Genomic DNA, 56,000 nt, shown 5'->3' on the forward strand with positions numbered 1-56,000 from the left:
TTTTAAGGCTCACGAGGAGAATAAAATGGGACAATTAATTGATGGCGTCTGGCACGATGTCTGGTACGACACCAAATCCACTGGCGGCAGTTTCAAACGCTCAGAGTCAGCGTTTCGCAACTGGCTGACGGCGGATGGTGAACCCGGCCCAACCGGTAAAGGTGGTTTTGCTGCCGAGAAAGATCGCTACCATCTCTATGTTTCCCTCGCCTGCCCATGGGCTCATCGCACATTAATCATGCGTGCGTTAAAAGGCCTCGAATCTTTTATCTCTGTTTCTGTGGTTCACCCGCTCATGTTGCAGGATGGCTGGACGTTTGATGATAATTTCCCAAACGCTACCGGTGATGGCTTATATCAGCATGAATATCTTTATCAGCTCTATTTACAAGCTGACTCTGATTACACCGGGCGCGTTACCGTACCTGTTTTATGGGATAAGAAAACGCAGACTATCGTCAGTAACGAATCCGCTGAAATCATCCGTATGCTCAATACCGCGTTTGATGCGCAGGGTGCTCGCGCTGGGGATTATTACCCGACTGCATTACGTAGCCAGATTGATGAGCTAAATAGCTGGATTTACGACAGCATTAATAACGGCGTTTATAAAGCAGGCTTTGCTACCTCTCAAGAAGCTTACGATGAAGCCGTCACCAAAGTATTCGAGTCACTGGCACGCGTTGAGCAGATCCTCGGGCAGCATCGATATTTAACCGGCGACCAGCTTACCGAAGCGGATATTCGTTTGTGGACCACACTGGTACGTTTCGACCCGGTCTATGTCACCCACTTCAAATGCGACAAACATCGTATTAGTGATTACCTGAATGTGTACGGATTCTTGCGTGATATCTACCAAATGCCGGGCATCGCTGAAACTGTCGACTTCGGGCATATCCGCCACCACTACTACCGCAGCCACAAAACCATTAACCCTACCGGGATTATTTCCATTGGCCCCGCTCAGGATTTGAATGAGCCTCACGGGCGCGACGAACGGTTTAACAAGGGTTGATAAAATTCATATGAACTATGATTTACGTAAAATCTATTCACGGCTATTCTTGAAATAGATCGCTTACAGATCAAGTGATTGATAAAAAATCAAGGCGGGCTACAAATGGATTGGTATTTCAAAGTTTTAAAAAATTATCTTGGCTTTAGTGGACGTGCACGTCGCAAAGAGTTCTGGATGTTCATCCTGGTCAACCTTGTGCTAACCGTGGTTTTAAGCATTCTGGATAAGATGTTAGGGCTACGGATTGCGGGGGATGAAGGTCTGCTGACGACGGTTTACGGCGTACTGATTTTCCTGCCTTACTGGGCCGTACAGTTTCGACGCCTACACGATACTGACCGTTCAGCCTGGTGGCTGTTACTGCTGTTAATACCGTTGGTGGGCTGGTTGATTATTCTGGCGTTTAATTGCCAGAACGGCACGCCAGGCGAAAATGAGTACGGCGCGGATCCAAAGCGCCTGGATGCACGATTCGTTAGTGAATAATAATTTATACCCAACAAACTCACTTAAAAAGGGTGGAGCAGCGCAAAAGCTGCCCACTCTTTTCATTTCAATAATTTTGGAATTTCACGCAAGCACCAGGCTTTTGCTTCGCCCATGCTATCGCGTCGCCACGCCATGATAATGTCAATTTCATTGGTGTATTCAGGGCTCACCACACGTAGCCGTCCTTCAGCAATATCCTGCTCGACCATCGGATAAGGCATCGTCGCTACACCCAACCCGGCCAGTAATGCCTGGCGCTTATCTTCCATGCTACTTACTGTAAGACGCGGCTGTTTATCCAGTAGCTGCACGGTCAGCACAGGACGTTCCCGTGCGGTATCAGCGACCGCGATACCGCGATACTTCACGCGCGTCACCTCGGATAGCGGCTCCGGTTCATTATGAATCGGGTGATCTGGTGCTGCGACATAAACGCTCATCACCTTATATAACTTGCGTGAGTTAATCTCAGATGAAGAACGGAAATGCATATCCGGAGCAATCACAATATCCGCCCGACCTTGCTCTAAACGCTCCCATGAACCGGCCAGTACTTCAGTAATAATCGACAGCTGCGTGTCAGCTTTACCGGCAAGTTTTTCCACCAGCGGATACAGCTTCGCCGTCGGCACCAGAGCCTCTGTAACAATAGTAAGATGCGTTTCCCAACCACGTGCCAGTGCTTCGGCGTCAGTGGTAAGTTTTTCAGCCGCTTCGAGCAAAACTCGCCCGCGCTCCAGCAACATCCGCCCGACATTGGTAAATTTGGTGCGATGGCCTGAACGGTCAAACAGCACGACATCCAGTTCTTCTTCCAGCTTCTGCATGGTGTAGCTCAGCGCCGACGGTACTCGCCCCAACTCATCAGCAGCAGCGGCAAAACTCCCACGCCTATCAATTGCGTCCATGACCCGCAATGCCTCTAGCGTCAATGCTCTCTCTTTAGCCATCTCGTTCTCATTCAGGAAATTTGAACATACCAAGCAGATTAACTGGCTAACAATGCAGCGTCCAGAGCTTTACCATGGGTACAGTGTAAAAAGAGGTCAAGAAATTATGATTACGCCAAGAACTGCCAAACAATGCGGGAAAGCGGACTATGGATGGCTCCAGGCCCGCTATACGTTTTCCTTCGGTCACTATTTCGACCCGAAATTGTTGGGCTATGCTTCGTTGCGCGTACTCAACCAGGAAGTGTTAGCCCCGGGGGCGTCATTCCAGCCACGCACCTATCCGAAGGTTGATATTCTCAATTTGATTCTGGAAGGCGAAGCGGAATACCGCGACAGCGAGGGCAACCACGTTCAGGCTAAAGCCGGGGAAGCACTGCTCATTTCCACCCAACCAGGACTCAGTTACAGCGAGCATAACCTGAGTAAAGAGAACTCTCTGACGCGAATGCAGCTGTGGCTTGATGCTTGCCCGGAGCGCGAAAATCCGCTGGTTCAGAAAATCACGCTTACAGATGGGTCACAACAATTACTGGCCTCGCCAGATGGCAGTAAAGAGAGCTTACAACTGCGCCAACAAGTATGGATTCACCAGATTGAACTGGAGAAAGGCCAACAGCTCAGTTTCCAGCTACACGGCCCGCGTGCTTATTTACAGTCAATTCACGGTACGGTCCATGCTGTAACTTCTGCTGAAGAGAAAGAAGGGCTTACCTGTGGTGACGGCGCTTTTATCCGTGATGAAGCTAACATTACGCTGGTTGCAGATACCCCATTGCGCGCATTGCTGATAGATTTACCGGTCTGACCAGTGTCGACAATGGATAAACAGGAGTCATCAGTGAGTAAGAAATCAACAGCAAAACGAAACGAGAAGAAAGTACTACAACCTGCTGTTGCAGCAACTGTTGTGGCAACGAATCCGCAAGCTGAAATGAGCTATGACGATATGCTGACCGAGCTGGAAGCGATTGTTAGCGAAGCTGATTTACGTCTGGCAGAAGAAGAAGGCACTCTCTAATCTCCTTCCCCGGCTAGCACCGGGGAATTTTCCCCTCACGAGAGACGGTTAACACGCGTCTCCCCATTCTCAATCCCCAACTGATAAAGCGTAAATGGCGTATGTTTTTCAATAAATGTGGCCAATTCTGGCGAATGGCTGGTGAGCCAGATTTGTGTGTAACGACTCGCTTCTGCAATCAGGCGAGCCAACGCGGGTAACATCTGTGGATGCAGGCTATTTTCAGGTTCATTCAATGCAATAAAGTGCGGTGGACGCGGGCTAAGTAACGCCACAGTCAGGCACAAAAATCGTAATGTCCCATCAGAAAACTCAGCCGACTCCAGCGGGCGGTTAATCCCCTGCCGGTGCATCATCATCTGAAAACGTCCGTTACTGTTATCACAGAAAAATGTGCATTCAGGGAAGGCTTCACCCAGCACCTCAAACAGTAACTCGCTATCACCAATTTCAACGATGGTCTGGAACGCGGCGGCCAGGTTTAGCCCATCACCCGCTAACACTGGCGAACGATAACCAACCTGCGGCAAGCGCAACCCGGCTCCTTTCGTGATATCGAACTCATGGTAGAAACGCCAGTTACGTAGCGTTTCGCGGGCGCTGGAAACTTCGGGATACAGGTGTGGCTCGCCAAGTTGGCCGAACAACGATTCGTTCTCGTAGAGCGTGGCGGCGTGCGTGACTTTCTCACCGTTAACATCGTTGAGAAAAACAGCCTGGTTGCGACGATGCATAATTGACGAAGAAGGTCGGCGGCGAAAACCACTCAGCCAGATTTGCTCTTCTTTTACGATAGGATCGAGATCGAACATCGTGGGGTACGGTAATTTGTCCGGGAAGCCGACCTGCAATTCATATTCAAAATCGTCGGTATCTACTGCAAGCGTCATACGCCGTGGCGCACTGGCATACCCTTTGGCGCGGGAGCCTGCCCACATAACCTTTTGGATCCCACCTTCATCAGACAGCCAGTGTGACAACTGCCCCATAGCCGCGCCGTGGATCAAATGGATTGCTTTATAGATGTTGGATTTTCCGCAGCCATTTGGGCCGAAAACCACGTTCAGCCGCCCCAAATCGATAGAGAGTTTGCGTACAGATCGGTAGTTATCGATGTACAGAGACTTGATCATGGCGGCGTGGAATCCGGTGATGGCAGGAGTCGTATTATGGCAATTGTTCTATATATACCCTAAATAATTCGAGGTGCATCGCGGCGGCAAGAGAACAAGTCCCGATGAGCTTACTCCAGTAAGCGATTTGGGCGAGTGAGCGTAGCCAACAAGGAGGCAGCGCGAAGTATGACGGGTATAAACAAAACGCCCGCACAGTTTTCACTGTGCGGGCGTTTTGTTGAATGGTTGAAGCTGACCGATAAGTCAGGAACGCATCCCAATACATCAGGCATCTACAGCGCTGCTGTTTGTCATGTATCACGCACTGTATCTCAATTTGTATCCCGGATAAAGTCCGCCTCCGCATTAGCCAAACGCATCTGATTTACTCGGCGTCCTCAGTATCGAACGTCTTGCTGTACGGACAATGCTTTGACTTCGTAACGTAAGTAAACGTGTAGATCGAGTTGCTGTAAACGCATAATGTTTGTCCACTCGCGGTAGTTGACTGCTCCGGTGCATTCATCGTGGTCCTTCCGGCAGTAGCACTGAATGACATCAACAGACAGCAAAAAATCAAAGAAAGCCTCTTCATTTCAATTCGCTCCTTTCGGTTAACTCTGTGTTGCTCACAATTCATGCGTGGAGATTACCACCCTATAGATCGACAAAAATGATCTTTAAGATCGAATTTACCGATCAAGGTGGTTAAGATAAATCTTAGATTTTCATTGTGTCATTTTGTTCAAGGAGCTGATTTTGACAAAGATACTTCTGGTTGTGCTGGGCTTGTTAGTAGGAAATGCATATGCAGATGACGGTTCAGCGGATATGAAGGCAGCAGCAAAAGCCCTAATCCAGGCAGCGGATTACCAATGTAACAAGGTAAATGGGGTTTACCCCGCCCACTTTAGCAACGCTTTCACTGTGTTCTGCGATGATGTGTATGAGTACACCATCAAGGATCGCGGCGGTCGCTGGACTGTTGAAGTCAACGATTGAGGCCCGGATATGGCAATGAAGAAATGCAGGGAATGTGGGCATAGTGTTTCAAGTAGTGCGAAGATGTGCCCATCTTGTGGAGTAAAAAAGCCTTATATTTCAAAATTTAAAGGAGTATTTTTACTGGTAGTAATTGGATGGACTGGGTGGATCGCGTTTACTGATGACAAATCGTCAGGCAGTAATCAGGTATCCACGGAAAGCGCTTCGGCCTCAATGGGAGAAATCAGGCTCAAAACCGCTGCCCCCGTAAATCAGGCTCCGGCTTCAACGGCACCTTTTACGGCTGCTCAGGTTTGCAAGGCTGCAATCAGCGGAATGTTCGGGCGTGAAGTAAATACGATCAAAGCGGTAAAAGCTAATCCGTCAGGCGTGTTTAAAATCTCTTATCGTCGTCCGTCTGATGGTAATCAATACTCATTCGACTGCAAACTATCCGGCAGCAATGTGATATGGACTGAGTCGGGACAGACTTCCAACCGTTGGAATGGCTCGGGGAGTGTTGAATTCAATGTCGAGTTTGCCATCAGGGAAAACGTCTTAGTGATAACTGAGGCGCACGGAAATTCTGATGATATTTCGTACAAGTTCACTATGAATAATTTTCGCTAAAATCCCACTCGGGGTAGGAGCCTCTTCCTACCCCAACCCCCGCCCCCCGAAACTGATTCACCATTACCCCAGCGTTATGAAAACCTCTGGCTGCAAATATCCTGGCGGTGATTATGCCGTTGGCGCATCAACTGCACGGTCTAACTGATTGCCTCCACTCGAAAACGCCATGAAGGATCTTGGGCAAATATCCGTAGTATGCTGGTGGTCGCAGTATGTCAGATCGCCTCAATAATTTTCTTCACCTTGGCGACCATGCCGACGGAGCAATCACATAACTTCGCGATCTCCGCATAGGTATTCCCGCCTTTGTTAAGGTACGACTCAATCTTACTTCGCAGATTGATATCTGCCGGTCTGCCTTTGTACTTGTTTTCAGCCTTAGCCTTGGCGATGCCTTGTGCCTGACGCTGGCGGCGTTTGGTGTAGTCCTCGTGTGCGTAATGGGCGGCAATGTCCATCATCAGACCATTGATAAGCACTATTATGCGATCACCTGGTTTGGATTTTAATGCATCATGGGAGGTTGGAAGATCCACAACAATGACACGTAAGCCGCGCTCTTCAATACGAGCCTTTAGGGCTTCATATTGTGCAGCGGGGAGTCGGGTCAAGCGGTCGATAGATTCCACCAGCAAAAAGTCACCTTTTTTGGCTGCGGCAATCAGGCGGGTAAGTTCCGGGCGTTCCAGCTTGGCACCAGAGAAGTTTTCAACGTAATGAACAACATTTGTTAGCTGGTGTTTTTCCACAAAGTCATTAAGTGTATCAAGAGCGCGTGTCGCGTCCTGGTCGTCGGTGGATGCCCTGAGGTATGCGTGTGTCGTTGTCATTATCTTTTGTTCACATTAAATTGTCATGTTGCTATCTTACGTGAATAATCTACATAGAGTCAATTTTTACTACTCATTGTGAATGACTTTATTCACGATTGCGCTCTTCATTTCAGGTATACCCTTTGTGAAAACTTTACCGTGGTTTTCTCTTTCACTCATGCAACGCTTTATTTTTTAACCTTTTGATGTGAGAAGATCGGCAACGTGCGGATCGCGGTGGGCGTTGGTGCGTCTGCTGGCGACAAATTTGTCATGGGAAGTGACCCCCATATATTTTTTCGTGTGCGTAAGACTGACCCGGTGGAGTCGAGCCTTGTTTAGCGATCCGCCACTTTAAGAGCTGTACACGGCGATACGCTTTGCCTACGGCAACCAGTCTCTGTTGCTTACTGGCGTGCGCCACAGTAACTACGTTGTATATAAATAATGCATAGGGATTAATGGGATTTCTGGGATTATGTGAATTTATCTTTTATTTTCAATTTGTTTAACCCATCTCGAGCTGGGATTGTTATGGGATTTTTTTATTCACATGTGGGATTATCAGGGGTTGTTTCGACGAATCGTTAGATAATTATGTTAAAGCATTGCACAAACTATGAGTCATCAATAACCTAAGATAAATCTTAGTTATGATGAAGGCGATATCAGCCTGGAAAACGCACAGTCTGTGCGGTAGTTCGACATTGAATAAGGAATCAGCAGTATGGCCGCATACTCTGCGGGTAGTGCCAAATGGTATTTGGGAAATGTGCTGTGGTATGGCGGCCTGAACAACAAGACCGGTAAAGAGAACCAGTTTGGCTTCCTAAAATCTGAGAGCCGGGCCGAACTATTTTTTCATAAAAGCGACATCGTTGGCAGTCAGCTCCCCGTTGAAGATTCTCCGGTATTGTTTCGTGAAGGAGTCGGTAAGCACTGTAAACCCTGCGCGTATGAGGTTCATCTGCTTGACGAACCCAGAACAGCCGAACTTCTGGCCGACTATTTCCGTGCATTCAGTCATGGGGAAATTAATTTCAACAGCTGGACACAACGTGAAGAAGTCATTAAGTGCTTTTTGCGGGCTTGGGGCAAAAATGTGGTTAGTAGGCTTATCGACAGCGGTATCGCACCATCCCATCTGTTAGCTCTGTTCCATCATCGGATGCATTATACCGAGTTGTTTGATGCGATCGCCCCCGACAAAGATTTTGATGGTCTGATCGCACTTCAGATTTGCCCCACTGTCCTGCCAAGCGTGTTTATTGATACGCATATTGAACAGTTTGCCACATGGGCGAAGAAATGGACTGGGGATCATCCTTCCCCTTCCGCCACTCAAGCCGCGCTGATAAAAAATCTGCTTGCAAAGATTTCGTTAAGCGCCACGCTCTATCTGTCATTCTTCAATTGCCTGTCGAGTGAAACAATTCTTGAGCATCGTGGCAGTGATATTGAAGAGTTTATCCGGCGGAGTTTCAGCCAGGATAAAATGACGGTAAATCCCTATGTTCGTGAAGCCTATACGCACGCGTTTGCCTCAAAAGCAGCCTACTATCAGCACCCGGTATTCAAGGACTTTATTACCCCCTGTCTCTTGAAACAGAAGATGTTCAAAAAAGATTTCAGCTTTGTCGGCGATATTGAATCCAGCCCGGAATTTTCGGTCAATCCGGAATTTTTCATTCTCGCTAAGTTGCTACCACTGATTGGTCGCAACGATGAATCGGTGATACAAAGCGTGATCCTGCATGAAATCTGGCAGGCCTTGTTGTCGGGCAGATTTACCGTTGACCATCCCGCCATCTTCAGGCTGTTTCCACAGTGTACCTCGTTGCAAAAACGCTTCAGGCATATCAGGCTGTCCTGCGAAGCCTTCCACTGGCGGGCAAAACAGGCCGACGGTTCGACAGAAAATCGCTTCCTATGCCGGTCGAAAGTCTGCGATGAGCCACGTGTCCTGCCCGTTCTTAGTAAAGCGTTTATGGATTTCTCTATTTATGATTGGCTTGCCCATTATGGCATGCAGTATATGGTTGTTGGGGAGCCGTCTAAGCGCGATCTCCCAATCAAGCTGGCTGCTTACTTTAATCGCATCCGTGAATTGTTTACCCGTCTGAACTGTCGGAGCTGTGGCCTGCTGATGATTCCTAATATGAAATATTCCCGCGTTGAGGTCATGGTGTGGGATGCAGCAAGCAACGGATTTATCCGCACACCTTTCCAGGCTGCCTACCGCCTGACAGTTTTTAAGTGCGCCAGCCAGGGCTGCGAACAATTTGATATCAGCCACTACATCAACCACTGTATTGGCTACAAATGCAGCGAAATTATTGACGATAGAGATCTGACGGAGAAATGCGACGAAGGGCGGTATATCTGCGCTTCCTGCGGCTCGTGCTGCACGCATCATCAGGAGAAATATGGCAATACCAGTGGCGGTGAAACGGAAGCAGTACAGTACGAACGCTTCTACGGTGACTCACCGTACTACACCCGCTAAACTGAATAAAACTTTACCTGCCAGCGACTTGCTCAGTGGTAGGAAAGCTCTTATGGATGCAAAAAAGGGAGCCCGAAGCTCCCTGTCAGAATTGCTCTATCGTATTTTCGGCTGCCCCCTCCAGCCACTGCGCCGCTTGTTTAGGTTTCCAATCTGCCGGGAACCAATAGCGGGAGCGGTCAACGCCTGGACCATTCGTATAGATCCGCGATTGCCGGAATCCAAGTTCCTCAAGCCGGTGCTTAATCAGATCTGCCGGTGCATCGAACAGCAGGCGTAGCGATTCCATTTTGAAGACCCGGTTTGACTCCAGCCAGTCGGATAACTCGATATCCAGCATAGATCGCGATTGTTCCTGCATCTCTTCCAGTGTCTCAGTTGCCCGGCAATGATGCGGGTTGAATCCGGTCAGGTCATAGGCCATCAACCAATAGTAGACCGCATCAAGGCTGCCATCCTGCATGAGCCATTGCGATAATCGACTGATAAATTTGCCTGTCTCCTCTGGGTTATGCCGATGCTCCATAAACTGGACGGCAAACCAACGGCGCTCACGCTCATTCGGTGAAAAGCGGATCGGGCGTCGTTCGTTGCTGGCGAGGATAAACCGGGTATAGGTTGAGACCATCCGGGCTTGCTCCTGCTTCTCTTCGATCTGCTGGCGGCGCTCTGTCAGCAGGGATTTTAACCGGGTATGCAACGATTTTGAGCTGCTGCGGCAATCGTCTAAAAACACCAGCAAATTATTGGCGATAACGGTGCTGAACTGATTTGTCAGTTTGCTGTAGTCATTAAGTAAGGCTGCCTGGTGGTTGAGTAAAGGCGAAATGATTTGCTGAAACAAAAATCCTTTACCCGTACCGGTTGCGCTCGTCAGCATCAGGTGCCAGCTTGGTTTTTCTTCTGGTCGCTGGAATATATGCGCCAGCCATTGCACAACAGTGTGCCGCTCGTCAGCGTCTGGGAACAGGCGTTCCAGATATTCTGTCCAGAGTGACAAATCAGTACCGGCGTCGGTTTCTGTCTGTGGCTCGTATGGCTTCCAGGTATTAAGTACGGGTACGCCGTCCGCCTCGTACACCAGAGGGCGATCGCCTCCGGGGATAAACTCACGCGCCGAAGCGTATTTAATCCGCTGGCGGAGAATATCGTGTAACAGGGGATTGTGACCGCTGTTCCTACATCCAGGTTGTTTCCACAACCACTGCTGATAAAGATTGGTCTCCGCGTGGAAAGCGTGAAACTTACCAGTCAGCGTGCTGTAAAGGTCAGCACCATGATTGCGGGCCAGATAGAAATAACCCCGGTCCATCAGGTATTTTGCAAACTGGTGTGCCAGTCTTTCATGCCCGTTTTCCTCGTCAATATAGATTTCACCAGCATCATTGGCGGCGGTGTTATTCGTTATTCTTTCGTCGTTCTGCTGCATGTTTCCCCCACTGAGGCGTTAATAGTTTTGGTCAGGTCGCTGTATTTCCCTGGCTGGCTGGCGATCTCCGTCAGCAGCTTACGAACGAACACCGGCAGAGGTATATTCCCACGCGTGGCGGTGAGCCAGTCGGCGGTAGTTCCCGTCACCGTGATATCATAAATTTTCATCCTTTATCCTCCGATTGGACGGGTAGCGATTTGTACCAGTCCGGATTGGCTTCCTGGATTTTACGAGCGGCGGCTATTGCCCGTTCCAGCGCGTCCGGGTCAATATGGGCGGGCGTTGGCCTCCCGCTCTTGATCTTCGTCATACAGTCGCTCCTGCCAAAAGCATATCTTTGAGGCGATGGCGCATAGCTTCCCGCTCTGCGGCTGCGGCTTCCTCAGCACGGCGCTGTGTTTCGTTGGCAGCGTCCTGAATCAGCCTGTCCAGTTCACGCTCCAGCCCGTTTGCCAGCTCTCTGTGATATTCATCCTCCACTTGCCGTTTCAGGTTGGAGATCTCCTGTTCCACCAGCTCTGCCGGTTTGCGAAGCGTGATCGATATGTTCCCTGTGCTACCGGCAAGGTAGACTGATTGAGGAATGCCGATATCGTACCGCCAGCCCTCAAGAATCCGCTCTTGTAACTGTTGCATGGCAAGTGCTGCTGGGGCGTTGAAGCGCTGAGTAGTGCTGGCGGCGGTGTACCTTTGGACGGCGGTATCAATCCGCGCTGCCAGTACGGCGGCGTCGGGTTTGAACCGCTCGGCGGCTTCGCTCAGGAATGCTTGCAGATCGCTCTCAGCGGCGATCTGTCGTGTCTTCTTTGTCATTTTATATCCTCTGCAAACGGTGAATAAAGGCCATAGCGGCCCGCTGGCGCTCTCTTTGGGCGTCATTTTGATGTGACCGTTTATGCAGTCATCTCGTCAGTATTGGTGTACGGCTTACGCGTACTCTGTATAGAAGCTCTGCCCGCACGCAGGGCAATGCTGAGGCCTGTCCGGGAGGAACCGGAACCAGCGAGTTACCTCGGAGCGTCCGAAAGTCACTCCCGCCAAACTGTTGACCTCAAGCGCCGTCAAAGCCCGATAAGCTGTGGATAACGGGAGATCGACGTATCGTGAGACCATCTCAGCAGTAACAGGGACATCGGTTGTGCTCAGGTAGTGCAGGACGTTGATCCTTGGGGTTGTCGCGCGTAGGTCAACGGTATTCAAGAGTGTTGCCAGTTTGGTACGCTCTTCATCGGTGGGAGATGTGAAAGCGGCTGGCGTGGGCGTTACATACATTATGCTCCTTATGGCAGTGGGGAGGGATTTCACCCTACCCATTGATTTTACAGCATTTACTTTGAAAAGTCAACCTTTTTGAGAGGAATTCTCATTTGAACCAATCAAAACTGTTAACAACCGGTAGTAAATCAGAAACAGTGAATCGGTGGGTGTAACGTTGCGTCTGCCCTATGTTTGAATGCTCATGACCAACCACCTGTTGCACAAGTTGTGTGTTGTTAGTCTTCTGCACTTCGGTGATAAAAGTGTGGCGTAAACTATGTACGATACGTCGGCTTTTGTAGTCGTCCATATAATCGATATCCAACGTCTCACGTATAACATGGAAAATGCGAGTAAGTTGCGTACTGTTAGTTATTTCAGGAAAGAGCTTTTCACCTGCCGCTTTACCTTGCACGTATTTTAAGAAACCCATCTCAACGAGACGAGGCGCGAGGGGAACTTGTCGCGTCCCGGCATCCGTTTTGCTGTCTTCTATCATGATATAGTGCCACTGGCTGTCGTCATCAAAGCGGATATCCGATACCGTCAGTTTCGATATCTCAGCACGTCTGGCACCGGTGTATGACAGTAACAAGAACACCCATTTCTTCCAGTCTTCAAGTGTCGTGAAGTGCTCAACCAGCCTTCGCATCTCTGTACGGCTATAGTTGCCATAACTCTTGCTTTGAGCTTCGTATCTGACTTTATCCGTTGGCGCTCTATCCAGCGCTCCGATTTCCACGGTTAAGTAGGTGGAAAACAGACTCTGACAAAGTTTCAGATAATCTCTAACTGTCTTGCTCGATATGAGATCGTCATCAGGAATTTCATCCAGATCGAGACATTGCTGGATCGTCATTTTGTTGTATGGCTTCTTGTTTTGACGTGGCAGTCCTTCAACTACTTCGAGCAAATTTTTAATATCGCGTCGGTTGATATCTGTAACTGATGTATCAGCTCCCAGCACCGCTTTAATCACCTCGAAATATTTTTCGTTACCCTGCCGGATCTGCGGCTTCCAGTCGGATTTAAATCTGACAAACCCTTCCCACGCTTGAGAGAGCGTAATGGCGGGTATCAATTGTTCTTGGGGTTTCTCTGCTGGAATGGAGGCATATTCGCGATCTGGACGCATAGAACTCAAGATCTGACGATAATCAGAATTGCGGTTCTCCATAAAGGCTAAGTGTGCATCGCAATAATGTCTCCAGAGAAGATCGTACTCTGAGGCCAAATAATCTATTTCATCCTCCATGCCCGTAAGATCAAACTGGCTGCCAAGTTGTTCAATGACTGAATCTGTCGACATCGGTTCAACATCTTGTTTGAAGGTTCCATCAAGCAGTTGTCCGAAATGAAATGCGTTGCTTTTCTCTTGGGCTAATGAACCTGATTGTCGCAGAGTGCTACGTACTGTTGAGGGAATTTTCTTTGCAGCGTCGTAAAAACCTGCCTGAATTTTAAGCAAATAACTATCAATATCGTTTTGCTCTAACTTCTTCATTTTCTGCACTATATCCATTAATAGCGTTGGTTCCATCTTGGACGATTTTACAAGAGAAATGAATATTGAAAGTCGAGAAGAAATGAATTTTGCTCTGCTGGCAGAATCGCAGCTAAGAGAAGCGCGAAAGAAACGTCCTGCTGGTAATCTGAAATGAAGACTGTAGCGGTTGCCACGCTTGAGGATATTGGGGATGGAACAACCGTTGGTGTGCCTCTTCTGTATCACAGTCTGTGTCACATTTTCACCTTTAAAGGCCTGAGACACACCAACGTATTGTTTTTAAAGAAGTCGAAACTGACCGATAAGCCGGGTTCTGTCGTGGACAGTCATTCATCTAGGCCAGCAATCGCTCACTGGCTCAAGCAGCCTACCCGGGTTCAGTACGGGCCGTACCTTATGAACCCCTATTTGGCCTTGCTCCGGGTGGAGTTTACCGTGCCACGGACTGTTACCAGCCGCGCGGTGCGCTCTTACCGCACCCTTTCACCCTTACCTGATCCCGCTTGCGCGGGCCATCGGCGGTTTGCTCTCTGTTGCACTGGTCGTGGGTTACCCCCCCAGGCGTTACCTGGCACCCTGCCCTATGGAGCCCGGACTTTCCTCCCCTCCGCCCGTCTCCTTCCGAAGAAGGACGACGACGAAGCGGCGACTGTCTGGTCAGCTTCGGCGCGGATTATAGAGGGTTTGCCCCTCCATGTCACGCATGCTTAACGAGTGATGTTCATCCCAATCTCAACGGTTGCCGCAATATCACGCGAAGCACGGTAAATATTATCGAACGCATTTTTCAGCGCTTCTTCCAATGTGCCGATACTATTGAGCACGCTAAACACGGCATCAATGCCGTACTGATGAACAATAGCAACATCACTGGTCAGCGAGCCGGCAATCCCAATCACGGGTTTGTGGTACTTTTTGGCGACCGCAGCCACGCCCACCGGGACTTTGCCGCGGATACTCTGACTGTCCATACGCCCTTCACCAGTCACCACCAGCGAACAATCGTGAATATGTTCTTCAAGGCGCAGAGCTTCAGTCACTATCTCGACTCCACTACGCAATTCCGCGCCGAGAAACGCCATCAATGCCGCGCCCATGCCGCCCGCCGCACCCGCTCCAGGGGCATTTTTCACATCGATGCGTAAATCTTTTTTAATCACATCAGCAAAGTGAGCAAGATTAGCGTCCAGCTCAAGAATCATCGCTTCATCGGCCCCTTTTTGTGGCCCGAACACACGTGAAGCACCGTTGTCACCAATTAATGGATTCGTCACATCACAGGCAACGTTAATCACGCAGTCAGCCAAACGGCTGTCGAGACCTGACATATCAATGCTGTTCAGGCTCATTAAACTGCCACCACCGTGACTAATTTCTTTACCGACTGCATCAGACAGTTTCGCGCCCAGCGCCTGCACCATGCCCGCTCCACCGTCGTTAGTTGCGCTGCCACCGATGCCGATAATAATGTTGCGCGCACCGTTATCCAGAGCCCGTAAGATCAGCTCACCAGTACCGTGCGAAGTCGTAATTAGAGGATTGCGGTTCACGATTGGCACCAGTGCAAGCCCACTGGCTTCAGCCATTTCGATAAACGCGGTTTTACCGTCACCGGACATACCCCAATATGCTGTAACTGGCTCGCCCAGCGGCCCGGTCACCGTAGTGGTGATTTTCTTGCCTTGTGTTGCACTGATCATGGCATCGACCGTACCTTCCCCGCCATCCGCAACCGGGACCGATATATATTCCGCATCAGGAAATATTTCGCGGAAACCTTTTTCAATGGCCTTAGCCACATCAACCGCCGAGAGGCTTTCTTTATAAGAGTCGGGTGCGATTACGATTTTCATAATGTGTCCATGCCAAAAAAGTGCCGAGAAAATCGGGCACCGAGAGGTGCCCATCTCTTTTATTTGCTGACTTCTACTTTCGCCAGTTTTTCGTAGTAGCACGCGATTGCGCTGTGGTCGTCGTTACCATGGCCGTCTGCACGCAGCGCCTGCATCATTTCCATTACGGCGGCGGTCAGTGGCAATTGAGCGCCAACACCGTGGGAAGTATCCAGCGCATTTGCCAGATCTTTAATGTGCAGGTCGATGCGGAAACCTGGCTTGAAGTTGCGATCCAGCACCATTGGCGCTTTTGCTTCCAGAACGGTGCTGCCCGCCAGGCCGCCACGAATCGCCTGGAATACCAGTTCAGGATTCACGCCCGCTTTGGTTGCCAGTACCAGCGCTTCAGACATCGCAGCAATGTTCAAAGCTACAATCACCTGGTTTGCCAGTTTGGTAACGTTACCCGCACCGATATCACCGGTGTGCACCACGGAACCGGCCATGGATTTCAGCAGGTCGTAATACTTGTCGAAAATTACTTTGTCGCCGCCAACCATCACAGACAACGTGCCTTCGATCGCTTTTGGCTCGCCGCCGCTCACCGGCGCATCCAGCATATCGATGCCTTTTGCTTTCAGCGCTTCGCTGATTTCGCGGCTCGCCAGCGGAGCGATGGAACTCATGTCGATAACCACAGTGCCTGGCTTCGCGCCTTCAATAATGCCGTTCTCACCCAACGCCACTTCTTTCACGTGTGGGGAGTTTGGCAGCATGGTGATAATCACATCGCACTGCTCGGCGATATCTTTCGGTGTTGCAGCAGTTTCTGCACCGGCGGTGATAAGTTCAGCAATCACCTCGGGATTACGGTCGGCAACCACCAGGGAATAACCGGCTTTGATGAGGTTTTTACTCATTGGTTTGCCCATGATGCCCAGGCCAATAAACCCAACTTTCAGTGTCATAATTCAGTCTCTCTCTTTAGGTGGTAGTTATTTTTTAAAAGAATCAGCCAGTTTCTGTGTTGCCGCGCGGAAGCAACCTAAGTCGCTACCGACGGCGACAAAGGTCGCACCCCATTCCATATAACGGCGCGCATCGGCTTCAGCTGGTGCCAGAATGCCGGCTGGTTTACCGTGCGCTTTAGCGCGAGCAAAGATGTGTTTGATGCATTGCTGCACGTCCGGGTGTGAAGCATTACCCAGATGGCCTAATGCCGCAGCCAGGTCGCTTGGCCCAACGAAAATGCCATCCACACCGTCGGTTGTAGCGATGGCATCAACGTTATCCACGCCCTGCTGGCTTTCGATTTGCACCAGAATCGTGATGTTCTTGTTGGACTGCGCGAAGTAATCCGGCACGGTGCCAAACATATTGGCGCGGTGTGAAACGGACACGCCACGAATCCCTTCAGGTGGATAGCGGGTTGAAGAGACCGCCAGCACCGCCTCTTCCTGAGTCTCAACAAACGGAATCAGGAAGTTATAGAAACCGATATCCAGCAGGCGCTTGATGATCACCGGGTCGTTGGTCGGTGCGCGAACTACAGCGGCACTTTCACTGCCTTTTAACGCCATCAATTGCGGAATAAAAGTGGAGATATCGTTTGGCGCATGTTCGCCATCCAGCACAATCCAGTCGAACCCGGCCAGGCCCAGCACTTCGGTGCTGATTGGGTTTGCCAGCGCAGACCAGCAACCTATTTGAATCTGATTTGCCGCCAGCGCCGCTTTGAATTTATTGGGGAAAACATTGGTATTCATCTTTTGCCCTTATTTATCAGGTTATCTGTTGCGTTAATTACTTCTGCAATTCCATACGTTTAATGTCACCAACTACGAACAGATAACAAACCATTGCCATCAGCGCCGAACAGCCTACGAAGATCAGCGCTGCATTAAAGGAGTGAAGTTCAGAAACCAGGTAACCAATCACCAGTGGAGTCACGATAGAAGCAACGTTACCGAACACGTTGAACACAGCACCACACAGGCCAACCATCTCTTTTGGTGCGGTGTCGGCAATAACCGGCCAGCCCAGCGCGCCAAAACCTTTACCGAAGAAAGCGAATGCCATCAGGGTGATAACCAGAGCCGTGCTTTCGGTGTAGTTACAAAGAATGATGGTCGAAGCAAGTAGCATCCCGAGAACAATCGGTATCTTACGAGCAACGGTCAGTGAGTAACCGCGCTTGATTAACGAATCAGAGAATACGCCACCCAACACACCACCTGCGAAGCCACACAGCGCCGGGATTGAAGCAACCATCCCTACTTTCAGGATCGACATGCCTTTATCTTGCACCAGGTAAATCGGGAACCAGGTCAGGAAGAACCAGGTAATGGTGTTAATGAAGTACTGACCGAAGAACACGCCCAGCATCATACGGTTAGTCAGTAACTGTTTGATGTAATGTAGTTTTGGACCTTCAACCACGGCACCTGGTTTTTTGTGGTCCATATCAACCACTGCGCCGCCTTGAGTGATGTAATCCAGCTCTTCTTTTGACATACGCGGGTGGTCAGTTGGGTTATGGATAAACTTCACCCACAAGAAGGTCAGCACAAAACCGATGCCGCCCATCACGGTAAACACATGCTCCCAACCCCATGCGAAGGTAAGCCAGCCGAGTAACGGAGAGAACAGCGCCAGCGAGAAATATTGTGCAGAGTTAAAAATGGCTGAAGCGGTGCCGCGTTCTTTTGTCGGGAACCAGGCCGCAACAATACGGGCGTTTGCCGGGAATGACGGCGCTTCGGAGAAGCCGAGCATAAAGCGCATGAAGAACATGGAAATGCCCGCATAGGCCAGCGGCACCATGTCGACAAAGCCTTGCATGAAGGTGAACAGCGACCAGAAGAACAAACTGTAGGTGTAAACTTTCTTTGAACCGTAGCGGTCAAGCAGCCAGCCGCCAGGGATTTGCATCAGCAGGTACGCCCAACCAAATGCGGAGAAAATATAGCCCATTGAGATGGCACTGAGCTGTAATTCTTTAGCAACTTCAGTACCCGCAATAGAGAGTGTGGCGCGATCGGCGTAGTTAATCGTCGTCACAATAAAGATAATTAATAATATTAAGTATCGGGTGTGCTTCCCTTTTTTTGCTTCCACAGCTGTATCTAACATCATTTTCTACATCCTCTGTTGCGGGTACTTAATTCAAGGATTTTTTATTTATATAAGCAGTATTTCACGAATATATTTTCGGGATAATACTGCTCTCTGAAATTAACCTGGTGTTTGTCATTCGCAACACAGTATAGCCAGCACAGAACAAATGGACATTAGGCATACGCCCAATAGATAACACTTTAAAAGCCAAATAATTAAACTTATGCACATGTTTGTGGGGTGTATTGCACAATTTCATAGATAACCCTGCCTGGTGGGCAATGCCTCGCAATATAAAGTGATCTCGCTCACATTTTTATTTCTCACGGCCTGACATTCTTTATTTAGCTTGTGAGAAGTCACGATTAGAAAAAAATTCTGGAGAATAGCGGCAATGTCGAATATTGAAATTAAACAACAACCCCCTGGTTCTTTTTATATAAAAGTTCATGAGACAGATAATGTCGCTATTATTGTTAATGATAATGGGCTGAAAGCTGGCACCCGTTTTCCGGATGGATTAGAACTTATCGAACATATCCCGCAAGGGCACAAAGCCGCACTGGTTGATATTCCGGCACATGGCGAAATTGTTCGTTATGGCGAAGTGATTGGCTACGCGGTACGTGATATTCCACGCGGTAGCTGGATTGACGAATCATTAGTGGAATTGCCAAAAGCGCCACCGCTCCACACTTTGCCATTAGCCACGAAAGTACCTGAGCCACTGCCGCCACTGGAAGGTTATACCTTTGAAGGTTATCGCAACGCCGACGGCAGCGTCGGCACCAAAAACCTGCTTGGCATCACCACCAGCGTGCATTGCGTTGCAGGTGTGGTCGATTACGTCATCAAAATTATTGAACGTGATTTGCTGCCGCGCTACCCGAACGTTGACGGCGTGGTCGGTCTCAATCATCTGTACGGTTGCGGCGTGGCGATCAACGCCCCTGCGGCAGTCATTCCTATTCGCACCATCCATAACATCTCTCTGAATCCGAACTTTGGCGGTGAGATTATGGTCATCGGCCTGGGTTGCGAAAAATTGCAGCCAGAGCGCCTGCTGGAAGGCACCGATGACGTGCAGTCGATTAATGTTGGCGATGCCAGCATTGTGCGTCTGCAAGATGAACACCACGTCGGCTTTAAATCGATGGTCGATGACATTCTCAACGTTGCTGAGCGCCATCTGGTCAAACTGAACCAACGTCAACGCGAAACTTGCCCGGCGTCTGATCTGGTTGTCGGTATGCAGTGTGGCGGCAGCGATGCGTTCTCCGGCGTAACCGCGAACCCAGCTGTGGGCTACGCTTCTGACCTGCTGGTGCGTTGTGGTGCAACGGTGATGTTCTCTGAAGTTACCGAAGTGCGTGATGCTATTCACCTGCTAACACCGCGTGCCATCAACGAAGAAGTGGGTAAGCGCCTGCTCGAAGAGATGGAATGGTATGACAACTATCTTGATATGGGTAAAACAGACCGCAGCGCCAACCCGTCGCCTGGCAACAAAAAAGGTGGCCTGGCAAACGTGGTGGAAAAAGCACTCGGTTCAATTGCTAAATCAGGCCAAAGCGCCATTGTTGAGGTGCTTTCCCCAGGGCAGCGTCCAACCAAACGCGGCCTGATTTTCGCCGCAACACCGGCGAGCGATTTCGTTTGCGGCACCCAACAGGTGGCATCCGGCATCACGGTGCAAGTGTTCACGACCGGTCGCGGTACGCCATACGGTTTGTTGGCAGTTCCGGTGATTAAAATGGCCACCCGTACCGCACTGGCCAACCGTTGGTATGACTTAATGGATATCAACGCGGGCACTATCGCCACCGGTGAAGCGACCATTGAGGACGTCGGCTGGGAGTTGTTCAAATTTATTCTTGATGTGGCGAGTGGCCGTAAGAAAACGTTCTCGGATCAGTGGGGATTGCATAACGCGCTCGCCGTTTTCAACCCAGCACCAGTGACCTGATACCCATAATACTTCAAGCTGCAGATGCGTTGGCTGCACCCGTGCGCCCCGGTCACATAGTTTACTATGCTCCCGGGGTCTTACGGCTTGGCCGCCTTTCTGCAACTCGAATTATTTTGGGTATTCTTATTACGGCAATGATTGCCTCACCCTGGCACTTTCTCGCGGCAAACCTTCAACACTAACTGCCGTAGCCAGCGATGTGCCGGGTCTGCTTCCGAGCGCGGATGCCACATTAAAGACACCGTAATCTCATTGGTTTTCACCGGCAGCTCAAAAACATAAAGCCTCGCCTCCCCTGAATTGCCATTCAACCCCGGCTGGTTCAGCAGGAATGTAGCTGGCACCAACGCCACTAAATCCGATGCCTGAGCCACCGCAATCGCCGCGGGAAACCCCGGCACCATTGCCGCAATTTTGCGTTGTAAATTCATCTCTGTCAGCAGCACATCAACCGGTCCAGTTCCTCGTTCATGACGGGAAACCACCACATGCCCCAAATCGGCATACTTCGCAGCAGTAATATCATCCTCTTGCTCAAGCGAGTGGCCTTTTCGTACCACGCCGACAAACTTATCCCGATAAAGCGCCGTTAATCGTATTTCTGGTCCCATCTCTCCAGGTACACCGATCTCAAGATCGATTAAACCTTCACGCAGGTACTTTGCTGTTTTCTCTGGTTTGGGCATAAAGCGCAGTTGGACCAACGGCGCAACGGCGGCTACCGCAGCAATCAACGCAGCACCAAATATCTCAATAAATCCGGCGTTAGTACGCAGGGTAAAACTGCGCTCAAGTGTTGCAAGATTAAAAGCATCCGATGACGGGCGCAGTATCGCGCGGGCTTCAAAGACGGCATTTTGCGTGCGCTCGCGGATTTCTTCCGCATAAGGAGTCAGCACCATATTACGCCCAGCCCGCACCAGTAGCGGATCGCCAGTGGTGTCGCGCAGGCGGCTTAGTGTTCGGCTCATTGCCGAGGCACTTAACCCCAGACGACGCGCAGCCCCTGCCACACTTCCTTCGGCCAGAAGCACATCAAGAGCAATAAGTAAGTTCAGATCGGGTTCAGTCATAAACTCAATAGTAGCGCGCACGTTGAAATGAGAGAAGGCGTTTGGTGCAGGTTATTAATGCAAATGCTGCACCTTCCGCCTTATCTCCAGTGCAGCTATATTTCTGGCACACCCAAGCGAGAGAATTAAAAAATGGCACTATTTTCCGACCAGCCAGGCGATGAAGGTTTGCCGGGCCGTGAGCGTGGCTTAGCGATGGCCGCCGTCATGACCATGACGACCATGGCCGTGTTTGACGGCTCGATGATCAACATTGCCTTGCCGCAAATCGCCCGCTCACTCGATGCTTCATTGGGTGCCACCGTCTGGGTTTCCAACGGATATTTATTATCAGCGGCGATGACACTGGCGATATTTGCCGCCCTGTCCAGCCGCATCGGATTTCGCTCGATTTTCGCCTTCGGTCTTGGCCTTTTCACGTTGGCCTCTGTGGGATGTGCGCTCTCATCCTCACTGGATATGTTAGTTATCATGCGGGTTTTGCAGGGTATTGGTGGTGCGGCAACATTAAGTATTGGCCCGGCGATACTGCGCTCAGTTTTCCCCAATCGCCTGTTGGGGCGAATACTTGGCCTCAATGCTCTGCTGATTGGCACTAGCACTGCCATCGCGCCGATTCTGGGAGGCACGATTCTTTCCACGTTGAGCTGGCAATGGTTGTTTGCGATTAATATTCCGCTGGGCATTATCGCTTTATTACTCACGCTGCGTGTTATTCCCAATAACCCGGCGTTAAAACGCGAACCATTCGATTATGCCGGAGCCTTACTTTCGGCAGTTGCGTTAGGCGCATTGATTATGGCCGCAGATGCATTTACCCATCCCGGCAACGGTGACCTGACCACTGCTGTGATTTTCGCGAGCATCGCGATTCTCACCGGCCTTGCATTTATCTGGGTTCAGCAGCGCGTGACTAAGCCATTGCTTCCGCTCAATATCTTTGCCTCTTCACGGTTCTCCTTGGCAGCACTCACTTCGCTGGCCTCCTTTGTCAGCCAGGGCATCACGTTCATTGCCCTGCCTTTCCTGTTTCAGAGCGTTTACGGTTACAGCGCACTGGTTTCAGCACTGCTTTTCACACCGTGGCCCATCGGGATTATTCTCGCGGCTCCCCATGCCGGACGCCTTGCAGACCGATATTCAGCCGCAATAATCTCAACAGCAGGGCTGTGTATCTTCGCCATTGGCCTGACATTGCTGGCTATGCTTCCGGAACACGCTCAAGCGTGGGATATCTGTTTGCGCAGTTTGATTTGCGGGATAGGTTTTGGCTGTTTTCAAAGTCCAAACAACAAAGAAATGTTGTCCAATGCCTCGCGGGAAAACAGCGGATATGCATCCGGTGTTCTGGCAATCATGCGCACCTTCGGGCAGTGCCTGGGCGCCGCGTTTGTCGGTGTGATGATGTCGATTTATGCGCAAAACAGCGCCGTGCATTTCAGCTTGTGGATGGCGGTGGTTGCGACGGTGTTAGCTATTGCGCTGAGCGTGAGTCGACTGCGGGGATATAAGTTGTCGCAGGCTTAGGTAAAAATGCCATCCACTACGTTAACAATTAAAACTATTTCTACCGCCATTTCTACCGCCAGGGTGGTGGAAGAAATGGCGATCTAACCGCTGGCACATTTGTTTAATTTGTGGTGAAGATCTGGAGTGGAGAAACGCCGATGGATCCCCACAAGAAAACCTAAAATTAATATATCGTTACTTCCATATGTTGTTTTTATGATCTACCTCCTGATATTCCTTTTTTCTTCTGAAAGAACTCCACATTTGCTTATAATGATTTACTTTCAGGATGTTACAACCCAAAGGAATAGTATGGCCAAGTTAATTCCCTCTCTAAGTAGTTGCTCAGGAAAAATAACATCTGGAGAAAAAAGACTCGGCAGGAAACTGGAGTCCACTCTTTCCGATAATTGTCTCTGTTGGTATGACGTATGGGTAGGCAGTAAAACGCAGAAGCGCTATCCAGATTTTATTGTGCTCAATCCCGACAGGGGGATGTTCTTTTTGGAGGTGAAGGACTTGAAAATTGACAATATCAAAGAGATAGACAAGCTAACGGTAAAGTATTTACGTAATGAACGTTTAGAGTCCTATGGCAATCCCTTAGAACAAGTCAGGCAATACGCTTATACAGCTATTAATACACTTGCCTCAGATAATCAGCTTGTTTTCCAGGAAGGGAAATACGCAGGAAAGCCACTATTCCCTTATGGTTATGCCGTGTTTTTCAGCTTTATAACCCGTAAGCAACTGGATGCGGCTTTAACAATTGAGGAGCAAAATAATGTATTGCCTCCTCACATGATTATTTGCAGTGATGAAATTAATGACCCTGCATTATTAGCAACAAAACTTTGGAATAATCTGCCATATTCACTTAAGGATAGTTTATCAACAGAGCAAGTTGATCGTGTGCGTTGGCATATTTATCCTGAAGTGCGACTTAACCACTCCCAAATGGATTTACTTGAAGATTCAGCTCTTTCCTCAAGTCCCCGCACTGTACCCGTTCAGGTTGCGGAAATGACGAAAGTGATGTCTATCCATCAAGAAGACTTAGCCAGAAGCATGGGGAATGGACATCGAATTATTCATGGTGTTGCAGGATCGGGTAAAACAGTAATATTACTTTATCGTTGTTTATATCTTGCTGAAGAATTAACGACGCCTATTTTAGTCGTCTGCTTCAATGTCACATTGGCAGCTAGTCTGAGGGGAAGGATTACTGCAGCCGGATTAGGCAACCGAGTTGAAATAGTGCATTTTCATGGCTGGTGCAAAAACCAATTCTCGAAAGCTAATTTAAAATCGGACCCAAGCAGAAAAGCCTATGAGCAGCATGTCGAAGATGTAATTGCAGAGGTTGACCGTGGTGGTATTCCAACTCAGCAATATGGTGCCATTCTCATTGATGAAGGCCATGACTTCAAGCCTGAATGGTTATCCCTGTTATCGAAAATGACAGATGCAGAAAATGGGCATTTACTCTTCCTTTATGATGATGCTCAAACTATTTATCAGAAAAGTGGCACGCTTGATTTTTCGCTGGCAAGTGTAGGGATTCAGGCGAAAGGAAGAACACAAATCCTTCGTATAAACTATCGCAACACCAGAGAGATATTATCCTTCGCCTATAACTTTGCTGGTGCCCACTTAAAAAGCAAAAATGAAGGCGAACATTGTTTTATAGATCCAGAAACCGCAGGTACCACAGGTGAGCCACCTGAGCTTCAGATTTTTTCATCTCAAATAGAGGAAGGAAAATATGTTGTTCAATGGATCAAATCCCAAAAAGAAAAACTTAAATCATGGAACGATATTGCCATTATTTGCACAACCCATCAGGATGGGGATTATTTTGAAAGAGTGCTTAAGGAAAATGATATTCCTCATGCACATCTCAGGGACTCAAACAGCAAGAAAAATTATAATCCAGTAAGCGATGTCATTTGCATTGTCACGATTCAGAGCAGCAAAGGACTTGAATTTAAAGCTGTAGCAATGGTGGGTTCCAGCCATATTACTGGTAAAGATGAAGATCTCACCGATCATGTTCGCAGATTGTATGTCGGTTTCACCCGCGCAACTAAAAATCTCCTTGTAACAATGCATGAGAAAAATAGCCTCAGTCAATTGATTGAAGATGGCTTTGAATTATGTGAAGACATGGATAATTAGATACAAATAAGAGGTATAAATCGAAGTGCGGTGCCGGCGGTTATTAACGATTTTTCATCATATGCCGTATATTAACAATATTCAGAGCTGCATTAGTATGCAGCCTGAATAACTGGAGAAATTGTTAATAAAATCAGTTAGTTTCCATTCCCATGCTCATCGCCCCCTAACCCGATTAGCTTTTATTCCCCAACCAATACCACTTCAATGCCGCCTTTACGCAGACCATTCAGGCTCTCTTCAGGAATACCTGCATCCGTGATAACCATATGAATGCGTTGGGTATCAATGATTTTATGCAGGCTGGAGCGATTAAATTTACTGGAGTCCGTGACCACGATAATACGCTCGGCCACTTCACACATCCGGCGGTTTAGACGCGCTTCATCTTCGTTATGGGTACTAACACCGCGCTCAAGATCGATGGCATCAACGCCCAGAAACAGCATGTCGAAGTGGTAGTTTTGCAAAGATTGATCGGCCTGATCGCCATAAAATGACAACGACTGGCGGCGCAGGTGCCCACCGGTCATCAGTAACTCCACCCCTTCAGCTTCAAGCAGCGCATTCGCCACGTTCATGCCGTTGGTCATCGCAATCACTTCCTTATGGTGGCGCATATAACGCGCAATCTCATAAGTGGTGGTACCTGAGTCAAGAATGACGCGATGGCCTGGTTTGATGAGATCCGCCGCTGCAAGCGCAATGCTGCGCTTGAGCGAAGTATTCAGAGAGCTTTTATCCTCAACGGTCGGTTCAACCGCAGCAGTTCCCGAATCGCAAACTAGCGCCCCGCCATAAGCTCGCACCGCAACGCCCTGCTTTTCCAGAAAAGCCAGATCGTTACGGATCGTCACCGTCGAGACACCAAAAAATGATGATAGATCATTAACCTGCACGCTTCCTTGTTGACGAAGACGCTGAATGATCTGCTCACGCCTTTCACTTGTACCTGTTACACGCTTGTCCGTTGCTGCGTCGGTATTATTCATACATGATCCTTTCATAAAACCTTTCGTTTCATTTCACTTCGTCTATTAACACCTTTCTTTTCACGGAAAGCAAGCCTTTACATCGCGTGCTGCATTCACTGCCATTGTGTCAAATAGCCTTTCATTATGTTTCTTTTGCGAAACAGATCTCAATTCCATTATCTTTCGTTTTGTTTTTATCGCACGATACACCACTATTAAATGAAACAAATCGAAAGACAAACAGATAGCCAACCCATACGGAGAGGAAAGTGAAACATTTAACCGCGTTTGTGGCCGACCATAAACAGGATTCACGATGTGGCATTTTTGCCGTTTGTTCTGCTCACCCGTTAGTTCTCGAAGCGGCGATGCGCCATAGTCGGGACGAAAAATCTCTCTTATTAATAGAAGCAACTTCCAATCAGGTCGATCAATACGGCGGCTATACCGGAATGACACCGGAACACTTCCGTAGTTTTGTCGAACAAATGGCAGATAAATACCACTTCCCACACGAGCAACTCATTCTGGGGGGCGATCACCTTGGTCCGAACCGTTGGCAGGCTCTGCCCGCAGAAGAAGCCATGCGTAACGCGGACGAGCTCATCCGTTGCTATGTCGCGGCAGGTTTCAAAAAGATCCACCTCGATTGCAGCATGTCTTGCGCAGATGACCCGGTTCCGTTGACCGATACCATTGTTGCCATGCGTGCCGCACGGCTTGCAAAGATCGCAGAACAAACCTGTATTGAAAAATTTGGTGCTTCCGATTTGGTTTACGTTATCGGTACTGAAGTTCCAGTCCCTGGTGGCGCGCACGAAACCCTGGCAGAACTCGCCGTCACTACACCACAGGCCGCAAAAACAACGCTCGAAGCTCATCGCCATGCGTTTGAATTACAAGGTTTGAGCGACTTGTGGCCACGCATTATCGGGCTGGTTGTCCAGCCAGGCGTAGAATTCGACCACACGCAGGTTATTGATTACCAACCTGAGAAATCACTTTTCTTAAGTCAGATGATTGAAGCCTTCGACACCATGGTGTTTGAAGCGCACTCCACCGATTACCAGACGCCACTAGCCTTGCAGCAACTAGTGCAGAACCACTTTGCGATTCTAAAAGTCGGCCCAGCACTCACCTTTGCACTGCGCGAAGCGCTGTTTTCACTGGCTGCTATCGAACGTGAATTACGCCCGGCTCACAAATGCTCCGGCCTGCGGGAAGTGCTTGAAAGCGTGATGCTTGAGCAACCTGAATACTGGAAACACCATTATCACGGCAATGACAGCGACCGCCGACTGGCGCGCGGTTACAGCTACTCGGATCGCATTCGCTATTACTGGCCGGATCATGACATTGATGAGGCGTATTCAGATCTTGTCACTAATTTGGCAGGTGAATTTATTCCTTTGCCATTGATCAGTCAGTATCTGCCTCTTCAGTACGCCAGGGTCCGTGAAGGAAAAATTTCAGCCACACCGCATGAGCTGATTATCGACCATATCCAGGACGTGTTGCACCAGTACCATTGCGCCTGCCAGAGCGCACAGCCAGCGAACTAAACCCAACATAATAAGAGGGGAAACAACATGCCAAACATTGTATTAAGCCGCATTGATGAGCGACTGAGCCACGGCCAGGTTGGTGTTCAATGTCGACCAGCTAATGCCCCCCTTCTTACCATTGGTTTATAATTTGTGCATGTCCGCGCTGGTTCGCGGCAGCTTGAGTGCTATACGTCTTATTGATTTTACGGTTGTGTTGGGCATTGTCGGAAAGTTTGCTCCCCTCCTATAAGTGATGACTTGTAAAAGAGAGAAAACAATATGTTAAGCATTATTCTTAGTGGCCACGGTGGCTTTGCCTCCGGGCTGGAAAAGGCGATGAAGCAGATTCTTGGCGAACAAGAGCAGTTTATTGCTATCGATTTCCCTGAAACCTCATCAACTGCAATACTCACATCACAGTTTGAAGACGCCATTGGCGCATTAGATGAAAGCGATGGGCTGGTGTTTTTAACCGATTTGCTTGGCGGTACACCGTTCCGCGTGGCTTCAACCCTGGCATTACAAAAACCTGGGCGTGAAGTGATTACTGGTATCAATCTGCAACTCCTGCTGGAAATGGCGCTAGAGCGCGAAGGCTTATCCAGCCAAGAGTTTCGTCTGCAAGCACTAGAGTGTGGTCATCGCGGATTAACCAGCCTGGTGGATGAAATGGGGCGCCACCGCGAAGCTGAGGCGGTAGAGGAAGGAATATGAGAACACGGTTGCAAGTCTGCCGCCCTTGAGTGAAGCCGCTGTTCACATGGCTTCACTACACCCCGCAAAATTACTGGGGTTAGATAGCAACCGAGGTTCACTCGCCGTGGGCAAAAGTGCCAATCTGCTTGCACTGAGCTCACAGCTTTTGCTGCACAGCATCTGGATTTACAGCCTACCGTCTCCTTTGTAGTTCTTTCATTACACCTCTCTTTTATCTGCCGTCACCTGATCGACAGACCTTTCTTTTCCTTTCTTTTTTAATTTATCAGCACTACCCTCTTTTATGTTAATACATATAAATCAACAGGTTGTATTAAACCAACCGTTCACTAGATCACATTTTTCGTTTTATTGTTTTTCTTGCATTGACCTTTCGTTTTCTTTTATATAAATTTTATTCAAGCATTAAATTGAGTAAATGAAACAAAACGAAAGATTGTCCTTTTCTGTTTTGTGCTACTTCCCATGATCTTGCACTGCTAAGGACTGAGTTATGAGCGAAACCCAATCTGCCTGTCTTTCCGGCACAACAACCTGGACTGAAAAAGAGATCCGTCAACAGCCAGAAAGCTGGATCCGATCGCTAAAAAATATCGATACGTTACGTAGCAACATCAACGCATTTCTTGAGCCTTTGCTGCAAAACACCTCACTGAAAATTATCCTGACGGGTGCAGGAACCTCCGCATTTATTGGCGAGATTATTACGCCGTGGTTATCACGCCACACCGGGAAAAACTTTGTTGCAGTCCCTACTACCGATCTCGTCACCAATCCGCTGGACTATTTAACGCCAGCTCAGCCCACATTGCTGGTTTCGTTTGCTCGTTCCGGCAATAGCCCGGAAAGCGTGGCTGCAGTGGATTTAGTTAACCAGGTCGTCAGTGACTGCTACCACCTGGTCATCACCTGCAATGAAGCCGGAAGCCTGTATCAAAACGCTCAGACAGGTAGCAATGCACTAGCGTTATTAATGCCCGCAGAAACTCACGACCGTGGCTTCGCCATGACCAGCAGTATCACCACCATGATGGCAAGCTGCCTGGCCGTGTTTGCACCGGATGTTATCAACAGTACCACTTTCCAGGATGTGGCTGACCGCTGTGAAGAAATCATTACTTCACAGGGTAATCTCAGCGAAAGCGTGTTTGGTGATTTGCCTTTCCGCCGGGTTGTCTACCTCGGCAGTGGCGGTTTGCAAGGTGTAGCGCGTGAATCCGCACTGAAAGTTATGGAACTCACGGCTGGAAAACTGGCGGCATTTTATGACTCCCCTACCGGGTTCCGCCATGGCCCTAAATCACTGGTAAACAAAGAAACGTTAGTTGTGGTCATGGTTTCAAGCCATCCATACACACGCCAGTATGACCTTGATTTGCTGGCTGAGTTGCACCGTGACCAACAAGCTCTTCGCATAGTCGCTATCTGCTCCTCACCTTGCGCGGAAGTGGAAAAAGGGCCACACATCTGGCTATCACCTTCCCGCGATTTCATCGACGTCGAGCAGGCTTTTTGTTTCCTGATGTATGCGCAGATTTTCGCGCTCACGGAATCAATCAAAGCCGGTATTACCCCTGATTCGCCTTCTGCCAGCGGCACGGTAAACCGTGTTGTGCAGGGTGTGATTATTCATCCGTGGAAAGGCTGAGAGGATAACAACATGAGTATTATTTCCACTAAATATCTTCTGCAGGATGCACAAGCTCGGGGTTATGCCGTTCCCGCATTCAATATTCACAACGCAGAAACTATTCAGGCAATTTTAGAAGTCTGCAAAGAAATGCAGTCACCGGTGATTCTTGCGGGTACCCCAGGTACCTTCAAACATATCGCTTTTGAAGAGATTTATGCATTATGCGAAGCCTATTCTGAAAGCTACGACATGCCACTGGCACTGCATCTTGATCACCATGAATCGCTCGCCGATATCAGCCACAAAGTAAATGCGGGGGTGCGTAGCGCTATGATCGACGGCAGCCATTTCCCACTTGCAGAAAATGTGCATCTGGTGAAATCAGTGGTTGATTTTTGCCACCGCCATGATTGCAGCGTGGAAGCAGAGCTAGGCCGCCTCGGCGGTGTGGAAGACGATATGGATGTCGACGAAGAAAGCGCCTTCCTGACCGACCCACAAGAAGCACGCCGTTTCGTCGAACTCACCGGTATCGATAGCCTCGCGGTTGCCATCGGCACGGCACACGGGCTTTATACCAAGCGCCCAAAAATTGATTTCCAGCGCCTGGCTGAAATTCGTGAAGTTGTGGATATTCCGCTGGTTCTGCATGGCGCAAGCGATGTGCCGGACGAATACGTCAGACGCGCCATCGAACTGGGTGTGTGCAAAGTAAATGTCGCAACCGAACTAAAAATCGCCTTTGCTGACGCGGTGAAAAAATGGTTTGCCGAGAATCCGGAAGGTAACGATCCCCGCTATTACATGCGCGTGGGAATGGATGCGATGAAAACTATTATCAGAAATAAAATTAATGTTTGTGGCTCTGCACATAAATATGCCACAGAAAATCCGAAATAATATATTTTTTTAATTGAACAAAACCGCCCATTATTTTAATTTGAAAACAATTAAATCCGTTTTTAATTAAACAATTATTACCGGGAGAAAAAATCTTTTTCATTCAATGAATTATGAAAAAAACAATAACTCAATAATATTCTTACGTAACATTAATGGAATAATCACGACAGGAATTTAACTTATGAGTAACCCAAACATTTTATTAACACGCATTGATAATCGACTGGTACATGGCCAGGTAGGTGTCACCTGGACATCCACCATTGGTGCAAACCTTCTTATCGTCGTTGATGATGAAACCGCAAACGATGATATCCAGCAAAAATTAATGGGAATGACAGCGGAAACTTACGGCTTTGGCATCCGCTTCTTTACCATTGAAAAGACGATAAATATTATTTCCAAAGCTGCGCCACATCAGAAAATATTTCTGATCTGCCGTACTCCCTCCACCGTTAGGAAGTTGGTTGAAGGTGGCGTCCTCCTCAAAGATGTCAACGTTGGGAATATGCATTTTTCTGAAGGGAAAAAACAGATCAGCAGCAAGGTTTACGTCGATGAACAAGACCTGGCAGATCTCCAGTTTATTCAGAAAAATCACGTCAATATTTTTATCCAGGATGTGCCTGGAGATCAGAAAGAAAATATTCCCGGATAATAAACGATTTTAACCATCGTTATTTACAGGGTTTTTATCTGGACGAGGAATTTTAAATGCATGAAATAACATTAATACAAGGGCTATCGCTTGCAGCCTTAGTTTTCTTCTTAGGGATAGATTTTTGGCTGGAAGCACTTTTTTTATTCCGGCCAATAATCGTCTGTACTTTAACGGGCGCGATTCTTGGTGATATCCATATTGGCCTGATTACTGGCGGTTTAACTGAACTGGCATTTGCGGGCCTCACGCCTGCAGGCGGTGTGCAACCTCCGAACCCCATCATGGCGGGGTTAATGACGACAGTAATTGCATTTTCTACCGGTGTTGACGCCAAAACTGCAATCGGCCTGGGCCTGCCATTCAGCCTACTCATGCAGTATGTCATTCTATTTTTCTATTCCGCATTCTCACTTTTTATGTCGAAAGCGGATAAACATGCCAGAGACGGTAATACTGCTGCATTCTCACGTCTAAACTGGACGACAACATTGATTGTCGCAAGCTCATACGCCGTGATTGCTTTTTTATGTACCTATCTTGCCCAGGGCGCGATGCAATCGCTGGTTAAGTCAATGCCCGTCTGGTTGACCCACGGTTTCGAAGTCGCTGGCGGAATACTACCGGCTGTCGGTTTTGGTCTCCTGTTGCGCGTGATGTTTAAAGCCAAATACATCCCTTACCTGATCGCCGGTTTCCTGTTTGTTTGCTACATCCAGGTAAGCAATTTGCTCCCTGTTGCGGTACTGGGTGCAGGCTTTGCCATCTATGAATTCTTCAGCGCCAAAGCCAAAAAACAATCTGAATTACAACAAGAAATGAAAACTCCTGAAGAAGAGGATTACAGCAATGGAATCTGAAATTACTAAAAAAGACATCACCCGCTTAGGTTTTCGCTCTTCTTTGCTACAAGCGAGTTTCAACTACGAAAGAATGCAGGCAGGCGGTTTTACCTGGGCCATGCTTCCGTTGCTGAAAAAAATCTATCGGGATGACAAAGAAGGCCTCAGTGCCGCCATGAAGGACAACCTGGAATTTATCAACACCCACCCAAACTTCGTTGGCTTTTTGATGGGGTTACTCATTTCGATGGAGGAAAAGGGGGAAAACCGTAGCACCATTAAAGGGTTGAAGGTTGCACTTTTTGGCCCTATTGCCGGGATTGGCGACGCCGTTTTCTGGTTTACCTTACTCCCTATTATGGCGGGGATTTGCTCTTCTTTCGCCAGCCAGGGCAACATTCTTGGCCCGATTCTATTTTTCATTGTCTATCTGGCTATCTTTTTCCTGCGTGTCGGCTGGACGCACATCGGCTATTCGGTGGGGGTAAAAGCCATTGATAAAGTGCGAGAAAACTCGCAGATGATAGCCAACTCCGCCACCATTTTGGGGATTACTGTTATCGGCGGGTTAATTGCCTCTTATGTGCATATTAACGTAGTGACCGCTTTCGCTATCGATGCCACTCATAGCGTCCATTTGCAGCAGGATTTCTTCGACAAAATATTCCCCAATATTTTGCCAATGGGCTACACCCTGCTGATGTACTACTTTCTGCGCGTGAAAAGAGCGCACCCAGTGTTACTGATTGGAGTGACATTTATTCTTTCTATTGCGGCTTCGGCTGCGGGAATTTTGTAACCTCACAGAGCGTGCGACGCACGCTCGTAATGGCACTAATGACAGAGGGAGCATCAAATGGACGCAATGGCTTTCCATCGTTGCGCTGATTATCAAGCGCTCAGCGAAAAGGCAAGCGAGTGCCTAATCAGAGCGATAACACAGAATCCGCAGGCGACAATTTGCCTCGCGACCGGCGGTACACCGCTGCTCACTTATTCAATGTTTGTCAGTAAAGTGAAGCAACGCAATATTGATATCAGCCAGATTACGTTTGTTAAGTTGGATGAATGGCTCAATATCCCGCTCAATACCAATGGCACTTGCGAGACATTCTTACAAACCCATATCATCCAGCCGCTAAATATCGCCCCCGAACGTTTCATCTCGTTTCGTTCACAGAATGTCGATGATAAGGAGTGTCAGCGCGTTATCGAATTGATTACCCAGAATGGTGGGATTGATTTGTGTGTACTGGGGCTGGGTAAAAATGGCCATTTGGGGCTCAATGAGCCAGGTGATTCATTAGAACCGGCTTGCCATATTACCGTGCTCGATGAACATACCCGCCAACATGCAATGATTAAAGATTCAGAGCAGCCAGTTGAGCGTGGAATAACATTAGGATTACGAGAGATAATGGCGGCTCGCGAAATCTTATTTCTGGTCGCAGGCGAAGGGAAACAGTCTGCATTTTCAAAATTGCTGGAAAAAAAGGTGAGTTGTCAGACTCCATCTTCCTTCTTATGGATGCATCAAAACGTTCATTGCCTGTACGACAGTACACGCTTCACACAAGAACTTGAAAATTAAGGATCAATCCTGCCCAAGCAGATTGAAGATTTAAGCAAACCTCTTTCCAAGTCGGGTAATCGTCGTATTACCCGACTTGGGAAATTCATTCAGCCGCTCGTTCAGCCACCAGCACTATACCTCGGCGGGATTCATCGGGAGCAAGACTCCAGATTTCTGACTCGGGAATACTTTCACAGTCGTAACGGGTGCGTTCACCGTCATAAGGGTAAAAACGCCCGCTTTCCGTATCAAGGATAAATACATCAATTTTTTTAGACACCCTGGCGATGCGTTTCCAGATATTCTGACCGCCAATATATTGATCATGATCGCTCATCAGGATCGGTCCCTTTTCAACGATCAAATGCTCATAAAGCGTTGTCGCTACTCGGGTATCTTGCACAGATCTATCAACCACAACACCCTCAACCTGCAAAACTGCTTTAGATTCCCAATAGCGCTTAACCGCCAGAATAGATTCATTCTGGTTCGTGCTTTTACGCGGAATCAAATCCAGTTTAGCGGCGACAAGATGGCGCAATTCACCATTTTCTTCCTGTGAGGGTTCTGCATAAACAATTGCCGCAGCCGTTTTATCTTTTCGCAGCACAATCAATGCAGGCACACCAAGAATATCGGTAGTGCCGGACACATCAAATGCTCGCTCAAGAGCGGAAGGGCTATAGCTGATAGGGTAATTTGAATATCCCTGATACAACACCGGCATAATTTGCTCATCCTGAACAGACTAAAGTATGAGCAAACTACCATCGCTTATTTAAACCACACTAACAATAGCGATACCTGTAATGAAAGAGTGCGAGCATGCTCGGAAAACACTATTTCTCGCTGTTTTCTAAAGCATATTTATACAGCGCATTTTTCTTCACGCCGTGAATTTCAGCCGCCAGTGCTGCAGCCTTTTTCAGTGGTAGTTCCGTTTGCAGGAGTGCCAGCGTGCGCAGCGCATCGGCTGGCAGCGCGTCATCGACAGGGGCTTTGAAGCCTTCGACAATCAACACCATCTCGCCTTTACGGCGGTTTTCGTCTTCTTTAACCCAGGCAGCCAGCTCACCAATCGGTGCGCCGTGAATCGATTCCCAGGTTTTCGTCAGCTCTCGCGCCAGCACCACATAGCGTGATTCACCAAGCACAGCGCATATATCGTCTAAACTATCGAGCAGGCGATGCGTAGACTCATAGAAGATGAGCGTACGGGGTTCTTGCTCAATGGCTTTTAGTGCATCACGACGGCCTTTGGACTTTGCAGGAAGAAAACCTTCGTAGCAGAAACGGTCAGAAGGCAAACCAGCAGCACTTAATGCAGCAATCGCGGCACACGGGCCTGGCAGCGGCACCACGCGAATACCCGCTTCGCGGCAGGCACGCACCAGATGGTAACCAGGATCGTTAATTAATGGCGTTCCTGCATCAGACACAAGCGCGATGCTTTGCCCTTCTTGCAGTTTTGCCAGCAGGGTTTCTGCTTTTTGTTGCTCGTTATGATCATGCAATGCGAACATCCGCGCATTAATCGCAAAATGTTGCAGCAGCAAACCGGTATGGCGAGTATCTTCGGCGGCAATCAGGTCAACGCTTTGCAACACGGCTAATGCCCGCTGTGTGATATCGCCGAGGTTACCGATGGGTGTCGGAACGATGTAGAGCGTGCTGGCAGAAATAGCCGCCGTTTCGAGTTGTTTCATTGTTTCATCCGTATTGCCGATTTAATATTGAACACTGAGATAAAAATTACACTGGATACAGAATGGTACCGTCTAAATTTATTCGTTCTAAAGCCGGGCGTTGTCTGCCTGTTATGTTGGCCGCGCTAATATTCGCCGGCTGTACAACTAAAGCACCAGACCAGTCTGCTGCCCATATTCAGGGCGAGGCGACTGCTGATTCAGCGTATTACCTGCAACAAATGCAGCAAAGTAGCGATGATAGCAAGACCACCTGGCAATTACTCGCCATTCATGCGCTGTTAAAAGAAGGCAAAACTCAGCAAGCCGTTGATCTCTACAATCAACTGCCAAAAGAGATGAATGAAGAACAAGTGCGTGAGCAGAAGTTACTGGCAGTCGAGGTGAAAGTTGCCCAGAAGGATTTTGCTGACGCCAACACGCGCCTGAGCAAAATCGAGCTTTCTACACTCAATAAAAACCAGCAAACTCGCTACTACCAGGCGGTTATCGACGCAAGCCAGAACCGCCCGTCGCTTGAACTGCTGCGCGCGTATATTGCACAAGAACCTATGTTGACCGGCCCTGCTCATCAGAAAAATATCGACGGTACATGGCAGGCACTGTCTCAGATGACACCGGAGCAGATGAATTCGCTAGTCATTAATGCCGACGAAAACACGCTGCAAGGCTGGCTGGATCTGCAACGCGTCTGGAACGACAACCGTAACGATCCCGAAATGCTGAAAGCCGGTATTAAAGACTGGCAAACGCGTTACCCGCAAAACCCAGGTGCGAAAACGCTGCCAGCTCAACTCAGCAATATGCAGAATTACAAACCTGCCTCTACTGAGAAAATCGCACTGTTGCTGCCATTAAGTGGCCAGGCCGCTGTATTTGGTCGCACTATCCAGCAAGGTTTTGAAGCGGCGAAAAATATGGGCTCCGCACCAGTCGCACAAACTACGGCTCCGGCGCAGGTTGCTGATACCAACGGGCAGCCTGTTGACACCACTCAGGCCGCATTGCCGAAACCCGCAGATCCAAATATGGTCGCAAGCCCGGCGGCGGCATCAGTTGATGATTTAACTCAACAGCCTGACGCAACGCCAGCAGCTCCGGCCCCTCAAACGGCTCCACAAACACAGCCAGCTGCAGCTGCAGCAGCTCCTGCCAATCCGTCTGCGGAAGTTAAAGTCTACGACACCACCACACAACCGCTGGCTCAGATACTCGCTCAGGCCCAGCAAGATGGTGCAACGATAGTTGTCGGCCCATTGCTTAAAAACAACGTCGATCAGTTAGCAACAACAACTTCCCCGTTGAATATCCTGGCGCTTAACCAACCAGAAAACGTGCAGAACCGTGCAAATATCTGCTATTTCGCCCTGTCGCCAGAAGACGAAGCGCGTGATGCAGCCGATCATATCTGGCAGCAAGGCCATCGTGCTCCGCTGTTGTTGGTTCCGCGTAGCGCCCTTGGCGATCGCGTCACTAAAGCTTTTGCCGATGAATGGTTGAAACTCGGTGGTGGCACAGTACTACAGCAGAAGTTCGGTTCAACGGCTGAGCTAAAACAAGGGATTAATAGCGGTTCAGGTATCGCGCTGAGCGGCACTCCGGTTAACGCCGCAGTTGCTCAACCGGAAGCCGTGACCATTGGTGGGCTGACAATTCCTGCTCCACCAACAGAGGCACAAATTACGGGTGGTACATCCGGTGGCGTAGATGCAGCCTACATCGTTGCAACGTCTGACGAAGTCGCATTGATCAAACCAATGATCGCCATGCGTACTGGTAGCCGCAGCCCAGCGCAACTGTATGCCAGTTCGCGTAGCTCTCAGGGTGTAAGTGGCCCGGATTTCCGTCTGGAAATGGAAGGTTTGCAGTTCAGTGAAATCCCGATGCTTGCCGGCAACAACCCATCGCTGATGCAGCAAGCGCTTGGTAGCGTGAATAACGATTACTCACTGGCACGTCTTTACGCCATGGGCGTGGACGCGTGGTCACTGGCAAATCACTTCTCTCAAATCCGCCAGGTCCCTGGCTATCAGGTGAATGGCAATACCGGCACGCTTTCTGCAACCCAGGATTGCGTCATTAACAGGAAGTTAAATTGGCTGCAATTCAGTCAAGGTCAAATCGTTCCGGCATCCTGACCCGTCAACAAGCTGGCGCGCGCTACGAATTAGAGGCGCGCCGCTTTCTTGAACGCAATGGACTGCGTTTCATCGCCGCAAACGTCCATTCTCGTGGCGGCGAAATCGACCTCATCATGAAACACGGCAGCGTTATCGTCTTCGTAGAAGTGCGATATCGCCGCTCAAACCACTTCGGTGATGCAGCCGCAAGCATCACTCGCCGTAAGCAACAAAAATTATTACACACTGCTTCGTATTGGTTAGCCCGCACATCAGGAAGTTTTGATACTGTGGATTGCCGTTTCGATGTGTTAGCCTTCACCGGCAATGAAATAGAGTGGTTAACCAACGCGTTCACCGCAGATGTTTAAAGTAACCAGGTAAACTAACGTGCTCGAAAGAATCAAAGTCTGCTTCACGGAAAGTATTCAAACCCAGATTGCCGCAGCGGAAGCTCTGCCAGATGCTATCTCCCGTGCAGCAATGACACTGGTTCAGTCTCTGCTTAACGGCAATAAAATCCTTTGCTGTGGCAACGGCACGTCTGCGGCCAACGCCCAACATTTTGCCGCCAGTATGATCAACCGCTTTGAAACTGAGCGACCGAGTTTACCTGCCATTGCACTTAATGCTGATAATGTGGTCTTAACCGCGATTGCAAATGATCGTTTACACGAAGAAGTGTATGCCAAACAAGTACGTGCGCTCGGTCAAACCGGTGATGTTTTACTCGCCATTTCGACCCGCGGAAACAGTCGTGATATCGTCAAAGCGGTAGAAGCCGCCGTAACGCGCGATATGACGATTGTTGCACTAACTGGTTACGATGGCGGGGAATTGGCCGGGCTATTAGGGCCACAGGATGTGGAAATTCGCATCCCTTCTCACCGCAGCGCGCGCATTCAGGAAATGCATATGCTGACGGTAAACTGCTTATGCGATCTGATTGATAATACGTTATTCCCTCACCAGGACGATTAAGGAGTACAGATGAAGGCATATAAGCCACTTGCAGTCCTTATTACTGCGCTACTTCTACAAGGTTGTGTTGCTGCCGCAGTAGTGGGTACCGCAGCAGTCGCCACTAAAACGGCGACAGATCCGCGTTCAGTCGGTACTCAGGTTGACGATGGTACGCTGGAATTGCGCGTAAATAGCGCACTTGGCAAAGACGAGCAAATTAAGAAAGAAACGCGTATCAACGTGAGTGCGTATCAGGGCAAAGTGCTGTTGGTTGGGCAGTCGCCTAATTCCGAACTCTCATCGCGTGCCAAACAGATTGCGTTAGGCGTTGATGGCACCACAGAGGTGTATAACGAAATCCGTAACATGGCGCCAATTGGCCTGGGAACGGCGTCTAACGATACCTGGATAACGACCAAAGTGCGCTCGCAGTTGCTGGCAAGCGATCAGGTAAAATCGACAAATGTGAAAGTCACCACCGAGAACGGCGAAGTGTTCCTGTTAGGTTTAGTCACTGACAGAGAAGCCAAAGCTGCGGCAGATATTGCCAGTCGCGTCAGCGGTGTGAAGCATGTGACGACTGCGTTTACGATGCTGAAGTAATCCTCCACGGAAGCTGTCTCTTGGTCATATCTGTGTGAGTCGCGAGACAGTTCCGTTCACCCGATGTTCCGTGTTTCATATAGCCACTGTACCGGTGAACGTCTTAGGGTGGCCGCCGTCGCCACCCTAAGAACCCGGACTCCCGGCAAATCAATCGCCGCAGCGGCAATTTAATCACCGGGCGACGGGGTCGCCAGGGGGATGTCGTTATCCCACTGGCACGTTCACCGTTTGCAGGAATGAAAGAGATAACTGAACGCTCGGGTGAACGGAAAATCAACGAGGCTCAAAGATCTCACCCTGACAAAATGCCCGGGTGAGTTGTGACTAAGAGACAGCCCTGTGGGAGAGGCTACTCCCCCTAAAACCGACTCAAACAATCCATTGCCACCGCTTTAAACTCCTCAAAATTCTTACTATCGCGCAAACGCGGCATCGCCCTTTCACGCAGAAACGTGACAAACAGATCGTAAATCGCCATCGCTTCTTCGTACTCGCTTTTACTGATAGCAAGCAAGAAGATGACATGTGCCGTCTCATCTCCCCAGCGAATACCTTGTGGTGCAAGCACGGTGTACACCACGGTTTTGTTCGCCATCAGCCCCAATGAGTGAGGCAGTGCAATCCCCTCACCCAACACAGTGCTGACAATAGCCTCGCGCTCGACCACCGACGGATAAAAATCAGCAGCAACATAGCCTTCGCCCTCAAGCTGCTGGCATAGCGTGCTGAACAACTCCTGCTGAGTCATCGGCTCATCAACGACCCGGAAATGGCTGGCATCAAAGAATTTTTCCAGCATGTATGGGCGTGTGCGGTCCACCAGCACCAGTTTTCCCAACTGTTCAAGTTGGTACTCTGTCGGGAAAGGGGCCACCACCACAGTGGGCTTTTGTTTATCGCTAATGCGCGCCGTGGAAATAACAAAATCCTCTTCCACGTCGTCGAGCTGTTCATAATCGCGCAGGGAAATGATCCGCGTGACCTCAATTTGAGGGTATTTACGCAGCAGCATCGCCTGAATCATCCGTACCGTGGAGTTCCCGGTATCGCAAACCAGCAGCACGCGCGGATGGCGCTGATAACCAATGTTGTAGTGCCGCTCAAGTCCCACCCCAATATGCAGCACCAGGAAACCAATTTCGTTTTCGCTGATGACATATGGCGTGTATTTCCCCCAGCTCGACACCGCCGCAAGCGTCATGTCATAAGCCATCGGATAGTGTTGTTTAATATTGCCTAACAGGGGATTAGGAATATTTATCTGATAGCGCACACGGGTAATCATAGTTTTGATATGCGTGAGCAAATCAGCATGTAGCTGCTTATCGGTCAGTAGGTTGTAGTTATAGTTGTTGTTGATAAAGCTCAGAATGTAATTCACCAGCGCTTCATCGTCGTCAGCACTGATAGCGCTCGCCGCCACCTCTTGCACCTGGCGCGAGGCAATATGAACTTGCAGCCATTGTTCTTCCGCTTCGGAAAGCGCTTTACCGGCAAGCGCCTGTAGCAGTACGGTGATTTGTTTTGCAGCTTCGCGCACCGCTTCGTCTACATTATCGGCGCTAAATTCCGGCAGTGGGTAACCCTCACTGATACGGCGAACCGCAACGGCGCAGTATAAACGGATAAACTGTTCACCTTCGTCAGTCAGGCGGATACGGCAGCGCGTAAAACAATTGTGCAGTTCTGCCGCCAGTTGTTCTGGTACGCCTGCATTGAGCACTTCTTCAGTCAGCAGTGGATTTTCGCAATCTTCCTGCGTGAGTTTCCAAAGCAGATCGGTCAGACAGGCACGTACCGACATTTCACTGCCAAACAGCTTCATGCCGTGGCGCGGGCGGGTTTCAATCGTCAAGTTGTAGCGGGCCAGCCAATCACGAACTTCAGCCATATCGCTTTGCAATGTCGCACGGCTAACAAACCACTCTTCGGCCAGATCTTCGAGTTTTAATGAGAAGGCAGACGTCAGAAAACGCACCACTAAATAGTGCACACGCTCCGGGGAATTACGGGGAATACGCAGTTGGCGTGAAGGCTGCTGCTGGAGTTCTTCATACAGCGCCGGGTCTGCAATATTGAGCTGATAACCCGCTCCGCGATTGAGGACAAACTGCGCGCCATGCCCGACCATCAGCGCATTTAAAGCGGTAATATCCGCGCGCACGGTGCGAGTAGAAACGGATAATCGCCGCGCCAGTTCATCCTGGAGCAGCGTCTCGTTTTGCAGCATTTCAAACAGTTGGGCCAGACGTTGGTTTGGGAATCTCACTGCCGTTTCCTTTCGTTAATCGGGCGCAGCACCTGTCAAAACCATCTGTGACGGGCTGCCAACCGCAATGTAATCCTCAACAAAATTCAGTTTTCCAGTCGGCTGCGCCACGCTAAAACGCGCGATGTTATCGCTGCGCTGATTCATCACGTACAGATACTTTTCATTATGGCCGAGCGTTAGCGTGCGCGGGTAATCACCCCGCGTCCAGACGTGCTCCACAAGTTCCAGCCTGCCATTCGGGTTCAAGCTAAAATGCCCAATACTGTTATGCAAACGGTTCGCCACATATAGCTGTTTCCCGTCTTTGCTCAACACCAGTCCTGACGCAAAGCTGGTGCCCTTGAACCCCTTAGGTAGCGAGGAAATACTCTCGCCCTCGGTTAGTGTTCCTTTGGCTACATCAAGTTGGTAGTGGGTAAGCGTAGAAGATTCTTCGTTGATCAACCATAAGCCATCACCCTTTGGCGTGAATACAAAATGACGTGGCCCTGCACCTTGCGATGAGGCGTCAATATAGGGAGGATCGTTTGGCGTGAGTTTGCCGTGGGTTTTATCGAAACGATATTGATAGATCCGATCGAGTCCAAGATCGGTGGTAAAGATGAATTTACCACTGGGATCGGCGGCGATCATATGTGCATGCGGGCCACTGTGGCCGCTGGCCGCAAAACTGCCTTCCACGGCAGCTTCTGGTTTTTTGGCGCCCGCGGGCCCTACATCCTGTTGAATATCCGTGGCCTGGCCCAGGCTGCCATCGCCCTTGACTGGTAATACGGCAACGGAACCGCTGCCGTAATTCGCCACCAGCAAATGCCGCTCGTCCGGCGTAAGCGTGAGATAGACCGCCCCAGCACCGCCCGATGAAACCTGATTCAGTTCAGTAAGATTGCCATCATCCCCAACACGCAACGCTGCAATCACGCCATTTTCAGTTTCGCTTGCCACATACAGCGTTTTACCCTCTTTCGAGGCGGTGAGCTGCGCGGCATTCGGCAGTTCACTGACCAGCGTTTTGCGGGTCAGCGCACCGGTTTCGGCATCGACATGAAAACGGTAAATCCCTTCACCATTTGGGTTGTAGGTACCGACCCAGGCGAATTGCGTTTGTGTTGCGGGCATTGATGATCCTCATGGTTATCAGGTTTTAGCCAACCAACTTCTTCGTCATATCCAGCAAAGTACGCACATCTTCCGGACGTGTATTACCGCTCGCTTTATCAATAATTGAGCTGTAAATATGCGGAATGATCTTACTCACTCCCGTATCCAGTGCGATCTTCAGGATTTCTTCGTAGTTCTCAAGATCGATCCCGCCAGTCGGTTCCAGCCAGAAATCGTGTTTTGCACAAGCCAGTGCCACCGCATGGAACTCATCACGGTATTTCAGGCCACCCATCGGGAAATATTTGATTGAGCTGCCGCCCATATCTTTGAGCAACGCGATAGCGGTATCTACCGGCACAATACCGTCAGAAGAAGCTGAACTCAGTGGGCCGGTGGAAATTTTTACCATCCCGACCATTCCCGTTGGAGAAACCAGGCCATTGACCACGCTTTCATTTTGCCCAAGCAACGCACGACTTGCACCCACGCCGGTAAACACCTGGTTTACGTGCTGCGGTTGCACCTGGCGGGAGATTTCACTCACCATTGCCGACTGGTTTGGGTCACCTGCGCCAAGGCCAACAGAAAGCGCATTTTCGATCAATGCCGCATATTCACGCATATCCGCTACGGCAGTTGCTACATCAGGGTAATTTTTAGAAAGCACGCCCACCAGAACATGGCCTTCTGCAGCGTCATAAATCTCTTTCGCGTTCTCTTTCGAACCCGCCAGCACATTCAGGCATACACGGTCACGATAAAAATTCGGGGTCAGTTTCATGCCTGCTTCTCCTTGCTTACCAGTGCGTTAATGCAGTGATAAATAATCTCTAGCTGTTGTGGGCTGACGCTGCGCACATCGGCTTCGATAATCCCTTCGTTGGCTTTGTAACCCCGGAAGAAAATCGCGTACTCGCCCTGCTTTAACGCGCTCACTAACTCGACGGTACTGGTGCCAATCGCCGCTTCATCGAACTTTATCTCGGTACGCGCAATATCACGCCCAGCGGCATCCCACACTACACGTGCACTCACGCCATCAAGGGTGTTGAGGCTCTCAATAAACGGCGTCATTTTTTCGACCATCTGCGCGCCGCTTTCTTTGGCTGCCGTTAAATAGTGTTCGATGGCGCAGGTCAGGCCAAGAATACCTTCTTTGCCTACTTTCATGGCGCGGCCAATGCCACCTGTTTGCAGCTTCACCCACTCAACGTACTGCGCTTTACCAATCACCAGGCCGCTGGTTGGCCCTTCAATGGCTTTTGCGCCGCTGTAAATCACCAGGTCCGCACCTGCGCGGTAGTAGCACTGCAAATCTTCTTCCGCTGCTGCATCAACAATCAGCGGCAGGTTATGTTTGCGCGCCACGACAGCAGCCTGCTCTACGCTAAGCATGCTTTTCTGAACCGAGTGATGCGATTTGATATACAAAATTGCGGCAGTGCGTGGGGAGATGGCAGCAGCTAATTGTTCGGCAGAACATTCGTTGGCATAACCGGCTTCCACCACTTTGCCACCACCGAGATAAACCATCGTACCCACCGGCGCACCGAAGTTCACGTTGTGGCCCTTCGGCAACACAATTTCGTTGTTCTCAAGTGGCGTGCCGTGCAGGTTTTCAATCAGCCAGGCGTTGTCCTTCACAAGTACTGCCGCCACAGATTGCGCGATACCCGCAGATGCGCATGACACTACTGTTGCGGCTTCAACATCCAGCAGCCTGGCGATGTACTCCCCGGTTTTGTTCACCAGGTCTTTCATCTCAAAGTAATGATTCATACCGTTAGTCACGGCTTCAACCACTTCCGGGCGCGGGGTAGAAACACCGAGTGCCGTCATGCGGCCAGAGGCATTAATGACTTGTTTTAAATTATATTTCTCATAAATCGAAGACATGTTCTTGTTTCCCTTGTTCGGTCGTAAACCATTTCCCGGCGCGAACGGCGGCAAGTGCCACCAGCAGTTGTTCGCCCTGGAGCGTCTGATTTTCGGAATCGGTAAATACCGTCGGCTGGCGGCGTTGGGCAAAAATCGTCAGGTCGCCATCAAGGCCAACGGACAAGCGCCCTTTATTCGTCAGGCGTAAACCTTGCGCGGCATGCGCGGTAACGCAATCAATCACTTGTGGCAGCGACATGCCAATGGAGAGGAATTTGGACATCACCACGCCGAGGCTATGCACCGGGCCGTTAATGCGGTTGCGGCAGTAAATATCGGAGCTGATGGTGTGTGGCAGAATCCCTTTGCTGATGGCGATTTTCGCCACTTCGAAGCTGAAACTGGCGGAACCGTGGCCCACATCAAGACGCACGCCACGCTGAATGGCGCTTGAAATTGATGCCCGCAATTCACCGGCAGATGTCAAAATGCGGTTCGGTTTGCCGTTGTAGCAGTGGGTAATGATGTCACCGCTTGTCAGCAAATCGGCAATTTCATCAAGGTCAGGCGGGTTATTACCGATGTGTACCATCAGCGGTAAGTTACCGTTTTCGCGCTGGATTTCTTTCGCGCGCTCCAGCGGTTTAATGCCGTTCATGCCGACTACGCTGCTGCTCATGCGCGCTTTGATGCCAACGATAAAACCAGGATGGCGTTTCACCGCATCACGTGCGGCGATTTTGTCGATATTCGTCATATCCGACAGCTCATTCTGCGCAATCAGCCCGACGCGAGAGATGTTCAGTAACGCGTAAACATCCGTCGTCGCTTTGCGAGTTAGCTCGTAAAACTCGTCGATATCGTCAGCGCCTGTGCTCCCGGCATCAACAACGGTCGTCACGCCTGTATTAATGCCGATGCTGTCCGGGTCATCGTGATAGATGGGGGATTTTTGGTAACAGTGGACGTGGGAATCAATCCAGCCTGCGCTGACATAATATTCGCCATTGAGCTGGCGCTCTTCTTGCGCCTCACCGGTGACCTCGCCAAGTGCGGCAATTTTTCCATCTTTCAGCGCGATGTCGATAACGGTGTCATCCACCAGACACGCGTTGCGCAGGATTAAGTCGTACATGATTTTTCCTCGCTGGCGGATGGCACGCGCCATCCGCCAAAAAGTTCTACAAAGCAATCGGGAAGAATGCCCCAAACAGCATTGCGCCAAGAATCGCGCCACCGGTAATCGGCTTGTTCCACAGATAAAACAGCAAAGAACCAATCAAGGATCCGATACCAATCGGAATAGAAGCGGTCATTGCGCTCAGGATAATCAACGGGCCAAGGAAGCGGCCGGATGCGTTACCCGCCCCCATCATGACGTCTGCCCCGTAGGTTGAGTTGCTCTGGTTGACGGTGAATTTACGCGCCAGAATAATCACATATCCAATCGCCAGGCCAATCACCAGCCCTGTCACCAGCGATGCCGCAAAGTTCGCGACAGGGAAGATAATGCCCGCGCCAAGTAACAGCGCCGGAACGCCAAGACCTACGCCGGTTTGAATCGCACCGCCGATATCCAGAATCCCGACCAGCGAACCTTCAATGATGCGGGCAAACAGGAAGCTGGCACCAAATGCGGCGACTGCGCCATACACGCCGGTGTCGATTCCGGCACGCAGCATGGAAACAAACGCCACTTCGTTAAATGCGCCAATGCCGTAGAGGTAATACATGTGTGTCCCGGCGAACACGCCGGAAGAAAGCAGGCCAACGAAAATCGGGAATGACCAGTCGGCGTACCAAAAACCTTTATTCGTTTCCATCACAGGCCCCCTTATTTTCCGCTCATCGAGTTATGGATCAGACTGAGCCAGTCCGGCACGGTCAGATGGAAGGATTCGATCATCTTCATATCGAAGCCACGGAAGAAGCCACTCAGCACAAACAGCGCGATAATCGCCACCATCATCACTTTAGTGACGTGGTTCCAGCCGCTCTCTTCCACGCCTTTACCAATCAGGATGCCAAGCACCAGACCAGGTACGGCGTTGCCCATAATCAATTGCGCACAGCCACCGAAAATCGTGGCCCAGAAGCCTGATTTTTTACCGGCATCAATCGCCGCCAGCCAGAAAATCACTGGCATGATGATGGTCACCAGCAAGTTCGCCGCAGGGACCAGCACTTTTACTGCGGTAACCTGTAGTGCAGCGGGAACGGCAGACGCGGTGGTGTTAAGGAAGGCCACTACAATCATGCCGATGATGCCGCACGCGACAGCCATTTTGCGCGGGTCGTGCAGGGTCTCTGCCACATTACGATTTTTCATCATCAACGCGGCGGCACCCCAGTGTGGGATGATTCGGTGGTCAACGTCCTGAGTAAAAGCACCCGCCGCAACGGACGATGCCCAGGCGTTGAAGAAGAAACCTAAACCAAATGAGAAGTGTGAAGCCGGGTCGCCTTCGCAGGAGTTCAGCTCGCCCAGAGTACGAAAAGCACCCATACCTTGCGTGGTCGGCGCATGAAACATACGTGCAGCCCCGGCGCCCACTCCAACGCCAACCAGACCGCCGATGATTAGCGATTTTATTAATATAATTAAGAACATCTGTCTGTCCTTTCTGTGTGATTTTATTGGGGGATGAAGTCTACTTTGTCCATATTGATGGCCGTCACACTGACTGAAACATCCAGCTCCACGCTGAACATCTGTTTTTCACGTTTCAGAAAGAAGAACAAAAAAGCCTCTTTCTTGACCTGCACTCGCGCCTGAACAACCTGCACATCCTGTGGCTCAATACGCAGTAAAATGTGGGGAGATGACTTCATAACCGAGCCCTGAACATGGTTCAGAGCATCAGCAAAGGCCTTGGCTTTAGTGTCGCCACGACCTTTCACTCTCACCGTTTCGGAGAAGTGTTCTTTCATACTCACTGACCGTACTTCTTGGCCCAAGCTTGCACCAGACGCTCGCCCAGCTCTTCTTTATCCATAAAACCGAAGCCCAACACGTTGTTGCCTTCGTTGATTGCCGTCACGCCTTCATCCACTGAACGCATGCCGTACTTGGCTTTGTAGCCGTGTTTAGTTTGCGCGGTGATAGCGCCCGCACCGCCACTGCCGCAGAAAGAGATACCAAAAGTGGCGTTTTCTGCTTTCATCACGTCGCCCAGTTTCATATCAGCGGCAACACCAGGAATAACCACGGCACGGCCGCCTGCTTTCTCAATCCCTGCTGCCACTTTTTGGCCTTTACCCAGGCGGTCGCCGATCACTACGGTAATTTGTTCCATTTGAATCTCCTGATTATTCAAAGATTGTCTTTCGCGACTTCGAAATGCACTGACAACAACCACGCTTCTTCAATCGGTAAATTGCCAAATTGCTCCACCACTGCTTTTGCCATTTCCAGAGAGTCATCAGAAATTTCCTCAAACAGGCTTTCTTCAACTTCTGGCAATGGTTCGCCGGTCAGTGACCGGTGCGCCATGGCGCGAACGTGGGATGTCAGCATCTGTTCCTGAACTGCGTTTGGCGTAATGTTTCGGCCTTCCAGCAGCGTCCTGATAAATGCCAACACTTGCTCCGTAAGTTGTGTGGCGTCGGTACTTCCGGCGTCATTAACCTTTACCGCTCCGTTATTCACACTGCATACCTCGTTTACTGATATGGCTCTAAGGTATCGGCGAGGGTTAAAGGTTTGTAGCGAGTTGTTTTCCACTTGGAAGTGGAAATCCCGGAGGCAAGAGTGATATGCGCCACAAAAAGCGGCCGATTCATGATAATTCGCTGGCTTAATGTGATTACAGTCACGGATTAAAGAGGTCGAATCTATTGGTGACAGTGATAGTTTTTGAGCAAAATTGTGATATGAGGGGCGTTTTGCGGGAAATATTGGAAAGACTTATGAGTGTGGGATAGGGAGTTGGTTGGGCTTAGCTTAAGACCGGAGTTAGGTTAAGACTGAGATACCCGGGGCGACCACCGGGTTTGGCGTCCCTCCGGGAACCAAATCCCGGTGTTTCCCCTAATTCATTGGCTTTAGTGAATAGCGTTATCCAGGGAATAGTGGGAGAAGGATTTATAGTTCTTTTGATGGATTTGGTAGTACGGGCATAATCAGAGGGTGACTGTCGCTTAAGTCCTGTAAGTTCAGCGGGTCGATGCAACGCTATCCTTAAACAAGGGGGGCGTAGCCATGAAACGAAGAACGCGTATTTACTACACGCAACGTGGCAATGCTAACGTCAAACTGATTGTGTTCTGAGGATTCCGATATGACCACCTTTCATCAACTTACTGCCACCAGTCTGCGTGGCCAGCCCATCTCTATGGCCGACTATGCTGGCAAGTTGGTGCTGGTGATTAATACCGCCAGCCATTGTGGCTTCACGCCACAATACGCAGGCCTTGAAGCGCTCTACAAGAAGTACGCCGCCCAGGGTCTGGTGGTGCTTGGTTTCCCCTGCAACCAGTTCGGTAAGCAGGAACCCGGCAACGCCGACGAAATCGCGCAGACCTGTCACATCAACTACGGCGTGAGCTTCCCGATGTTCGAGAAAGTAGAGGTCAACGGTGCAGCAACGCACCCGGTGTTTCGTTACCTGAAGGATGAATTGCCCGGTGTGCTGGGTGGGCGAATCAAGTGGAACTTCACTAAGTTCCTGATCGGACGCGATGGCAAACCGCTCAAGCGCTTTGCACCTTTCACCACCCCAGAGAAAATGGAAGCCGCAATCCTTGCTGCACTTGAAATCAAAGTGTCCCTGTAATTTGAACCATTCATTTTTAGATATCTTCCGACTGGCATAAAGCCGAAATTATTGCTTCGCTGCATAAGAAAGGCTTTTCGCTGGATGCTCTCGCGCGCGAAGCTAATCGGGTATCTTCAATTTTAGCGAATGCGCTTTCTCAACTATCCCCTTCTGCCCATTATTTTCACAACCACCTATTTTTTAACGATAAAATTACTTATTGCGAGGCTCTGCGCAAAGTAGTGCGATAGCGTTAGGGGAGTTGGCAGAAATTCGTAGAATACATTTCTTAGTGCCTCACAAGTGTACATAGTACCCCTCGTGATATACTCTATCCCCAGACAAGGAAAGTCCCCCCGTTGAGCCATGCGCCAGAGTCATTTATTTTCTCGCAACCAAAGAGGTTGTCTATCTGGTGATGGCCTACCCGAAAAGTACTAAAGAAAACCTGACTGATGCGGAAAAAGCAGATCTCAAGGAATTGACGAAAATACTGAAAAACGAGGTGTGATATGAGCTTTTTTGACGACCTGAAAGCGTCCCTTGAAGAAGCGGTCGACATTAAAAACGGCGTTCAGACTCCCGCCCGTGTCACCCGCTATGAGAATGCTGATGTAAAGGCAATCAGGGAACAGTTGAATGTTTCACAAAGCGAGATGGCCAAGGCGCTGGGTACTAGCGTTGATACCATCAAAAGCTGGGAGTCAGGAAGACGTAACCCAACCGGACTTGCTGCGAAGGTGCTGGCCGTTATTCAGACTAACCCCACTTTTTTCCAGGAACTTGCCGCAGTGCAGTATTCAGGCCATCAATGAAAATAGACGCAGAAATCACCTTCCGAAAACTCGAAATATTCATGGTGTTTATGGAAAAGGGAAATATTGCCCGTACTGCTGAGGCGCTGGGGATCAGCGGCGTCAGCGTCCATCGTGCGCTTCACACGCTTGAAGAAGGCGTGCGCTGCCCGCTGTTCATCCATAAAGGCCGCAATCTGGTACCACTACCCGCGGCGTTAACCCTACTGGAATACAGTAAAGAAGCCGTAGCGTTAATGGCGCGTGGTATTGCAGAAACGCGCCAGGCGGCTGGTGTTGGTCAAGGTCGGTTACGCATCGGCACGCTCTATTCGCTGACTCTCGAAACCGTACCGCGCCTGATCATGGGAATGAAATTGCGCCGCCCTGAACTTGAGATGGATCTCACCATGGGTTCCAATCAGATGCTGTTAAACATGCTCGAAGATAGCGTGCTGGATGCAATTCTGATTTCGATTTCGGAAAGCGAAATCGACCGTAACCGCCTCGAAGTGCTGCCGTTATTTCAGGATGATATTTTCCTCGCCGCCTCCAGTACTTTCCCTCTCGATACCAGCAAACTTGCCGATCTTCGTGATTATCATAGTGAGAAGTTTGTTTCGTTAGCCGAAGGGTTTGCGACCTATAACGGGTTCCAGGAAGCGTTTCACATTGCAGGTTTTGAGCCTGAGATTGTGACGCGCGTGAACGATATTTTCTCGATGATCAGTCTGGTACAGGCAGGTGTGGGACTGGCATTAATGCCGGGGAGAATGAAGAAAGTGTATGAAAACTCAGTGCAACTGCTGAAGCTCGCCGAGCCTTATCAAATGCAGCAATCCATTGCGATTGTCTTTGCCCGCAATCGCGAACACGATCCAAACTTGCTGGCACTTGCGGCCGAAGGCCGCATGTACGCCCGTTCGTTTATTGATACGCCTAACGCGCTGCTTTAGCCCGTTCGGTGAGACGTTGAAGTACCCCAACGCTGTTGTTTTCCGCGCAGACCATTTCGCCTTCACGGAATGCCTGCCGCGTGAGTCCAGTCAGTACGCTGCCCGGCGGCATTTCAATCGCCAGACGCACATCGCGTTCGTTAGCGGCAATCATCGCATCACGCCAGCGCACGGTGCGCGACATGTTCAGTGCTAAATCTTCGGCAATCTGTTCTGGCTGCCAGGCCACGCGAGCAGTGCTGCCGCTAAGATACGTACAATGCGGGCGATTCAGCGTTATATCGGCAAACGCCTGTTGCAGTTTTAGTGCAGGTTCAGCCAGTAATTCACAGTGCGATGGCACGCTAACCGCCAGCTGTTTGGCTTTCTGCGCGCCAGATGCCAGCGCTTTTTGCGCCACGGCAGCCATCTCTTCGTTACGTCCGGCAATCACGATTTGCTGCTCAGCGTTAATATTGGCGATGTATGTTCCGCTACCTTCCACCAGCCGCTCAACCTGGTTGAGTTGCAAGCCAGTAATGGCAGTTAAACCATAACCTTGCGGATACGCCTGCTCCATTAAATCGCCACGCAACGCCACTAAACGCAGCGCGTCTTCAAAACTTAACACCCCTGCCACCACCGCCGCCGGAAATGCGCCGATAGATAAACCACAGACCATATCCGGCTGCACGCCGTTGCGCTTGAGTTCTTCGGCGCAAGCCACGCCAGCAATCAGCAGGCAAAGTTGAACGGCGCGGGTATGTTTCAGGGCATCTTCGGTATCGAGTGTATCGGCTTCATCGCCTAACACGGTGCGAACACGCGCCATGATGTCACCATCTTGCGGTAACTTCTGCAACATACCTAAACGTTGCGTTCCCTGTCCGGGGAAAGTGAAGAGAATTTTCATGCTTATCCCTTTATTGCCCACGGGTCGCTCACCAGCTGCGGCCCACTGCTTGTTTTCAGCAATACGCGCCCGTCGCGTAGCCATTCCGCCAGCGCAAAAGCGCCGTGGGGCGTTTCGATTTGAGTATCGGCGCGGCACAACAACTGGCCGATAACTTGCTGCCATTCCAGCAACGCTTCACGCGTAGCCCGTTCGGGGCAACGGATGATTAAGTCGAGATCGCTATCGGCATGAAGTACCGGGACTTCGGTCGCCAGCGCGTAGCCGACGCTGCCGGTAATGCCCCAAACCCAGGGCCATTCACGCAAAGCGAGTTGAATTGCCCCCTGAACAGGCGGCATTGAAACAAACGGAGATTTGACTAAGAGATCGCGGGAGGCCAGTGATTCCGGGGAAACGACGCGTTTAATCTTTGCGGCATTTACCCAACCGGCTGCCCGCTGGTCGCGGCGCATTCCACGAACACCGACCGGAATGCGCCCTTCACGATTCACATCACGCCGCACCACCACTGGAAGCGCGAGCCGCCACTGGCTTGCCACCCACTCTTCACTCACACCTTCAAGCGCGTCGCTATCGGTTAACCAGAGCAGGTCGTGTGGGCGTGGTGTGTTCATGATTTACATTCCTGAAGTCAGAGAAATAAACAGCGGTAACGACAGGATAGAGAGCACGGAGCTAAGCAGCAAGACAGCTTCTGCATCCGGAGACTGCACGCCGAAACGGTTGCCGAACACCACGCCGAAGAAGCCCGCAGATAGCGCAATCATCAGGATCGCGGTGATAGCAACCGGCCCAGTCAGACCCAACGCCAGCACGATACCCCAGGCGATGAACGGCTGAATCAGCAGTTTGGTCACAGTCGCGACACAAACCACGGTGTTGATTTTCAGCTTACGAGCCGAAAGGATCACACCGGTCAGGAACAGCGCCGCAGCGGTCGCAGACATACCCAATGGTTTGATAGATGACAGCAGCAGGTCAGGCATACGAATGCCAATCGCGGACAAAATCACACCCAGCAGCGGGCCCCAAACGATAGGTTTTTTCAGCGAACGCCACATCAGAACAGGCAGCATTGCGAGGGTTGAACCCACTGCTTCGCCAGCTGCACGCGCTTTTTCACGCTCCAGAATCATCAGGCAGAACGGTGTCATCAACACGGAACCACAGGCGATGGAAACCGCAACGGAAAGAGAGGTTGCAGAACCTTCGCCCAGAACGCTGCCCAGAATTGGCAGGCCAAGCGCCGCATAGTTTGGCAACGCAACGGTCAATGTCAGTACAGCCGCATCCTGCGGAGATTTTTTGAATACTTTGGTCGCCAGGAAATAAATCGCAGCGTAGGTAATCCACATCGCCAGAACCAACACGACACTCATCGGTGACTGTTTGACGATACCTGCCCACGGAGTCTGAACCGTTGCGCTAAACAGCGCGGCTGGCAGGGCGAAATCCATTACAAAGATATTGAGCAGGGAAACATTTTTGTTATCGACCATCTTCGCTTTACCGGCGAAAAAGCCAAGCAGCATGATGACAAAAATGGGCGCAAGAGCATGAACAATTACGTAAGTCATAACTTCACCTGTAGTTAAAAAAAGAATTCCAGCACCGGTGCGATGGTTATTATTTTCAGGCGGTTAATTTTTATTGGGCACTCTAACGGTGCCCATTATTACCGTCTGGCAGGTCTGTCTTTTTAAACTCTATCGCAACTACCAGGCTGCGCGCATACGCTCGCGAACCAGCGCCGAGCTTTGGCGATTTTTCGCATTCAGTCTGTTTTTCAGGGTGTTATCGGTACGCGCTTCACGAACAGCCGTGACCAGTGCCGCATTTACTTTGTCCATATCGTCGCTTTGCGGTGCTTCCGGATGAGCAATTTCAAGCAATGCAGATAACAGGCCCAGGGTTTCGTAGTTGCTGATGTCATAAGCCATCGGCGGGATGGTGGCGGCCAGTTTTTCCAGCGCTTCCACGGTACGCAGTGTGATACGCGCTGCGGACTCTTTACCCATCGCATGGATCATCACGCCGGAATCGTTGAACGCAATCAGGCGGTTTGCCTGGTAGCCGTGTGCCAGAAACGCACCGGACATCGCTTTGCCAACAATCAGGCCCACAACCGGGTGGCCCGCCAGACGCGCATTGGCATAAGCCGCTGCCGCACCGGCCAGTGCCTGGTGGATACCGAACGCTTCTTCGCGGCGGCCATAAGCCTGGCTCGGAACGTCGATCACCGCCACGATGGCGCGTTTCTCTGATTTTTCAGCATCTTCTGCGATGGTTTCGCTAATTACTTTCGCCAGTGTCCAGCCTTCTAGCAGACCCACTTCCCCACCTTTAGCGCGTGGATAATGGTTATTTTCGTCTGGCACGACCGCGATAAAACGGGCGGCTTTGCCATCAACGCTGCCATCGGCAACCTGAACGGAAGCGCACAGGCCAGCCATACGTGGTGCGTTAGCAGTGAGTTTGTCCAACCAAATGGCGGCGCGATTCAGTTTCTGGCTCATGCGCGTTTCTCCCCAAAAAGCTGTTTAATCTGTTCGGAATCAGCCTGTTTCGTAGTATCGAAATTACTCAGGCGTTCGAGATACCACGCATAGTTATCGGTGCGATGCGCAGCAGGAACACCTTGCGCGATTGCCGCGTTAACCGCTTCTTTAACCGCGTTAACGCCATCGCCCACCAGCGTTTCGACCAGGCCGCTCTCAAAGCGAACTTCGCCACCGGTCATGCTCCAGATAAACGGACGGTTACGTGAATCGTATTCGTCGATACCCGCTTCCTGTTCGATAACCTGCGGGCCATTCAGACCCAGACGCGCTTCGCGAGTCACGATTAAGTGGCTGCAAAGTGCGGCTGCGATAGACATCCCGCCAAAGCAACCAACTGTTCCTGCGACGACGCCAATAACTGGCGTGTAACGGCGCAAATCTACGATCGCTGCGTGAATATCAGCGATTGCTGCCAGGCCAAGGTTTGCTTCCTGTAAGCGCACGCCGCCGGTTTCGAGACATAAAACGGCCTGAGTTGGGATGCCGTTACGGTTATCTTCCGCTGCCAGTTCAAGGGCTGCGGCCATTTTCGCGCCGGAGACTTCGCCCATGCTGCCGCCCTGGAAAGCGCCTTCAATAGCGATCACCACTGCCGGGCCGCCGTTGATGGTGCCTTTGGCAACAACCATACCGTCGTCGGACTGCACCACGATGCCCTGCGCTTCCAACCACGGAGAAACGATGCCTTCGAATGGGTCAAGCAGTTCGCGGAAGCTGCCGTCATCAAGCAGCAAACGCGCACGTTCACGCGCTTTGAGTTCGATAAAGCTGCTGTCGTTACGCATGGCTCACCCCTTCAAATACTTGTTCGATACGAATGCGTGCCACGCCTGGCGTCGCACCAAAATCGTGGATCTGCATCTGCCCCGCAGGAATGCTGGTCAGTTCGCCCAGACGGGAAAACAGTGCCTGCCAGCGTTGCTCGCTGTTATCTACAGACGTGGTAATGGCGATGGTCAGGGTATCGCCCTGAGTCGCGGTAAACAGAACTTCCATATCACCGGAGCCAACTACACCCGCCAGCGCTTTGCCGCTAACGGTGCGAGTTGCCGGAAAAGACAACGTAATGTGTTCCATAACACCCTCTTAAAAGTGTGAATGTTGCGGTAATGGGGTAATCGTCGCGTTATCGC

At 50.1% G+C, this 56,000-nt stretch carries 62 protein-coding genes, 1 other RNA gene and 2 pseudogenes (1 of these 65 only partly in view); 29 read left to right on the top strand and 36 right to left on the bottom strand.

The window, feature by feature from the left end; translation table 11 throughout:
- Positions 1-25: 25 nt before the first annotated feature.
- Both LVQ77_RS13020 and LVQ77_RS13025 read left to right on the top strand, forming a co-directional pair.
- A complete protein-coding gene (locus LVQ77_RS13020; protein WP_232904632.1) occupies positions 26-1,018 on the top strand; it encodes a glutathione S-transferase family protein in 993 nt (330 codons plus the stop codon).
- 105 nt (positions 1,019-1,123) lie between these two features.
- The gene (locus LVQ77_RS13025) at positions 1,124-1,507 is read left to right on the top strand and encodes a DUF805 domain-containing protein (protein ID WP_151993985.1); all 384 of its coding nucleotides are present in this window, start codon (positions 1,124-1,126) and stop codon (positions 1,505-1,507) included.
- A gap of 62 nt (positions 1,508-1,569) precedes the next feature.
- Here the strand turns inward: LVQ77_RS13025 and LVQ77_RS13030 are convergent, their stop codons facing one another.
- Entirely contained in the window at positions 1,570-2,460 is an 891-nt protein-coding gene (locus LVQ77_RS13030) for a LysR family transcriptional regulator (protein ID WP_034461321.1), read from the bottom strand.
- Positions 2,461-2,566: 106 nt separating this feature from the next.
- Here LVQ77_RS13030 and LVQ77_RS13035 point away from each other — a divergent pair, with 106 nt between their 5' ends.
- Positions 2,567-3,268, top strand: a complete 702-nt coding sequence (locus tag LVQ77_RS13035; RefSeq protein ID WP_232904633.1) for a pirin family protein — start codon at positions 2,567-2,569, stop codon at positions 3,266-3,268.
- Between the two features lie 33 nt (positions 3,269-3,301).
- The gene (locus LVQ77_RS13040; protein ID WP_232865621.1) at positions 3,302-3,481 is read left to right on the top strand and encodes a protein YhaL; all 180 of its coding nucleotides are present in this window, start codon (positions 3,302-3,304) and stop codon (positions 3,479-3,481) included.
- A gap of 35 nt (positions 3,482-3,516) precedes the next feature.
- On the opposite strand, the gene LVQ77_RS13045 is transcribed toward LVQ77_RS13040, so the two are convergent.
- Together LVQ77_RS13045 and LVQ77_RS13050 are read right to left on the bottom strand one after the other, a co-directional pair.
- Positions 3,517-4,614 carry an AAA family ATPase gene (locus tag LVQ77_RS13045; RefSeq protein ID WP_232904634.1) on the bottom strand — a complete coding sequence of 366 codons (1,098 nt, stop codon included), beginning with the start codon at positions 4,612-4,614 and terminating at the stop codon, positions 3,517-3,519.
- Positions 4,615-4,981: 367 nt separating this feature from the next.
- Positions 4,982-5,191: a hypothetical protein gene (locus LVQ77_RS13050; protein ID WP_232904635.1), complete on the bottom strand. Its 210-nt coding sequence runs from the start codon at positions 5,189-5,191 to the stop codon at positions 4,982-4,984.
- 164 nt (positions 5,192-5,355) lie between these two features.
- On the opposite strand from LVQ77_RS13050, the gene LVQ77_RS13055 reads away from it, so the two are divergent.
- Positions 5,356-5,598: a hypothetical protein gene (locus tag LVQ77_RS13055; RefSeq protein WP_232904636.1), complete on the top strand. Its 243-nt coding sequence runs from the start codon at positions 5,356-5,358 to the stop codon at positions 5,596-5,598.
- 9 nt (positions 5,599-5,607) lie between these two features.
- Positions 5,608-6,210 (top strand): zinc ribbon domain-containing protein, encoded by a 603-nt coding sequence (locus tag LVQ77_RS13060; RefSeq protein ID WP_232904637.1) that lies wholly within the window; start codon positions 5,608-5,610, stop codon positions 6,208-6,210.
- Positions 6,211-6,428: 218 nt separating this feature from the next.
- On the opposite strand, the gene LVQ77_RS13065 is transcribed toward LVQ77_RS13060, so the two are convergent.
- A complete protein-coding gene (locus LVQ77_RS13065; protein ID WP_232904638.1) occupies positions 6,429-7,043 on the bottom strand; it encodes a recombinase family protein in 615 nt (204 codons plus the stop codon).
- 709 nt (positions 7,044-7,752) lie between these two features.
- On the opposite strand from LVQ77_RS13065, the gene LVQ77_RS13070 reads away from it, so the two are divergent.
- Positions 7,753-9,531: a cold-shock protein gene (locus tag LVQ77_RS13070; RefSeq protein ID WP_232904639.1), complete on the top strand. Its 1,779-nt coding sequence runs from the start codon at positions 7,753-7,755 to the stop codon at positions 9,529-9,531.
- A gap of 85 nt (positions 9,532-9,616) precedes the next feature.
- On the opposite strand, the gene LVQ77_RS13075 is transcribed toward LVQ77_RS13070, so the two are convergent.
- The 11 genes from LVQ77_RS13075 to LVQ77_RS13120 all read right to left on the bottom strand — a co-directional run bounded on the left by LVQ77_RS13075 (position 9,617) and on the right by LVQ77_RS13120 (position 18,697).
- Positions 9,617-10,960, bottom strand: coding sequence for a primase-helicase family protein (locus LVQ77_RS13075; protein WP_232904640.1), 1,344 nt, complete (start codon positions 10,958-10,960; stop codon positions 9,617-9,619).
- Positions 10,936-11,130 carry a hypothetical protein gene (locus LVQ77_RS13080; RefSeq protein WP_232904641.1) on the bottom strand — a complete coding sequence of 65 codons (195 nt, stop codon included), beginning with the start codon at positions 11,128-11,130 and terminating at the stop codon, positions 10,936-10,938. Before LVQ77_RS13080 ends, LVQ77_RS13075 begins: the two co-directional genes overlap by 25 nt.
- Positions 11,127-11,273, bottom strand: a complete 147-nt coding sequence (locus LVQ77_RS13085; protein ID WP_232904642.1) for a hypothetical protein — start codon at positions 11,271-11,273, stop codon at positions 11,127-11,129. The genes LVQ77_RS13080 and LVQ77_RS13085 overlap by 4 nt, the downstream gene beginning before the upstream one ends.
- Entirely contained in the window at positions 11,270-11,776 is a 507-nt protein-coding gene (locus LVQ77_RS13090; RefSeq protein WP_232904643.1) for a hypothetical protein, read from the bottom strand. Before LVQ77_RS13090 ends, LVQ77_RS13085 begins: the two co-directional genes overlap by 4 nt.
- A gap of 114 nt (positions 11,777-11,890) precedes the next feature.
- Positions 11,891-12,277 (bottom strand): helix-turn-helix domain-containing protein, encoded by a 387-nt coding sequence (locus LVQ77_RS22370; protein WP_370645034.1) that lies wholly within the window; start codon positions 12,275-12,277, stop codon positions 11,891-11,893.
- A 49-nt stretch (positions 12,278-12,326) separates the two neighbouring features.
- Positions 12,327-13,964 (bottom strand): tyrosine-type recombinase/integrase, encoded by a 1,638-nt coding sequence (locus tag LVQ77_RS13095; protein WP_232904644.1) that lies wholly within the window; start codon positions 13,962-13,964, stop codon positions 12,327-12,329.
- A gap of 49 nt (positions 13,965-14,013) precedes the next feature.
- Positions 14,014-14,392: RNase P RNA component class A (rnpB, locus tag LVQ77_RS13100), an RNA gene on the bottom strand.
- Between the two features lie 42 nt (positions 14,393-14,434).
- Complete coding sequence (gene garK / locus LVQ77_RS13105; RefSeq protein ID WP_232865623.1) at positions 14,435-15,580, bottom strand: glycerate 2-kinase; 1,146 nt, start codon at positions 15,578-15,580, stop codon at positions 14,435-14,437.
- A 59-nt stretch (positions 15,581-15,639) separates the two neighbouring features.
- Entirely contained in the window at positions 15,640-16,530 is an 891-nt protein-coding gene (gene garR / locus LVQ77_RS13110) for a 2-hydroxy-3-oxopropionate reductase (protein ID WP_232865624.1), read from the bottom strand.
- A gap of 27 nt (positions 16,531-16,557) precedes the next feature.
- Positions 16,558-17,328: a 2-dehydro-3-deoxyglucarate aldolase gene (gene garL, locus LVQ77_RS13115; protein WP_232865625.1), complete on the bottom strand. Its 771-nt coding sequence runs from the start codon at positions 17,326-17,328 to the stop codon at positions 16,558-16,560.
- A 37-nt stretch (positions 17,329-17,365) separates the two neighbouring features.
- Positions 17,366-18,697 (bottom strand): MFS transporter, encoded by a 1,332-nt coding sequence (locus LVQ77_RS13120; protein WP_232904645.1) that lies wholly within the window; start codon positions 18,695-18,697, stop codon positions 17,366-17,368.
- Between the two features lie 376 nt (positions 18,698-19,073).
- On the opposite strand from LVQ77_RS13120, the gene garD reads away from it, so the two are divergent.
- Positions 19,074-20,645, top strand: a complete 1,572-nt coding sequence (garD, locus tag LVQ77_RS13125) for a galactarate dehydratase (RefSeq protein WP_232865627.1) — start codon at positions 19,074-19,076, stop codon at positions 20,643-20,645.
- A 146-nt stretch (positions 20,646-20,791) separates the two neighbouring features.
- Here the strand turns inward: garD and LVQ77_RS13130 are convergent, their stop codons facing one another.
- On the bottom strand, positions 20,792-21,721 hold the full coding sequence (locus tag LVQ77_RS13130) for a LysR family transcriptional regulator (protein WP_232865628.1): 930 nt from the start codon (positions 21,719-21,721) through the stop codon (positions 20,792-20,794).
- A 132-nt stretch (positions 21,722-21,853) separates the two neighbouring features.
- Between LVQ77_RS13130 and LVQ77_RS13135 the strand changes: the two genes are divergently transcribed.
- Complete coding sequence (locus LVQ77_RS13135; protein ID WP_232865629.1) at positions 21,854-23,248, top strand: MFS transporter; 1,395 nt, start codon at positions 21,854-21,856, stop codon at positions 23,246-23,248.
- A 294-nt stretch (positions 23,249-23,542) separates the two neighbouring features.
- Positions 23,543-25,408, top strand: coding sequence for a 3'-5' exonuclease (locus LVQ77_RS13140; RefSeq protein ID WP_232904646.1), 1,866 nt, complete (start codon positions 23,543-23,545; stop codon positions 25,406-25,408).
- A gap of 182 nt (positions 25,409-25,590) precedes the next feature.
- On the opposite strand, the gene LVQ77_RS13145 is transcribed toward LVQ77_RS13140, so the two are convergent.
- Positions 25,591-26,400 (bottom strand): DeoR family transcriptional regulator, encoded by an 810-nt coding sequence (locus LVQ77_RS13145; RefSeq protein WP_232865632.1) that lies wholly within the window; start codon positions 26,398-26,400, stop codon positions 25,591-25,593.
- Between the two features lie 251 nt (positions 26,401-26,651).
- Here LVQ77_RS13145 and kbaZ point away from each other — a divergent pair, with 251 nt between their 5' ends.
- From kbaZ to LVQ77_RS13195, 10 genes and pseudogenes are all read left to right on the top strand, one after another.
- On the top strand, positions 26,652-27,944 hold the full coding sequence (gene kbaZ / locus LVQ77_RS13150) for a tagatose-bisphosphate aldolase subunit KbaZ (protein WP_232904647.1): 1,293 nt from the start codon (positions 26,652-26,654) through the stop codon (positions 27,942-27,944).
- A gap of 27 nt (positions 27,945-27,971) precedes the next feature.
- Positions 27,972-28,034, top strand: a pseudogene (locus LVQ77_RS13155) (PTS N-acetylgalactosamine transporter subunit IIB); the annotation flags it as partial.
- A gap of 174 nt (positions 28,035-28,208) precedes the next feature.
- Positions 28,209-28,643 (top strand): PTS galactosamine/N-acetylgalactosamine transporter subunit IIA, encoded by a 435-nt coding sequence (gene agaF / locus LVQ77_RS13160; RefSeq protein ID WP_232865634.1) that lies wholly within the window; start codon positions 28,209-28,211, stop codon positions 28,641-28,643.
- Between the two features lie 25 nt (positions 28,644-28,668).
- Positions 28,669-28,836: an amidohydrolase family protein gene (locus LVQ77_RS13165; RefSeq protein ID WP_370639860.1), complete on the top strand. Its 168-nt coding sequence runs from the start codon at positions 28,669-28,671 to the stop codon at positions 28,834-28,836.
- A 303-nt stretch (positions 28,837-29,139) separates the two neighbouring features.
- Positions 29,140-30,294: an SIS domain-containing protein gene (locus LVQ77_RS13170; RefSeq protein WP_232865635.1), complete on the top strand. Its 1,155-nt coding sequence runs from the start codon at positions 29,140-29,142 to the stop codon at positions 30,292-30,294.
- 12 nt (positions 30,295-30,306) lie between these two features.
- Positions 30,307-31,179: a tagatose-bisphosphate aldolase subunit KbaY gene (gene kbaY / locus LVQ77_RS13175; RefSeq protein WP_232865636.1), complete on the top strand. Its 873-nt coding sequence runs from the start codon at positions 30,307-30,309 to the stop codon at positions 31,177-31,179.
- 184 nt (positions 31,180-31,363) lie between these two features.
- Complete coding sequence (gene agaB / locus LVQ77_RS13180; protein WP_232865637.1) at positions 31,364-31,840, top strand: PTS galactosamine transporter subunit IIB; 477 nt, start codon at positions 31,364-31,366, stop codon at positions 31,838-31,840.
- Positions 31,841-31,896: 56 nt separating this feature from the next.
- The gene (agaC, locus tag LVQ77_RS13185; RefSeq protein WP_232865638.1) at positions 31,897-32,700 is read left to right on the top strand and encodes a PTS galactosamine transporter subunit IIC; all 804 of its coding nucleotides are present in this window, start codon (positions 31,897-31,899) and stop codon (positions 32,698-32,700) included.
- Complete coding sequence (agaD, locus tag LVQ77_RS13190) at positions 32,690-33,481, top strand: PTS galactosamine transporter subunit IID (RefSeq protein ID WP_064540490.1); 792 nt, start codon at positions 32,690-32,692, stop codon at positions 33,479-33,481. Before agaC ends, agaD begins: the two co-directional genes overlap by 11 nt.
- A gap of 57 nt (positions 33,482-33,538) precedes the next feature.
- Positions 33,539-34,273: a galactosamine-6-phosphate isomerase gene (locus LVQ77_RS13195; RefSeq protein ID WP_232904648.1), complete on the top strand. Its 735-nt coding sequence runs from the start codon at positions 33,539-33,541 to the stop codon at positions 34,271-34,273.
- 85 nt (positions 34,274-34,358) lie between these two features.
- Here LVQ77_RS13195 and LVQ77_RS13200 read toward each other — a convergent pair whose 3' ends face one another.
- Together LVQ77_RS13200 and rsmI are read right to left on the bottom strand one after the other, a co-directional pair.
- On the bottom strand, positions 34,359-34,982 hold the full coding sequence (locus tag LVQ77_RS13200; protein WP_232904649.1) for a hypothetical protein: 624 nt from the start codon (positions 34,980-34,982) through the stop codon (positions 34,359-34,361).
- Between the two features lie 112 nt (positions 34,983-35,094).
- Positions 35,095-35,961, bottom strand: a complete 867-nt coding sequence (rsmI, locus tag LVQ77_RS13205; RefSeq protein ID WP_064515879.1) for a 16S rRNA (cytidine(1402)-2'-O)-methyltransferase — start codon at positions 35,959-35,961, stop codon at positions 35,095-35,097.
- A 62-nt stretch (positions 35,962-36,023) separates the two neighbouring features.
- On the opposite strand from rsmI, the gene LVQ77_RS13210 reads away from it, so the two are divergent.
- The 4 genes from LVQ77_RS13210 to dolP are packed head-to-tail and all read left to right on the top strand — an operon-like array spanning position 36,024 to position 39,647.
- The gene (locus LVQ77_RS13210) at positions 36,024-38,099 is read left to right on the top strand and encodes a penicillin-binding protein activator (protein ID WP_232904650.1); all 2,076 of its coding nucleotides are present in this window, start codon (positions 36,024-36,026) and stop codon (positions 38,097-38,099) included.
- Positions 38,057-38,452, top strand: a complete 396-nt coding sequence (locus LVQ77_RS13215; protein WP_064515874.1) for a YraN family protein — start codon at positions 38,057-38,059, stop codon at positions 38,450-38,452. Before LVQ77_RS13210 ends, LVQ77_RS13215 begins: the two co-directional genes overlap by 43 nt.
- 19 nt (positions 38,453-38,471) lie before the next feature.
- Positions 38,472-39,062 (top strand): DnaA initiator-associating protein DiaA, encoded by a 591-nt coding sequence (diaA, locus tag LVQ77_RS13220; RefSeq protein WP_034461282.1) that lies wholly within the window; start codon positions 38,472-38,474, stop codon positions 39,060-39,062.
- A 9-nt stretch (positions 39,063-39,071) separates the two neighbouring features.
- Positions 39,072-39,647 carry a division/outer membrane stress-associated lipid-binding lipoprotein gene (gene dolP / locus LVQ77_RS13225; RefSeq protein WP_151994010.1) on the top strand — a complete coding sequence of 192 codons (576 nt, stop codon included), beginning with the start codon at positions 39,072-39,074 and terminating at the stop codon, positions 39,645-39,647.
- 361 nt (positions 39,648-40,008) lie between these two features.
- Here dolP and LVQ77_RS13230 read toward each other — a convergent pair whose 3' ends face one another.
- From LVQ77_RS13230 to LVQ77_RS13275, 10 genes are read right to left on the bottom strand one after another with little or no spacing between them, the layout of a single operon-like run.
- Positions 40,009-41,919: a BglG family transcription antiterminator gene (locus LVQ77_RS13230; RefSeq protein WP_232904651.1), complete on the bottom strand. Its 1,911-nt coding sequence runs from the start codon at positions 41,917-41,919 to the stop codon at positions 40,009-40,011.
- A gap of 15 nt (positions 41,920-41,934) precedes the next feature.
- Entirely contained in the window at positions 41,935-43,041 is a 1,107-nt protein-coding gene (locus LVQ77_RS13235) for a lactonase family protein (RefSeq protein ID WP_232904652.1), read from the bottom strand.
- Between the two features lie 25 nt (positions 43,042-43,066).
- Entirely contained in the window at positions 43,067-43,807 is a 741-nt protein-coding gene (dagF, locus tag LVQ77_RS13240; protein ID WP_232865645.1) for a 2-dehydro-3-deoxy-phosphogluconate aldolase, read from the bottom strand.
- Positions 43,804-44,922, bottom strand: coding sequence for a DgaE family pyridoxal phosphate-dependent ammonia lyase (locus tag LVQ77_RS13245; protein WP_232904653.1), 1,119 nt, complete (start codon positions 44,920-44,922; stop codon positions 43,804-43,806). Before LVQ77_RS13245 ends, dagF begins: the two co-directional genes overlap by 4 nt.
- Entirely contained in the window at positions 44,906-46,039 is a 1,134-nt protein-coding gene (locus LVQ77_RS13250; RefSeq protein ID WP_232904654.1) for an amidohydrolase/deacetylase family metallohydrolase, read from the bottom strand. The genes LVQ77_RS13245 and LVQ77_RS13250 overlap by 17 nt, the downstream gene beginning before the upstream one ends.
- 46 nt (positions 46,040-46,085) lie before the next feature.
- Positions 46,086-46,727 (bottom strand): DUF4310 family protein, encoded by a 642-nt coding sequence (locus LVQ77_RS13255; protein ID WP_064515863.1) that lies wholly within the window; start codon positions 46,725-46,727, stop codon positions 46,086-46,088.
- Between the two features lie 11 nt (positions 46,728-46,738).
- Positions 46,739-47,515, bottom strand: coding sequence for a DUF4311 domain-containing protein (locus LVQ77_RS13260; RefSeq protein ID WP_064515860.1), 777 nt, complete (start codon positions 47,513-47,515; stop codon positions 46,739-46,741).
- Positions 47,516-47,538: 23 nt separating this feature from the next.
- Positions 47,539-47,835: a DUF4312 family protein gene (locus LVQ77_RS13265; RefSeq protein WP_151994016.1), complete on the bottom strand. Its 297-nt coding sequence runs from the start codon at positions 47,833-47,835 to the stop codon at positions 47,539-47,541.
- A 2-nt stretch (positions 47,836-47,837) separates the two neighbouring features.
- Positions 47,838-48,200, bottom strand: coding sequence for an SFCGS family glycine-rich protein (locus LVQ77_RS13270; protein ID WP_034492950.1), 363 nt, complete (start codon positions 48,198-48,200; stop codon positions 47,838-47,840).
- Positions 48,201-48,217: 17 nt separating this feature from the next.
- Positions 48,218-48,553 (bottom strand): glycine dehydrogenase, encoded by a 336-nt coding sequence (locus tag LVQ77_RS13275; protein ID WP_232865648.1) that lies wholly within the window; start codon positions 48,551-48,553, stop codon positions 48,218-48,220.
- A 631-nt stretch (positions 48,554-49,184) separates the two neighbouring features.
- Here LVQ77_RS13275 and LVQ77_RS13280 point away from each other — a divergent pair.
- From LVQ77_RS13280 to LVQ77_RS13295, 5 genes and pseudogenes are all read left to right on the top strand, one after another.
- On the top strand, positions 49,185-49,679 hold the full coding sequence (locus LVQ77_RS13280; RefSeq protein WP_232865649.1) for a glutathione peroxidase: 495 nt from the start codon (positions 49,185-49,187) through the stop codon (positions 49,677-49,679).
- A 20-nt stretch (positions 49,680-49,699) separates the two neighbouring features.
- Positions 49,700-49,912, top strand: a complete 213-nt coding sequence (locus tag LVQ77_RS22375) for a helix-turn-helix domain-containing protein (protein ID WP_370645045.1) — start codon at positions 49,700-49,702, stop codon at positions 49,910-49,912.
- 122 nt (positions 49,913-50,034) lie between these two features.
- Positions 50,035-50,172, top strand: a pseudogene (locus LVQ77_RS22480) (type II toxin-antitoxin system RelE/ParE family toxin); the annotation flags it as partial.
- A 1-nt stretch (position 50,173) separates the two neighbouring features.
- Positions 50,174-50,476, top strand: a complete 303-nt coding sequence (nadS, locus tag LVQ77_RS13290) for a NadS family protein (protein WP_232904655.1) — start codon at positions 50,174-50,176, stop codon at positions 50,474-50,476.
- Positions 50,473-51,411, top strand: coding sequence for a LysR family transcriptional regulator (locus LVQ77_RS13295; protein WP_232865654.1), 939 nt, complete (start codon positions 50,473-50,475; stop codon positions 51,409-51,411). The genes nadS and LVQ77_RS13295 overlap by 4 nt, the downstream gene beginning before the upstream one ends.
- Here the strand turns inward: LVQ77_RS13295 and mdcH are convergent.
- The 7 genes from mdcH to LVQ77_RS13330 all read right to left on the bottom strand — a co-directional run.
- Positions 51,395-52,303 (bottom strand): malonate decarboxylase subunit epsilon, encoded by a 909-nt coding sequence (gene mdcH, locus LVQ77_RS13300; RefSeq protein ID WP_232904656.1) that lies wholly within the window; start codon positions 52,301-52,303, stop codon positions 51,395-51,397. The genes LVQ77_RS13295 and mdcH overlap by 17 nt on opposite strands.
- 2 nt (positions 52,304-52,305) lie before the next feature.
- Complete coding sequence (locus LVQ77_RS13305; protein ID WP_232904765.1) at positions 52,306-52,923, bottom strand: malonate decarboxylase holo-ACP synthase; 618 nt, start codon at positions 52,921-52,923, stop codon at positions 52,306-52,308.
- Entirely contained in the window at positions 52,924-53,883 is a 960-nt protein-coding gene (locus LVQ77_RS13310; RefSeq protein ID WP_154152092.1) for an AEC family transporter, read from the bottom strand. It abuts the gene before it with no gap.
- 138 nt (positions 53,884-54,021) lie between these two features.
- A complete protein-coding gene (gene mdcE, locus LVQ77_RS13315; protein WP_232904657.1) occupies positions 54,022-54,822 on the bottom strand; it encodes a biotin-independent malonate decarboxylase subunit gamma in 801 nt (266 codons plus the stop codon).
- Positions 54,819-55,652, bottom strand: a complete 834-nt coding sequence (locus tag LVQ77_RS13320) for a biotin-independent malonate decarboxylase subunit beta (protein ID WP_151994025.1) — start codon at positions 55,650-55,652, stop codon at positions 54,819-54,821. The genes mdcE and LVQ77_RS13320 overlap by 4 nt, the downstream gene beginning before the upstream one ends.
- Positions 55,645-55,944: a malonate decarboxylase acyl carrier protein gene (gene mdcC / locus LVQ77_RS13325; RefSeq protein ID WP_232865657.1), complete on the bottom strand. Its 300-nt coding sequence runs from the start codon at positions 55,942-55,944 to the stop codon at positions 55,645-55,647. Before mdcC ends, LVQ77_RS13320 begins: the two co-directional genes overlap by 8 nt.
- A gap of 9 nt (positions 55,945-55,953) precedes the next feature.
- A protein-coding gene (locus LVQ77_RS13330; RefSeq protein ID WP_232904658.1) for a triphosphoribosyl-dephospho-CoA synthase crosses the window boundary here: on the bottom strand, positions 55,954-56,000 show its 3' end. 838 nt of this gene lie beyond the right edge of the window; the window shows 47 of its 885 coding nt (coding positions 839-885); its start codon lies beyond the right edge, outside the window; its stop codon occupies positions 55,954-55,956.

Source organism: Buttiauxella cochleicola (assembly GCF_021282435.1).
Taxonomy (GTDB): domain Bacteria; phylum Pseudomonadota; class Gammaproteobacteria; order Enterobacterales; family Enterobacteriaceae; genus Buttiauxella; species Buttiauxella massiliensis.

Bases quoted from the DNA above. Each gene is read 5' to 3' on its own strand.
- LVQ77_RS13020 (WP_232904632.1), top strand. From the start codon at position 26: ATGGGACAATTAATTGATGGCGTCTGGCACGATGTCTGGTACGACACC.
- LVQ77_RS13025 (WP_151993985.1), top strand. From the start codon at position 1,124: ATGGATTGGTATTTCAAAGTTTTAAAAAATTATCTTGGCTTTAGTGGA.
- LVQ77_RS13030 (WP_034461321.1), bottom strand. From the start codon at position 2,460: ATGGCTAAAGAGAGAGCATTGACGCTAGAGGCATTGCGGGTCATGGAC.
- LVQ77_RS13035 (WP_232904633.1), top strand. From the start codon at position 2,567: ATGATTACGCCAAGAACTGCCAAACAATGCGGGAAAGCGGACTATGGA.
- LVQ77_RS13045 (WP_232904634.1), bottom strand. From the start codon at position 4,614: ATGATCAAGTCTCTGTACATCGATAACTACCGATCTGTACGCAAACTC.
- LVQ77_RS13050 (WP_232904635.1), bottom strand. From the start codon at position 5,191: ATGAAGAGGCTTTCTTTGATTTTTTGCTGTCTGTTGATGTCATTCAGT.
- LVQ77_RS13060 (WP_232904637.1), top strand. From the start codon at position 5,608: ATGGCAATGAAGAAATGCAGGGAATGTGGGCATAGTGTTTCAAGTAGT.
- LVQ77_RS13065 (WP_232904638.1), bottom strand. From the start codon at position 7,043: ATGACAACGACACACGCATACCTCAGGGCATCCACCGACGACCAGGAC.
- LVQ77_RS13070 (WP_232904639.1), top strand. From the start codon at position 7,753: ATGGCCGCATACTCTGCGGGTAGTGCCAAATGGTATTTGGGAAATGTG.
- LVQ77_RS13075 (WP_232904640.1), bottom strand. From the start codon at position 10,960: ATGCAGCAGAACGACGAAAGAATAACGAATAACACCGCCGCCAATGAT.
- LVQ77_RS13080 (WP_232904641.1), bottom strand. From the start codon at position 11,130: ATGAAAATTTATGATATCACGGTGACGGGAACTACCGCCGACTGGCTC.
- LVQ77_RS13085 (WP_232904642.1), bottom strand. From the start codon at position 11,273: ATGACGAAGATCAAGAGCGGGAGGCCAACGCCCGCCCATATTGACCCG.
- LVQ77_RS13090 (WP_232904643.1), bottom strand. From the start codon at position 11,776: ATGACAAAGAAGACACGACAGATCGCCGCTGAGAGCGATCTGCAAGCA.
- LVQ77_RS22370 (WP_370645034.1), bottom strand. From the start codon at position 12,277: ATGGGTAGGGTGAAATCCCTCCCCACTGCCATAAGGAGCATAATGTAT.
- garK (WP_232865623.1), bottom strand. From the start codon at position 15,580: ATGAAAATCGTAATCGCACCCGACTCTTATAAAGAAAGCCTCTCGGCG.
- garR (WP_232865624.1), bottom strand. From the start codon at position 16,530: ATGACACTGAAAGTTGGGTTTATTGGCCTGGGCATCATGGGCAAACCA.
- garL (WP_232865625.1), bottom strand. From the start codon at position 17,328: ATGAATACCAATGTTTTCCCCAATAAATTCAAAGCGGCGCTGGCGGCA.
- LVQ77_RS13120 (WP_232904645.1), bottom strand. From the start codon at position 18,697: ATGATGTTAGATACAGCTGTGGAAGCAAAAAAAGGGAAGCACACCCGA.
- garD (WP_232865627.1), top strand. From the start codon at position 19,074: ATGTCGAATATTGAAATTAAACAACAACCCCCTGGTTCTTTTTATATA.
- LVQ77_RS13130 (WP_232865628.1), bottom strand. From the start codon at position 21,721: ATGACTGAACCCGATCTGAACTTACTTATTGCTCTTGATGTGCTTCTG.
- LVQ77_RS13135 (WP_232865629.1), top strand. From the start codon at position 21,854: ATGGCACTATTTTCCGACCAGCCAGGCGATGAAGGTTTGCCGGGCCGT.
- LVQ77_RS13140 (WP_232904646.1), top strand. From the start codon at position 23,543: ATGGCCAAGTTAATTCCCTCTCTAAGTAGTTGCTCAGGAAAAATAACA.
- LVQ77_RS13145 (WP_232865632.1), bottom strand. From the start codon at position 26,400: ATGAATAATACCGACGCAGCAACGGACAAGCGTGTAACAGGTACAAGT.
- agaF (WP_232865634.1), top strand. From the start codon at position 28,209: ATGTTAAGCATTATTCTTAGTGGCCACGGTGGCTTTGCCTCCGGGCTG.
- LVQ77_RS13170 (WP_232865635.1), top strand. From the start codon at position 29,140: ATGAGCGAAACCCAATCTGCCTGTCTTTCCGGCACAACAACCTGGACT.
- kbaY (WP_232865636.1), top strand. From the start codon at position 30,307: ATGAGTATTATTTCCACTAAATATCTTCTGCAGGATGCACAAGCTCGG.
- agaB (WP_232865637.1), top strand. From the start codon at position 31,364: ATGAGTAACCCAAACATTTTATTAACACGCATTGATAATCGACTGGTA.
- agaC (WP_232865638.1), top strand. From the start codon at position 31,897: ATGCATGAAATAACATTAATACAAGGGCTATCGCTTGCAGCCTTAGTT.
- agaD (WP_064540490.1), top strand. From the start codon at position 32,690: ATGGAATCTGAAATTACTAAAAAAGACATCACCCGCTTAGGTTTTCGC.
- LVQ77_RS13195 (WP_232904648.1), top strand. From the start codon at position 33,539: ATGGACGCAATGGCTTTCCATCGTTGCGCTGATTATCAAGCGCTCAGC.
- LVQ77_RS13200 (WP_232904649.1), bottom strand. From the start codon at position 34,982: ATGCCGGTGTTGTATCAGGGATATTCAAATTACCCTATCAGCTATAGC.
- rsmI (WP_064515879.1), bottom strand. From the start codon at position 35,961: ATGAAACAACTCGAAACGGCGGCTATTTCTGCCAGCACGCTCTACATC.
- LVQ77_RS13210 (WP_232904650.1), top strand. From the start codon at position 36,024: ATGGTACCGTCTAAATTTATTCGTTCTAAAGCCGGGCGTTGTCTGCCT.
- dolP (WP_151994010.1), top strand. From the start codon at position 39,072: ATGAAGGCATATAAGCCACTTGCAGTCCTTATTACTGCGCTACTTCTA.
- LVQ77_RS13235 (WP_232904652.1), bottom strand. From the start codon at position 43,041: ATGCCCGCAACACAAACGCAATTCGCCTGGGTCGGTACCTACAACCCA.
- dagF (WP_232865645.1), bottom strand. From the start codon at position 43,807: ATGAAACTGACCCCGAATTTTTATCGTGACCGTGTATGCCTGAATGTG.
- LVQ77_RS13245 (WP_232904653.1), bottom strand. From the start codon at position 44,922: ATGTCTTCGATTTATGAGAAATATAATTTAAAACAAGTCATTAATGCC.
- LVQ77_RS13250 (WP_232904654.1), bottom strand. From the start codon at position 46,039: ATGTACGACTTAATCCTGCGCAACGCGTGTCTGGTGGATGACACCGTT.
- LVQ77_RS13255 (WP_064515863.1), bottom strand. From the start codon at position 46,727: ATGGAAACGAATAAAGGTTTTTGGTACGCCGACTGGTCATTCCCGATT.
- LVQ77_RS13260 (WP_064515860.1), bottom strand. From the start codon at position 47,515: ATGTTCTTAATTATATTAATAAAATCGCTAATCATCGGCGGTCTGGTT.
- LVQ77_RS13265 (WP_151994016.1), bottom strand. From the start codon at position 47,835: ATGAAAGAACACTTCTCCGAAACGGTGAGAGTGAAAGGTCGTGGCGAC.
- LVQ77_RS13270 (WP_034492950.1), bottom strand. From the start codon at position 48,200: ATGGAACAAATTACCGTAGTGATCGGCGACCGCCTGGGTAAAGGCCAA.
- LVQ77_RS13280 (WP_232865649.1), top strand. From the start codon at position 49,185: ATGACCACCTTTCATCAACTTACTGCCACCAGTCTGCGTGGCCAGCCC.
- nadS (WP_232904655.1), top strand. From the start codon at position 50,174: ATGAGCTTTTTTGACGACCTGAAAGCGTCCCTTGAAGAAGCGGTCGAC.
- LVQ77_RS13295 (WP_232865654.1), top strand. From the start codon at position 50,473: ATGAAAATAGACGCAGAAATCACCTTCCGAAAACTCGAAATATTCATG.
- mdcH (WP_232904656.1), bottom strand. From the start codon at position 52,303: ATGAAAATTCTCTTCACTTTCCCCGGACAGGGAACGCAACGTTTAGGT.
- LVQ77_RS13310 (WP_154152092.1), bottom strand. From the start codon at position 53,883: ATGACTTACGTAATTGTTCATGCTCTTGCGCCCATTTTTGTCATCATG.
- mdcE (WP_232904657.1), bottom strand. From the start codon at position 54,822: ATGAGCCAGAAACTGAATCGCGCCGCCATTTGGTTGGACAAACTCACT.
- LVQ77_RS13320 (WP_151994025.1), bottom strand. From the start codon at position 55,652: ATGCGTAACGACAGCAGCTTTATCGAACTCAAAGCGCGTGAACGTGCG.
- mdcC (WP_232865657.1), bottom strand. From the start codon at position 55,944: ATGGAACACATTACGTTGTCTTTTCCGGCAACTCGCACCGTTAGCGGC.